The following is a 53,797-nucleotide window of genomic DNA, read 5'->3' on the forward strand; positions in this document are numbered from 1 at the left end:
GGCGTTGACTTTTGGCACGCTGTTGAGTTCTCAAGGAACGGACGCTTCCTTCGTACTCACCCTCTCGGGCTTTCCTCCGGGCGCTTCCCTTCGGTGTTTCCGACTCTATCAGATCCTTTCGGAGCCTGATTCCCCGTCAGAAGGGGTTGCCTTCCCGGCTGTTGGGCCGTTCCGACGTCCCAAACCTTAGCGGATCTTCTCGGCGATTCCCAATCGGGCCGTTCGGTCCGAGCGGACGCCACCGAATCCCGGGAAACGAATCGATTTGAATTCGGGTACGCCGAAATCGACCCGTTCGGGAGATCGTGCTGATGGTTTGGGTGCCGCTGCTGCGGCGGAGGTGCTGTCGCAAGACCGTTACGGCCCCGTGGCAACCCGAAGAACCTTACGGGGCGGTCAGGGGGCTGTCAACACTCCCCTGTCAAGATCTTTTAATCCAGGTCGCTGAGGCGTCCGCCGGCGTCCGGCTGGGCGTGCTCCACCCTGCGCAGGAGGCGGGTCAGCACCTCGCCCAGCACGCCTCGCTCCTGCGTCGACAGATCCTGGAGCAGATCCTCTTCGAAGACCGAGGCGAGGCGCATGGCCTCCAACCACTTCTCGCGGCCCTCGGGGGTCACCTCCACGATCACCCGGACGCGGTTCTGCTCGTCCCGCTCCCGGGTGACGAGCCCCTCCGTCACCATCCGGTCGATGCGGTGGGTCATCGCCGCCGGCGTCAGACCGAGTCGCTTGGCAAGGTCTCCGGGACCCATCCGGTAGGGGGCGCCGGAGAGGACGAGGGCCTTGAGGACCTCCCACTCCGCGTTGCTGATGCCGAGGGCGGCGGTCTGGCGGCCGTAGGCGACGTTCATCCGGCGGTTCAGGCGGGACAGCGCCGAGACGACCTTCTCGACCTGGGGGTCGAGGTCCTGGAACTCGCGCTGGTAGGCGGCGATCTGCTCTTCGAGGCTCGGCTCGCTGCCGACGGCCGCGCTGGTGGTGTCGGGGGTGTCGGGGGTGTCGCCCATGGTTCGCAGTATCGCACGGAGGCACTTGGCCCTGAAGTCCTTCGATGTGTATTCTTTAGCTTTGAAATTTACCTTCGAAGTCTTTGGTTCTAACGGCCGGATGCTTCGTACTGATCGACTTCTACGACTTGAGAGAGGTGAACGTGACCAGGGCGATGGGCGCGGCGATGCGCCGGATCCACGTGGGCAACGCACTCAGCATGTTCGGGCTGGGCTTCACCGTCCCCTATCTGTACGTCTATGTGGCGCAGGTGCGGGGGCTTGGTGCCGTGACGGCGGGGATGGTTCTCGCCGTCTTCGCCGTGGCCGCGCTGATAGTGCTGCCGTTCGCCGGTCGGGCGATGGTGCGGCGCGGTCCGCTGCCGGTTCTGCTCGCCGCCCTGGTCACGGCCGCTCTGGGGGCGCTGAGCCTGGGGCTCGCGGCGAACGCGGCGGCCGTGCTGGTCGCCGCCACGGCGCTCGGCGCCGGGCAGGCCGTGATGCAGCCGGCGCTGGCGACGATGATCGTGGACTGCTCGACGGCCGAGACGCGGTCACGGGCGTTCGCGACGCAGTTCTTCCTGCAGAACCTGGGGCTCGGTGTCGGCGGTCTCATCGGGGGTCATCTCGTCGACACCACGCGCGTGTCGTCCTTCACGCTGCTGTTCGCGATCGAGGCGGCGATGTTCCTGCTCCTGGTCGTGGTGCTGTCGACGGTCCGGATGCCGCACTCGCCGGCGGTCGGCGGCGCGCCGGAGGCGTCGGCGCTGGGCAGTTGGAAGCAGTTGCTGGGGAACCGGGCGATGGTGCAGCTGTGTGTGCTGGGCTTCGTGCTGTTCTTCGCCTGCTACGGGCAGTTCGAGTCGGGGCTGAGCGCCTACGGGGTGGAGGCCGCCGGGATCTCGACGTCCGCGATGGGTACGGCGCTGGCCGCGAACACCGCGATGATCGTGGTGGCGCAGTTCGCCGTGCTGAAGTTCGTGGAGCGGAGCAGGCGATCCCGGGTGATCGCCGCCGTGGGTCTGATCTGGGCCGTGGCGTGGTTCGCGGCCGGGTACGCGGGACTGGGGCACGGCAGCCAGGAGATGGCCACGGCCGCGTTCGTGTCGGCGTACGCCCTGTTCGGGCTGGGTGAGGCGATGCTGTCGCCGACCGTCGCCCCGCTGGTGGCCGATCTCGCGCCGGAGGGGATGGCCGGGCAGTACAACTCGGCCTTCGCCCTGGTGAAGCAGCTCGCGCTGGCGATCGGGCCGGCGGTGGGCGGGCCCATGGGGGCCGCGCTGCATGCGCCGTACATCGTGGTCTTCCTGCTGTTCTCGCTGGGGATCACGGTGCTCGCGGTGCGGCTCGGGCGGGGGCTCACGGAGGCGCAGGACCGGCCGTGGCTCGCCGCGCGGAGCCGGGTGGTGGCCCGGGGCGCCGCTCCGCACGGGTCGGCGCAGTCCAGCCCGTCGGGCGTCTGAGCCTCTGTGGCCGCCGGGGGGCGGCGGCCACGGGGGGTCAGGGACGTGGCCGGTTCAGGGGCGTGGGAGTACGAACTCGCACCAGACCGCCTTTCCGCCGCCCGGAGTTCTGCGTGCCCCCCAGGTGGAGGCGATCGTCGCCACGATGGCGATGCCCCGGCCCGACTCGTCCCCCGGTTCCGCGCGGCGGCGCCTGGGGAGATGGTCGTCGCCGTCCGTGACCTCCACGGTGAGTCGGCGGTCGGTGCGACGCAGCCGTAGGCGCATGGGCGGGGTGCCGTGCTGGAGGGAGTTGGCGACCAGTTCGCTGGCCGCCAGGACGCCCAGGTCGTGGAGGTCGGCGGGGAAGCGCCAGCTCGTGAGGACACCGGAGGCGAAGGCACGCGCGCGTGGTGCCGCTTCCACGCCGCCGAGGAGTTCCAGGGCGGCGTTGCGGAAGAGTTCCCCGTCGGAGCCGGTGCGTGCGGGGTGCTGGAGGACCAGGACGGCGACGTCGTCGTCATGGTCGGCCGTGACGCCGGCCGAGCGGACCAGGCGGTCGCAGATCACCTGGGGGGTGCCGGTGGCGCCGGCCAGGGCGTGCTCCAGTGCTGCGATTCCCTCGTCCAGATCCGCGTCCCGGCGCTCGACCAGGCCGTCCGTGTACAGGACCGCCGTGGAGCCGGGGCCCAGTGGGACCGAGCCGGAGGCGTGCATCCAGCCGCCGGTGCCGAGCGGAGGGCCGGTCGGTTCGTCGGTGCGCAGGATCGTGCCGCTCTCGTCGCGGACCAGGATGGGGAGGTGGCCGGCCGAGGCATACACCAGCCGGCCCTCGTTCGGGTCATGGACGGCGTACACGCATGTGGCGATCTGGTTGGCATCGATCTCGGTGGCGAGGCCGTCGAGGAGTTGGAGGACCTCGTGCGGGGGCAGGTCGAGACGGGCGTACGCGCGGACCGCCGTGCGCAGTTGGCCCATCACCGCCGCCGCCCGTACCCCTCGGCCCATCACGTCGCCGATCACCAGTGCCGTGCGGCCGCCGCCGAGGGTGATGACGTCGTACCAGTCGCCGCCGACGGCGGCCTCCGTGCCGCCGGGCTGGTAGGTGGCCGCGATACGCAGGTCGTCGGGTTGTTCCAGCTCCTGCGGGAGCAGTGAACGCTGCAGGGTCACCGCGGTCTCGCGCTGCCGGCGTTCGCTGGCGCGGAGGCGTTCGGCGGCCTCGGCGTGGTCGGTGACGTCGGTGGCGAACACCAGCACGCCGGCGCCGTCGCCGTGCTCCGCGGCGGGGGTGCAGGTGAACGTGTAGGAGCGGCCGTCGAGGGCCTTGCGGGACTTGAGCGTACGGGGCTTGCCGCTGCGCAGGACCTGGTCGAGAAGGGGCAGCAGGCCCAGTTCGGCCAGTTCCGGGAGGGCTTCGCGGGCCGGTTCGCCCGCGGGCCGCACCCCGAAGGCCGCTACGTAGGCGTCGTTGACGTAGGCGATGCGGTGGTCGGTGCCGTGCACCAGGGCGACGAGGGCCGGGACGCGGTCGAGGACCTCGCGTGCGGGGAGTTCGTCGACGGCGGGCACGGGACTCGTCCCGTCGGTCAGCTGTTCGGCACGGGCCGCGGGCACGGAGCCTTCCCCCCGCCGGTCCGGGGAGACCGCGTGCTCGGTCCGCGCTGCCGCGCGGCGCTGCGTTCCGGGGAGCCGGGCGCTCCAGCGGGTGAAGTTCACTTGGGAAAAAGCCTCGTGGGTGCTGAGGACGGGCGGGTACCCGTCCGAGGTCGTGGGGCAGTCTGGCAGTGTCTGCGGACCGCGGCGACATCCGTCAGACGCCGGGGCGGGCCGTGGAGTTCCTCGATCCGGTCAGTTCGACCCTTTCGGGTCGTCCGAGGGATCGGAATGAGGCTTTCCACCGGCCGCGAGTTCGAACTCCGCTCGGGGATGTTCGAGCGATCCGAGGGAGACGATCTCTCGTTTGAAGAGCCCGGAGAGGGTCCATTCGGCGAGGACTCGGGCCTTTCGGTTGAAGGTGGGCACCCTGCTGAGGTGGTAGACGCGATGCATGAACCAGGCAGGGTAGCCCTTCAGCCTGCGCCCGTAGATCTGGGCGACACCCTTGTGCAGTCCGAGGGAGGCGACGGATCCGGCGTATGAGTGTGCATACGTCTGAAGGGGCTCGCCGCGCAGGGTGTGGGCGATGTTGTCGCCGAGGACCCTGGCCTGGCGTACCGCGTGCTGGGCGTTGGAGGCGGTCTCAGCGCCCGGCTCGCCGGCGGTGACGTCGGGCACGGACGCCGCGTCGCCGGCGGCCCATGCGTGGTCGGCGCCGTCGATGCTCAGCTGGGCGGTGCACTTCAGGCGCCCACGCCCGGTGAGCGGGAGATCGGTGGCGGCGAGGAGCGGGTGGGGTTTGACGCCCGCGGTCCACACGATGGTGCGGGTCGGGAGGCGCTGGCCGTCACTCAGAGCGGCGACACGGCCCGCACAGGATTCGAGGCGGGTCTCCAGGAGCACCTGGATGTTGCGGCGGCGCAGTTCGGTGACGGTGTAGCGGCCCATTTCCGCGCCGACCTCGGGAAGGATGCGGTCGGATGCCTCTACGAGGATCCACTTCATGTCCTCCGGCCGGACGTTGTGGTAGTAGCGCGCGGCGTAGCGGGCCATGTCCTCCAGTTCGGCGAGCGCCTCGACGCCGGCGTAGCCGCCGCCCACGAAGACGAAGGTGAGGGCGGCGTCGCGGATGGCGGGGTCGCGGGTGGAGGAGGCGACGTCCATCTGCTCGATGACGTGGTTGCGCAGGCCGATGGCCTCCTCGACGGTCTTGAAACCGATGCCGTGCTCGGCGAGGCCGGGGATGGGCAGCGCGCGGGAGACCGAGCCGGGGGCGAGGACGAGTTCGTCGTAGTCGAGGTGGTCGGCGCCGCCGCCCTCCTCCTCGGTGGCGAGGGTGGTGAGGGTCGCGGTGCGCTTCGTGTGGTCGATGGCGGTCACCGCGCCGACGACGACATGGCACCGGTCCAGGACGCGGCGCAGCGGTACGACGACGTGCCGAGGGGAGATCGAACCGGCGGCCGCCTCGGGCAGGAACGGCTGGTACGTCATGTAGGGATCGGGCGTGACGACGGTGATCTCCACATCACCCTGCCTGAGCTCCCGTTTCAGCCTCCGTTGCAGACGCAGGGCCGTGTACATCCCGACGTAGCCGCCGCCGACAACGAGAATGCGCGCACGTTCCTTCACCATCCCATGACGCACCCGGCGCTGGTGTTTGTCCACAGCCCCGGCAATTTGTGTGACCGGCGGTTCTGTGCGCCCGCGCACGGCTCGGACGTCGGCGCCGGGGGCAAGCGGGCAGGTCAGTGGGGGCGCGCGGGAGAGCACGGGGGTGTGCAATAGGGACGAATATGCCCCGTACTCCGATCGGGGGGCGCTCCGTGCGGAACCTGCCCCTTCTGAATTGAGTCCCGCTCAACTATGTTCATGTCGACGGGGTGTAGGGAATGTGGTCGGGCGGGACCGCGAGGGGCGGTCGCGGTCGGGTCACGGCGCCGTTCCGAGCACCTCGGATTCATTGACGGGGAGTCTCCGGGGGGAGACGTCATGACCGGGGGATCGCTTATGCACATTCAGGACACGCATTGGTCATCAGCGTCTGCCGTCGCGCCCGGTGGCGGGCCGGTCGGCGCCGGGACGGGCAACGGACGCGCGGAGGGGCCGCGGACGGCGCCGCTGCGGGTGGACGCGCAGCGCAATCTGGAGCATGTGCTCCGTGCGGCCCGCGAGGTCTTCGGCGAGCTGGGGTACGGCGCGCCGATGGAGGATGTGGCGCGGCGGGCGCGGGTCGGCGTCGGCACGGTGTACCGGCGCTTCCCGAGCAAGGACGTCCTGGTCCGGCGGATAGCCGAGGAGGAAACGTCCCGGCTCACCGATCAGGCGCGGGCGGCGCTCGGGCAGGAGGACGAGCCGTGGTCGGCGCTGTCGCGCTTCCTGCGCACGTCGGTGGCCTCGGGCGCGGGGCGGCTGCTGCCACCGCAGGTGCTGCAGGTCGGGGTGCCGGCCGACGCCGGGACCGAGGGAACGCGGGTGCCGGCGCAGCGGAATCAGCCGGGCGCGGGTGAGCTGCGGCTGGTGCCGGAGGATCCGGCGGTCGCCGATGACGCGGGGGCGGCGGCGCTGCTCGACGTGGTGGGGCAGCTCGTGGAGCGGGCGCGCACGGCGGGCGAGCTGCGGCCGGACGTGTCGGTGTCGGACGTCCTGCTGGTGATCGCCACGGCGGCTCCCTCGCTGCCGGACGCGGCCCAGCAGGCGGCGGCCTCGTCGCGGCTGCTGGACATCCTGCTGGAGGGGCTGCGGTCGCGGCCCGTGTGACCGCCGACACCGTCGACGACAGGGAGTGAGCGCTCGACACGGAGCGTTATGGATGGTCAAGTTCCGGTCGGGGTGGGCCAGTTGAGCCTTCCCCGTCCGGGTGACCGCCAGTACTGCGAGGTGGCAAGTCCGCTCGGACGAGTGGATACCCCCGATCGGGGTGTCCTGAACAAAAGCCAATATGGCACGCTGACCCGGTGATCGGGTCGGGCTGGGCAGGCGTCGGGGGCTTTCCACGATGAGCGTTGACGGGCGGGACGAGTCGCGCGGTGACGGCGACTCGGGGTCGGAGAGGCTGACCTCGCCGCAGGTGCCGAGCCAGGGCGGCCGGGCGGACGGTCCGCAGTCCGAGCCGGCCGGTCCGGTGGACGGCGGTGTCCCGGCGCAGCGCGAGGGCGGCGTCCTGCCGCCACCGCATGAGCTGCCGCCACCGCGCGAGTTGCCGCCGGCCGACAGCGAACTCATCGCGCGGATGCGCTCGGGCGACGACAGCGCCTACGAGGAGCTGTACCGCAGGCACGCCGACGCGGCGCGCCGCTACGCCCGCACCTGCTGCCGCGACGCCCACACCGCGGACGACCTGACCGCGGAGGTCTTCGCCCGCATGCTCCAGGCGGTGCGCGGCGGCTCCGGGCCCGAGCACGCCGTACGCGCCTATCTGCTCACCTCCGTGCGGCGGGTCGCCGCGCACTGGACGAACTCGGCCCGGCGCGAGCAACTGGTCGACGACTTCGCGGTGTTCGCGGCGCAGGCCGCACGCATGTCCGAGGTGTCCGACGACGACACCCTGGACCTGGGCGCCGATGTGCGCGCGATGCACGAGGCCGAGCAGTCCATGGCCATGCAGGCGTTCCGCTCGCTGCCCGAGCGGTGGCAGGCCGTGCTGTGGCACACCGAGGTGGAGGACGAGTCACCGAGTGATGTCGCCACCCTGTTCGGGCTGGACGCCAACGGCACGCGCGTGCTCGCCAGCCGCGCCCGTGAGGGCCTCAAGCAGGCATACCTCCAGGCCCATGTCAGCGCCGCCCTGGCCGGCGACGAGGAGTGCGCCCGCTACGCCGACCAGCTCGGCACCTACGCCCGGCGCAAGCTGCGCATCCGCGCCGAGCGGGGGCTGCGCAAGCATCTGGAGGAGTGCGCCAAGTGCCGGCTGGCCGCCGCCCAGATCGAGGAGGTGGCCAGCGGCATCCCCGCCGTCGTGCCGGTCGCGGTCATCGGCTGGTTCGGCGCCGCCGGATACGCCAAGGCGCTCGGGCTCATCGCCGGTGGCGCCGGGGTGGGCGCGGCGGGCACGGCCGCGGCGGCGAGCGGCGGCTCGTCGGGCGGGTCCGGCAGCGGTGGCGCGGCGGCCTCGGAGGGGGTCGGCGCGCCGATCAAGGCCGGTATCGCGGCGGGTGTGGTCGCGGTGGCCGCCGCCGTGGTGGCGCTCGCCCTGGTGAACGACAGCCAGCCGACGAACGACGTGGCCAAGCCGTCACCGTCCCCGTCGGTGGTGCAGCCGGAGCCGCCCACGCCGACCCCGCCCGCGGCGAAGCCCGCACCGAAGGCGCCGGTCCCCGCTCCCCGGCCGACCCCGACGCCCACCCCGACGCCGAGTCCGACGCCCACCCCGACACCCAAGCGGACGCCCGAGCCGAGCCCCACACCGACGCCGAGTCCGACGCCCACCCCCGCGCCCAAGCCGACGCCCACGCCGAGCCCCACCCCCACCCCGACGCCGACCCCCACGCCCGCTCCGCCGCCCGCACCGACCGTCTACCAGTGGAGCGAGCTGCGCTACGACCTCACCGGTGACGGCACCGGACCGGAGATGCGGCTGGCCGGGAGCAGCTGGGTGTGGCAGCGGTCCGGCGTGTCCATCGCCGGCCGGCAGTACGCGCACGGCGTCACCGTGCACGGCAGGTCCTCCGTCACCATCGACCTCAACCGCCCATGCTCGGCCTACGACGCGATGGCCGGAGTGGACGACCTGACCCTGGGCTTCGGCAAGGTCTACTTCTCCGTGTACGCGGACGGCGTGCGGCTGTGGAAGTCCGGGCCGGTCAAGGGCGGCGCCCCGGCCGTCCCCGTCCATGTGAACCTGACCGGGCACAAGACCGTGCAGCTGGTGGTCGAGCCGCACCACGGCGTGGACGGCCTGGCCCTGGCGGACTGGGCGGTTTCCACGTTCACCTGCCAGTAGGGGCGGGCCGCCCCTCTAAGCGGTCACCGCGCGAAGCTGGTCCACGACATCGTCCACGGTGAGGGACGCGCCGTGGGCACGCTCGGCCGTGCGGCGGCCCGGGGACAGATCCGCTCGGGCGGCGGCCTCGATCCGCGCCACGCATGTGTGCTCCGGTGCGGGGCGCGGACGGCCTGCCCGCCAGTGGTCGCCGGCGGCGAGCAGCCGGACCGCGCCCGGCAGATCACCGAGGGCGGCCAGCAGCTGTGCCCCGATGTCCGCGAGCCCCGCGGTGACCGTCTCGGCGCACCGCTGCGCCATGGCCTCCCGCAGCGCGTCGGCCACGATCGGCAGCGCACGCCCGGGACCGCACTCCTGCGCGGTGATCAGGGCGTCGAGCCCGTTCAGCGCCGCCGTGAACTGCGGTGGCGGGGTGCCGCGGGCCGCCACCGCGCGGGCCGTGTCGCACAGTCGGCGCGCGCGGGCGGTGTCCTTGTCGTCCAGTGCGATGTGCGCCCGCAGCATCAAGGCGAACGCCCGCGCGTCCGTCACCCCGTACCGCTCGGCGCCCTCCTCCGCCTCGTCCAGGGCGGCCAGGGCGCCCGCCAGGTCGCCGGAGCTGTAGGCGACCTCGGCGAGCCGGGAGACGAGGAACGGCGACTCGGCCCAGGCACCCACCTCGTGAGCGAGCCGCAGCGCCTCCTCGTACTCGGTCCTGGCCTCCTCGAACCGGCCGCGGGCCAGGGCGGCCTCCCCGGCCACGCCGCACACCTGGGCGCGCATCCAGCGATCGCCCACACGACGGCTGAGGACCCGCAGCTCCGTCAGGTCGTCATCGACACCGTGCAGGTTTCCGGGCGAGTCGACGACCATGTGGGTGCGGAACATCAGGACGACACCGAGCTCCCAGTCACCGCCGTGCACACGGCAGTTGGCGACCACCGCGTCCATGGTGGGCCGCGCCTCGGCCGGGGCGTCCACGGTGTGCGCGGTCAACAACGGCCATACGAGGCCAGGCATACGGGCCGCCCGCGGACCGCCGTGCAGGAAGGCGTCCCGCACCCGGGCGACGTAGGCGGGGGTCCGGTCGTCCGCCGCGAGGTCCGGGGCGCCGGACTCGGAGACCAGGAACAGGTGCAACATCCGCAGGTCCATGCGCAGGGTGTGCCGCGGATGCCGGGCCTCCCCGTCGGGGGCGGCGAGCAAGGCGCCCACCGGGTCGGCGCGCTCGACCAGCAGGGGCAGCTCGGTGGCCGGGGCGCCGTCGGTGACGGCGTCCAGGGCGACGCCCAGCCGCAGTACGAGCCGCACCCATTCCGCCGCCTCCGGGCGGTAGTTGCGCAGCCACCAGAACCAGCCGACGGCGAGGACGATCGCCCCGGCGTCCTTCTCGCGGCCGTCACGCACCGCGCGCCCGAGCGCCGCGCGGATGTTGTCGTGCTCGCTCTCCAGGCGGTCGATCCAGGGGAGTTGCTCCGCCGAGCGCAGCAGCGGCTCGGCCCGCTCGACCAGCGCGCGCACCCACGCGTGGTGCCGTCGCTCGGCCGCCGCGCGCTGCCCGGGGGACTCGGCGGCACGCTCGGCGGCGTACTCATGGATGGTCTCCAGCATCCGGTACCGCATGGGGCCGGTGCCGTCCCGGCCGCCGGGGGCCGCCACGACCAGGGACTTGTCGACGAGCGTCCCGACCAGGTCGGCGGCTGGGCCGGTGCACACGGCCTCGGCCGCCGCGAGGTCCCAGCCGCCGGCGAACACCGACACCTCGCGCAGCATCGTCCGCTCCCGCTCGTCCAGCAGCTCCCAGGACCAGTCCACGACGGCGCGCAGGGTCTGCTGGCGGGGCAGGGCCGTACGGCTTCCGGAGGTGAGCAGGCGGAAGCGGTCGTCGAGGCGGTCGGCGATCTGCCGGGGCGTCAGCAGCCGCAGCCGGGCGGCGGCCAGCTCGATGGCGAGAGGCAGACCGTCGAGGCGCCGGCAGATCTCGGCGACCGCTTCCTCGTCCCGGAGCGCGGCGGCCGCGTCGGGACGGACGGCGGTCGCGCGCTCCGCGAAGAGGCGGCGCGCCTGCTCGGGGGCGAGGGGCTCGACCGGGCGCACCGACTCACCGGGGACGCCCAGGGGTTCACGGCTGGTGGCGAGGATCGTGAGCCCCGGGCAGTGGGTGAGCAGCGTCTCGGCGAGGGTGGCGGCCGCGCCGATGACGTGTTCGCAGTTGTCAAGGATCAGGAGTTGGCTGCGCGGGGCGCAGTACTCGACGAGCAGGGCCACGGGGTCGCCCTGCGGGGTCACCAGGTCGTTGGTCATGAGCACGGTCTCGCGCAGACCGAGCGCGCTGACCACCGCGCCTGGTACCGCCTCCGGCCGGTCGAGCGGGGCCAGCTCGACGAGCCATGCCTGCGGAAGCCCGGCGGCGGCTTCCTCGGCGAGGCGGGTCTTTCCCGAGCCGCCCGGTCCGGTGAGGGTGACGAGGCGGGCCCTGTGCAATTCAGAACGAACGGTCTTGAGTTCGGGTTCCCGGCCGACGAAGGAATTCAGGCGGGGGCGGATGTTGCCGACGCGCTCGGGGGGTTGGGGGAAGGCGGCGGGCACGGGCCGGGCAGGGGGGTCCGGCGGGGTGTTCTGGGTCAGCAACGTCCGGTGCAGTTCGCGGAGTTCCCGGCCGGGGTCGGTGCCGAGGGCGTCGGCGAGGATGCGGCGGGCCGTCTCGTACGCGGCGAGGGCGTCGGCGCCGCGGCCGGTGTCGCGCAGGGCGCGGACCAGGAGGGCGTGCAGGGACTCGTCGTACGGGTGGGCCGCGGTCAGCTCGCGCAGCTCGGGTACGACGTCGTGGGCGCGGCCGAGCCGCAGTGCCGCCTCGGCCCGGGCGCGCACCGCCTCCAGGTGGCGGGCCTCGGCACGGGTCGCGGCGGTGCGGTCGGGAAGATCGGCGAGGGCCGGACCACGCCAGAGGGCGAGGGCCTCGGTGAGGGTGCGCGCGGCGGCGGCCGGGTCGCCCGTTTCCAGGGCGGTGGTGCCGTCGCGCACGAGCCGTTCGAAGACGAACAGGTCGATGTCGTCGCGGGTCGCTTCGAGGCGGTAGCCGCCCGGGACGGCGGCGACGATGTGTCTGCCCAGGGCGCGGCGGAGACGGCCGACGAGGGCCTGGAGCGCGGCCGGGGCGTCCTGGGGCGGGTCGTCCGCCCAGACCTCGGCGATCAGGGTCTCTGAGGTGACGGTACGGCCGGGGCGCAGGGCGAGCGCGGTGAGTAGCGCGCGCAGCCGAGGCCCACCGACGGATACGGTGACGCCCGCCTCGTCCGTCGCTTGGGCCACGCCCAGAATTCCGTACCGCACCGAGCCATTGTCACCGGCGCCCACCACGGCGGCACGGGAGTTTCACCGACGTCGGCGAAGGAAGGCCGTTCCGCCCGCCCGGCGGGTGGCGGGATTCCGGGACGGGACGGGGACCAGCACGCATGCCCGGGGGCACGGGCCCGGGGGGCACGGGCCGAGCGGGTCCGGGCGGGGGGCCGGGCACGGGCCGGGCGGGGGCCGGGCGGGGGCACCGGCCGGAGGGCACGCGCCCATCCCGCGCAGGAGCCCGCCTGGAACGCGCGTTTTCCCGAGGCGTGCGTCGGCCGGCACGTGCGCCTCCCAGGGCATGCGGCAGCACGCGCACGTACGCCAGTGCAGGCACATGCGACGGCGCAGGTCAGGCGGCGGCGCACGGACGGGTGACCGCGCCGGCAGGGGTGGTGGCACGCGCACGTACGCCAGTGCAGGCACATGCAACGGTGCAGGCCAGGCGGCGGCACACAGACGGGTGACCACGCAGGCAGGGGTGGTGGCACGCGCACGTACGCCAGTGCAGGCACATGCAACGGTGCAGGCCAGGCGGCGGCACACAGACGGGTGACCACGCAGGCACAGGCGGCAGCACGCGCACGTACGCCAGTGCAGGCATGTGCGACGGTGCAGGCCAGGTGGCGGCACAGGCCAGATGGTGACGCACGCACGAATGACCGCGCGGGCAGAAGCGGTGGCACGCGCGCGGATGACGGCGCAGGTAGAAGTGGCGGCACACGCACGGGTGCATGCGCCGGCGGGTGGGGTTCGACCGGGATGCGGTTCAGCGGGAGGCAGGAACAGGGCACGGCAGGACACGGCACGGCACGGCACGGCAGGCGAGCGTCCGCGCGCGACGGGATCCGGATGCCGCCCACGCTTCCGGTTCCGCGGGGCGGCAGGCGGACGCCCACGCGTCAGGATTCGGAGCAGACGCCCACACGTCCGATTCCACGCGGCAGCAGGCAGACCGTTCCTGGACAGTGAGCGGGAGTGAGTCCGCGCACTGGCACGCCCCGAACGGTCTTGGGCGCACTGGTCGTCCGCTTTCGCATCCCGGGCGGCGACACGGATCGCGTCCGTGGTCCGAGCCGGGCGGGCGGAGTCCCTCACGACCTGGCCGTGGCTGCGGCCAGAGGCGACGGGGAGGCCCTGAACCATCTCTCCGGTGATGCAGGGGCCCCGCACGCCGGCACCGCACCCGGCGTCCCAGATCGCACTACGGCACTACCCCGGCCCAGACTGCGCGCCGCAAGCCCGTGAACCGACGATCACACGATCGAAGTAAACCACCCTCGTACACGCTCACCAGCGAGCAGTTGCCCACCCCCACGCATCAGAATCCGGCGCGCGTGGCCCAGGGCCGCCCCCGGTCAGCCGCCGGAGGTCAGGGCTCCTCTTCTGGGGGCTATGCCCGCCGGGACGGCGCGGGCGCGGGCGGGTGTGCCGCTCCAGCAGGTGCCGCGGCGGGCCAGCAGGCGGCGCAGCCACAGCTCCAGGGAGACCAGGTCGGCGATGCCGTCCAGCGGCAGTGGTTCGCCTGCCGCCGCCCCCCGCAGCGCCTTGCGGACCACCCGGGCCTCGATCAGACCCGCCTCCGCGAGCAGCGGGGTCGTGAACAGGGAGATCAGCGGGTCGGCGGCGACGCGCAGGCCGGTGCGGGCAGCGGCGGCAGAGGAGGCGTGGGACGGGGCGCCCCAGCCGGGCGGGAGGCCGGTGACGCCGGCGCCCTCGAGGACCGTACGGAGGATCTCGGCGCGGGCGCCGGGCTGGACGCGCAGGGCCTCGGGGAGGGCGCGGCAGGCGCGGACGACCTGGTTGTCCAGGAACGGCGCGTGCAGGCGCTGGGAGCGGACCTCGGCGGCCTGTTCCAGGACGCGCAGATCGGCCGCGTGCCGGGCCAGGGCGGCACGCGCGCGGTAGTCGCCGGGGCGCTGCCCGGGGCCGACTCCGGAGCGGTTCGCCGCACCCTGGAGCAGAACCGATACTTCAGCCAGCGCCTCTCCGGTCAGCCAGCGCGCCGCCGGCCCCGGTCTGGCCCAGGTGAGCGCGGCCAGCGACGCGCCGACCGCGCCTCCGGGGTCCTCGAAGCGACGGCGCAGCAGACGGTCGGCGAGCGTCTCCAGGCCGGCCCGGTACGGCGTCCGCGCCAGCCGCCGTGCCGCGCTGTACACGCGCGCGGGGACCAGCACCGAGCCGTCCGCCTTGGCCAGCGCGGCGACCGGGCGCACCAGGTGGCGCCGTTTGCGGTCCATGAGCAGATCCGCGAGGCGCGCGGGGTGCGCGTCCAGGACCTGCCGGGCGCCGTAGCCGGTGAAGTGGTCGGCGCTGCCCGCGGCCAGGCGCACACGGTGGCGGGCCGCCGACACCAGGGACGGCCCCGGTTCGTCCGTCAGCGGGCCGTCCAGGTCGGCGTACGGGAGCAGTTCCTCCCCGCCGGTCACCACCACGTGGTGCAGGCGCGGGTTGGCCGCGAGTGTCCCCGCCCGTTCCAGTTCGGCCTCCCGGCCGCCGACGGCGAGGTCGTTGAAGGTGACGGCCAGCAGGCGCTCGCCCGCGCCGGTGCCGTGGCCCAGGAGCGTGCCGGGCCTGCCCGGGAGGCCGGCCGCCAGCAGCGCGAGGGTCCCCGAGGCGGGGCCGCCGGACAGGTCGGCGCCGATTCCCGGTACGGGCATCCCGCGCGCGGCGCGCCGTTCGGCGGGCCCCATGCCGGGCACCGGACCGGGGTCGCGGTCGGTGCCGGGTACGTGCCGGGGTGCGGCGAGACGGGTGCGTACGGCCTCCACGAGCGCGTCGCGCACGGCGTCCACGGCGCTGTCCGGGTCGGCGGGGGGCGCCGCGACCGCGAGGGAGGCGACCGGCTCGTACCCGGCGACCTCGCGCGCCCCGGCACGCAGGATCAGCGCATGCCCCGGCGGAACGCGTCGCACGCCCTCGTACGGGGTCGAGTCGTGCAGCGCGGCCGGTACGTCGGGGGCGGCGAGCAGGGCCGCGAGGTGGCCGAAGTCGAGGTTGGCCTCGATGAGATCGGCGAGCGGCAGGGCGGCGGTGGCGTAGGCGGTGCCGCCCGCCCAGGGGGTGTGGAACACCGGGCGGGCGCCCGCCAGATCGCCGCACACGGTGACGCGCCGGCCGACCTGGACGACGGCGGTGTAGCTGCCCGGCCAGGCGGTCAGATGGCGCAGTGCGCCCCCGCGCGCGGTGAACAGGCCGAGCCGCAGCTCTTCGTCGGAGGCTCCGCAGGTGCCCAGGACGGCGATGCGGTTCTGCGCGTCGACCTTCACCACGCGCACCTCGTCGGGCCGCCAGTCGCCGACCGCCCACAGCGGGTCGGGGTCGCCCCACAGCAGCTGGGAGCCGATCGGGTGCACGGTCTCGCCGTCGTATCCGGTGGCGCCGGCGGAGCCGGGACCGACGGCGCCCGCGGCGATGCTGCTCCATCCCACCAACCACCGCATCGCCGCCTCCACAGACTGTGGACAACCAGTGCACCGTACGAACCGGTGCACCATGCTGCCATGAACAACGCGGCCCGGAGGGGCGGTGGCACCGCCTTCGATCGGGGGAACGCAACCCCGCGCGCGTGCCTGTGAAGAGCCGAACCCCCGTACGACACCAGGTGGTTGCGACGCGAATGCGCCCCCAAACGCTCCCCAGAGAACACCCTTCGCGCCCTCAACTCCCATGGTGGGAGGGGAAATCGCTTGCGGGGGTCAGGGTAGATTTTCAGCCAATTCGCCGAAGTGGGGACGGGCTCGCACACGCTCCGTACAGGCTCTGCGCAGCGTAACGAGCCGCGCGGCGAAGCGCACGGTCCGGGAGGCGGACATCGCCTCCCGGACCGGTCCGCCACCCGCGGGGATGTAGGCGGCGGTATCCCCCAGCCCACTGGATCCAGTACAGCGGGCCGACCCACGCACCGCCCATGGAACCGCTCCCCAGGTGGCCGGAGAAGAGCGCACGGACGGGCGCACGGCCACACGGGCGGGGGCACGTCGCGACAGCCCGTGCACGGTGCGTACAGGGCCCGCACTCGCGTACGGACCACAATCCCGCCATCCGGAACAATGCCCCTTAACGCTTGGGATGCGGCGAACTACGCTGGGTTTACGAATGCCGCGTGGTTATGCCAGCGCGGCAGCCGTCTGTGTCGAGGGGTGGCGCATGTCCAGGGAGCAACGCGGGCCGAACGAAAAGCTCGGCGCCGTTCTCGCCCTCGCGGGAATCAGCAACGCAGGACTCGCGCGACGCGTCAACGACCTTGGCGCTCAACGCGGGTTGACTCTTCGCTACGACAAGACGTCGGTGGCGCGCTGGGTGTCGAAGGGGATGGTGCCGCAAGGAGCCGCCCCGCACCTCATCGCGGCCGCCATCGGCCAGAAGCTCGGCCGTCCGGTGCCGCTCCACGAGATCGGCCTGGCGGACGCGGATCCCGCTCCCGAAGTCGGCCTCGCCTTCCCCAGGGACGTGGGACAGGCGGTGAAGACGGCGACGGAACTGTACCGTCTTGATCTCGCCGGGCGCCGGGCCGGCTCCGGCGGCATCTGGCAGTCGCTGGCCGGGTCCTTCGCGGTGAGCGCCTACGCAACGCCCGCCTCACGCTGGCTGATAACCCCCGCCGACAGCTCGGTGGCGCGTGAGGCGAACCCGTCAGAGGGCTCCGGGGCACCGATCAAAGTCGGCCACAGTGATGTGCAGAAACTGCGGGAAGCCGCCGAGGACGCCAGGCGCTGGGACTCCAAGTACGGAGGCGGCGACTGGCGTTCGTCCATGGTGCCCGAATGTTTACGGGTGGAGGCGGCACCGCTGCTGCTCGCCTCGTACTCCGACGAGGTCGGCCGCGCCCTGTTCGGCGCCTCCGCCGAACTCACCCGGCTCGCGGGCTGGATGGCGTTCGACACCGGGCAGCAGGAGGCCGCGCAGCGCTACTACATCCAGGCGCTGCGGCTCGCGCGCGCGGCGGCCGACGTCCCCCTCGGGGGGTATGTGCTGGCCTCCATGTCGCTGCAGGCGACCTACCGCGGCTTCGGCGACGAGGGCGTCGACCTCGCGCAGGCCGCGCTGGAACGCAACCGGGGCCTGGCCACCGCCCGCACCATGAGCTTCTTCCGCCTGATCGAGGCACGCGCGCACGCGCGCGCCGGTGACGCGCAGGCCGCCGGCGCGGCCCTGAAGGCGGCCGAGGGCTGGCTGGAGCGGTCCAGGGAGGGCGACAACGACCCGTCCTGGCTCGGCTTCTACTCCTACGACCGGTTCGCCGCGGACGCCGCCGAGTGCTACCGCGACCTGAAGGCACCGCGCCAGGTCCGCCGCTTCACCGAGCAGGCGCTGTCGAAACCGACGGAGGAGTTCGTGCGCTCGCACGGCCTTCGGCTCGTCGTCTCCGCGGTCGCCGAACTGGAGTCGGGGAACCTGGACGCGGCGTGCGAGCAGGGGGTGCGGGCGGTCGAGGTCGCCGGGCGGATCTCGTCCGCGCGGACCACGGAGTACGTCAAGGACCTCTTGCATCGGCTGGAGCCGTATGGGGATGAACCGCGGGTGGTCGAGCTGCGGGAGCGGGCTCGTCCGCTGCTGATGGCCCCCGCGTAGGCGCTACGCGGGGCGGGGGTCGGGGGCGTCTGCCCGGCTGGGGTGGTATTCGGACTGCGGGTCGTGGGGAGTTCTCGCGCAGTTCCCCGCGCCCTTGGGGGCTGCCGTCCCGCCCGGCGGAGGGCGCCCCTGGGGGTCTGCTGGGCCGGCCCGCGTTTGAAGTCACTGTCAGTGGCGCAGTGCACTATCGGAAGCGGGAGGTGGTGCAGGTGCGGCCGGGGATCGCGTACGACTGCGACGCGCTGGTGATCGGCGGCGGGATCGTCGGTCTGTCGACGGCGTATGCGATCACGCGTGCCGCGCCGGGCACCCGTGTCACGGTGCTGGAGAAGGAGGCGGGCCCGGCCCGGCACCAGACGGGCCGCAACAGCGGGGTCATCCACAGCGGGATCTACTACCGCCCCGGCTCGCTCAAGGCGCGGTACGCGGTGCGGGGCGCGGCCGAGCTGGTGAAGTTCTGCGCGGAGTACGACATCGACCATGCCGTCACCGGCAAGCTGATCGTCGCCACAGAGCGGGCCGAGCTGCCCCGGCTGCATGCGCTGGTGCAGCGCGGCCGGGAGAACGGCATCCCGGTGCGGGAGCTGGGCCCCGCGCAGATCGCCGAGTACGAGCCGGAGGTGCGGGGGCTCGCGGCCATACACGTCGGGACGACGGGGGTGTGCGACTTCGTCGGGGTCGCCCGGCAGCTGGCCCGGGCATCGGGTGCGGAGATCCGGTACGGGGCGCGGGTCGTGCGGGTGGACCGCCGCCCGGAGCGCGGCGTCGCGGTCCTGACGGCCGCCGGGGACGTCGTACGGGGCCGGGTGCTGGTGAACTGCGCCGGACTGCACTGCGACGAGGTGGCGCGGCTGACCGGGGACGACCCCGGGATGCGGATCGTGCCGTTCCGGGGGGAGTACTACGAGCTGGCGCGGCCCGAGCTGGTGCGCGGTCTGGTGTACCCGGTGCCGGACCCGGCGTTCCCGTTCCTCGGGGTGCATCTCACCCGCGGGATCGACTCGGGCGTCCATATCGGCCCCAACGCGGTCCCGGCGCTGGCCCGGGAGGGGTACGGCCGGCGGACCGTACGGCCGCGCGAGGCGGCCGGGACGGTGGCCTGGCCCGGCACATGGCGGATGGCGCGCCGGCACTGGCGGTACGGGGCCGGGGAGTTCCACCGCTCGCTGTCGAAGCGGGCGTTCGCCACGGAGGTGCGCAGACTCCTGCCGGCCGTGACCAAGGGCGATCTGGTGCGGGCCGCCGCGGGGGTGCGGGCGCAGGCGGTGCTGAGGGACGGGACGCTGGTGGACGACTTCCTGATCCGCGAGGGGCCACGGACGATCCATGTGCTGAACGCACCCTCGCCCGCGGCCACCGCCTGTCTGCCCATCGGAAGAGAGGTGGCGCGCAGGGCGCTGGCCACGCTCGGGGCACCGTGAGACAGCGGGCCGCCGCGTGAAGCAGCGGGCCGCCGCGTGAAGCAGCGTATGAACCATCACGCATGAACCAGCACACGGTCCGCACCACGAACCAGCGCATGAACCATCACACAGTCCGCACCGCGAACCAGCACATAAAATCGACTCACTGTGGCTGACTCCGTGAACACCCCCGAAACCTCCGGCGCCCACCCGGCCACCCCCGGTGAGCCGCCGCACCCGCATGCCCCGGACGTCTCCGTCCGGCGCACCCGGGCCAGGGGCGAACCGCGGTTCCCGGACGGCCCCCGCGCCGATCCCGCCGGATCGCACTTCGAGCGGCGGATCCGGAGCTTCCAACCGCGCCGCAGCCGGGTGACCACGGGGCAGGCGGACGCGTTGCAGCGGCTGTGGCCCAAGTGGGGGCTGGACATCGACGGACAGCGGACCGTCGACCTGGAGGAGCTGTTCGGGAACGAACGGCCCGTCGTGCTGGAGATCGGCTTCGGGATGGGCGAGGCCACCGCGCAGATGGCCGCGGCGGACCCCGAGGTCAACGTCCTCGCCGTCGACGTGCACACCCCGGGACAGGGCAACCTGCTCAATCTGGCCGACCGGAACGGACTGTCGAACATCCGGGTGGCGAACGGGGACGCCATCATCCTGCTTCGCGCGATGCTGCGCCCCGACTCGCTCGACGGGCTGCGCGTGTACTTCCCCGACCCCTGGCCCAAGAAGCGGCACCACAAGCGCCGGCTGATCCAGCCCGAGTTCCTCACGCTGGCCGCCACCCGGCTCAGGCCCGGTGCGCTGGTGCACTGCGCAACGGACTGGGAGCCGTACGCCGAGCAGATGCTCGCCGTGCTGACCGCGCACCCGGACTTCGAGAACACCCGGCCGGACGGCGGTTTCGCGCCACGTCCCGGGTTCCGGCCGCTGACCCGTTTCGAGGCCCAGGGACTGGACAAGGGTCATGTGGTGAACGATCTGCTCTTTTGCCGCGTACCGCACCGACGGCAGCAGCGAGAACAGCGATGACAGCGGTTCCCCCGGCCGGATTCAACGTCAGCTGATCGTTAGGGCGATGCCGTGGCCACCTCCTCCCCGTACCCGACGTACCCCGCCGACGCCGGTGACCGTGCGTTCCGGCCCGTGCGCTGGTGGCAGCGCGCAGGGGTGCGGTACGGGGCGCTGATCGCCCTGCTCGCGGTCTCCGGGCTGGTCATCCTGGCGCTGGTGCGGGAGCAGACCGGAACGGAGGGGTTCCTGGTCGGCCTAGGGCTCGCCGTGCTGCCCGTGCCGCTGCTCCTGGCCGCGTTCCGGTGGCTCGACCGGGTCGCGCCCGGGCCCTGGCGCAACCTGCTGTTCGCGTTCGCCTGGGGGGCGTGCGCGGCGGCGCTGATAGCCATCGTCGCCAACAGCTTCGCCACGAGATGGATAGCCACGGCGACCGCGGATCCGACCAGCGCGGACACGCTCGGCGCGACGGTCATAGCGCCCGTCGTCGAGGAGTCCGCCAAGGCCGCGGCCGTCCTCCTGGTCTTTCTCTTCCGCCGACGGGACTTCACCGGGATCGTCGACGGGATGGTGATAGCGGGGGTCACCGCCACCGGGTTCGCCTTCACCGAGAACATCCTCTACCTCGGTACGGCCTTCGGTACGGACCAGCTCACCGGCGACCGCGGCATCGCCTCCGTCACCCTCGCCACCTTCTTCGTACGCGTCATCATGTCCCCGTTCGCGCACCCCCTCTTCACCGTCCTGACCGGCATCGGCTTCGGCATCGCCGCGCGCGCCGCGGACCGGCAGCATGCGCGGCGGGTCCTGCTGCCGCTGTGCGGGCTGCTGCCGGCGATGGGCATGCACGCGGTCTGGAACGGCTCGTCCACCTTCGGCGAGTACGGGTTCTTCGCCGTGTACGGGGTGTTCATGGTGCCCGCGTTCGGCCTGCTGACCTGGCTGGCGATCTGGACCCGGCAGCGCGAGCTGCGGACCGTTCGGGAGGAACTTCCGGCGTATGTGTACACCGGCTGGCTGGGGCCCGCCGAGCCGTTCACACTGGGCTCGATGGGGGCGCGGCGGCTGGCCCGCGACTACGCCGGCCACCACCTCGGCAAGCAGGCGGCGCGGGCGGTGGCCCAGTACGAGGCGTACGCGACGTCCTTGGCGTTTCTGCGGCAGCGCGGACGGCGGGGGCGGGCCGGGGCGGATTTCGTCGTACGGGAGCGGGAGTTGCTGGCCGAGCTGTGGCAGCGGCGCGAGGTGGCACGGCCGGCCCTGGAGTACGCGGCACGGGCGAACACTCCGACATGGCCGAGTCCGGGCACTCCGACATGGCCGAGTCCGGGCACTCCGGCGCCGTACGGCTACGCGGTGCTGCCCTACGCCCGTCCGACGGTGCCGTACCCGGCGTACAACCCGTACCGGTCGTAGCCCTGGACGCCTGGCTGAGCCGTACGGCTGCGCCCTCGGCTGGGCCCCGGGGCGCGGCGACCCCTGCACCGAGCAGCGGGCCGCCACCAGATCTCCCGAAGGCCAAGCAGCCGAACGATGGCTAGGGCGCGGCCCGCCACCGGCTCAAGACCCCTTCTCGCCCGGTCGAGAACAAACAACACGCCCCGTTGAAGGCACCGTTGCGGCGGCCTTGATGTTGCAGCCGCCCGCAGGATCCCGCAGGCGTTCTTCTCCCGCCCTCTGACGCTCGCCCTCTGACGTCAGGACGATGCCTGGGTCAGGCGGTTGGTCTCCTCTTCCGTCAGGGTCAGATCGGCCACGGCGAGCAGATCCGGGAGCTGTTCCACCGTTCGGGCCGAGGCGATCGGGGCGACCACCGTCGGCTGGGCCGCGAGCCACGCCAGCGCCACGGTGGAGACGGCGACACCGTGGGCCGTGGCGATCTCGTCCAGGACCGTGAGGACCTGCCGGCCGCGCTCGCTCTCCAGGTGCTTGGCCGCACCCGCGGCCCGCACGCTGTCGACGGTCGTGCCGGGGCGGTACTTGCCCGTCAGGAAACCGGCGGCCAGCGAGTAGTACGGGAGGGCGGCGAGGCCCGCGCGGGCGGCGATGTCCTGGAGCGGACCCTCGTAGGTGTCGCGCGAGACCAGGTTGTAGTGCGGCTGGAGCGCCACGTACCGGGCGAGGCCCTCGCGGTCGGAGAGGTCGAGGGACTCCTGGAGCCGCTCCGCGCCGATGTTGGACGCGGCGATGTACCGCACCTTGCCGGCCCGCACCAGTTCGTCGAGCGCGCCGATGATCTCCTCGACCGGCACCTCCGGCTTGTCGAAGTGCGTGTAGTAGAGGTCGATGTGGTCGGTGCCCAGCCGACGCAGCGAGGCGTCGGCGGCGGCCTTGATGTTGGCGGCGGACAGGCCCGGGAAGTCGGGGTGCTGGCTGACCTTGGTGGCGATCACGACGTCGGAGCGGTTGCCGCGCGCCTTGACCCACTTGCCGATGATCGTCTCCGACTCGCCGCCCTGGTTGCCCTCGACCCACGCCGAGTAGGAGTCGGCGGTGTCGATGAGGTTGCCGCCGGCGGCCGTGTAGGCGTCGAGGACGTCGAAGGACGTCGCCTCGTCGGTGCTCCAGCCGAAGACGTTGCCGCCGAGGGCGAGCGGGAAGACCTCGAGGTCGGAGGGGCCGAGTTTGTGAAAGGAAGTCATACCCACATTCAACAAACGCGGCGGAACACTTGATTCCACCGGCATGCGCAAAGATCCCGTAAACACCTGACCGGCAGGCCCTGACGTCGGGGGGATGCCGCCAGGACCGCCGGGGAACAGGGGATGTGCCGGGGGTGTGTCAGGGGGTGAGGCCCTTGCCGCGCAGCCAGGCCATCGGGTCGATGCCGCCGGACTGGCCGCCGGGGTGGACCTCCAGGTGGAGGTGCGGGCCGGTGACGTTGCCCGTGGCGCCCACGCGGCCGATGACGTCCCCGGTGCTGACCTTCTGCCCGACGCTGACGCTGATCGACGACTGGTGGCAGAACCACAGCTCGGTGCCGTCGTCGAGGGTGAGGACCGTGCGGTAGCCGTAGGAGCCGGCCCAGCCCGCCTCGGTGATCGTGCCGGTGTGGATGGCCTTGACCAGCGTGCCCGTGGGGGCGGCGAAGTCGAGGCCGGTGTGGTAGCCGGAGGACCACATGGAGCCGGCCTGGCCGAAGGTGCTGGTGATCGTGTACGAGGAGGTCGGCAGCGCGTACTGCTTGGCCAGCGCGGCCAGCCGCGCCTCCTCGGCCTTCTTCTTGGCGGCGGCCTCCGCCTTCTCCTTGGCTGCCTCCGCCTTCTCCTTGGCGGCGGCGGCCTGGACCGCGGCCGTCTGCTCCGCCTTGGCCGCCGCGTCGGCGACCTCCTTGTCGGCGGCGGACACGGCCGCGGCGACGGCCTTGGTCTCGGCTTGGCCCTGCTGCTGCTCGGCCTGCGCCATGATGCGGTGGCGCAGCGCCTCGCCGGCGTCGGTGGCGCCGTCGGCGCTGTCGGCCTCGGTCACGCCGACGCCGCTCAGGGCGGTCGGGGAACCCTTGGATTCCGGTGTGTCCGCGCCGTCGCCGAGCAGGGAGCCGACGGAGGGCAGGTCGGGCATGGAGATGGAGACCGGCGGCTTGCCGGTGTTGGCGCTGGCCATGCCGCCCGCGCCGACGGCGGCTATGACGCCGACGCCGAGGACCGTGGAGCTGCGGGCGAGTCCGCCGCCGCGCTGCTTGGCGACGCGGTGCCGGCCGCGTAGCGGGCGGATGGAGTCCTCGGTGGGGTTCCACTCCTCCCAAGGGCCCTCGTCGGTGCGGTAGTTGCCGTAGCCGAAGGTCTCGGTGCCGTACTGGCTCGGCGCGAACGGGGCTTCTGGGGCGGGCCGGTTGGACGCCACTCGGGCGTACTCCTTTCCTTCCTTCGCCTACCGGGTTAGCTGACGGGTTCGGAGCAGGAAGGTCTCCTACGCGCGTATACCGGCCGTGTCTCCACGGCGGCGTCCGCGTGATTCACCCCAAGGTGGTGGTTCCCCGGTTCCCTTGCGGGATTCGGCGCGTGCGCACGGAGCCGCCTCTTGTGACGGCTGGGACGACCGCGCTGCGTTATCGAACGTTAATAGACCCGGCGGGCAGATTCCAAGCCGTTCGGCTTGATCATTAACGCGATCGGGCACGGACCTTCGGCCCAGGACCGGCGAAAACCGGGCGACTTGACCACTCTCACGGGGAAACCCGGGAGGCCCGTGGGGCGTGACGGTGTTTCAGTCGCTATGCGGAGGGCGGTCGTCCGATCACCGGCGGTGACAATGATGTCGGCGAGACAATGATCAGGGCGGCCCGTGTGGCGGAAGACACTCGCGGAAAATACTCAGGGCCGGAATCCATGTACTGGATTCCGGCCCTGAGCCTTCAGTAGCGGGGACAGGATTTGAACCTGCGACCTCTGGGTTATGAGCCCAGCGAGCTACCGAGCTGCTCCACCCCGCGTCGGTGTGCCACCAGTGTACGCCATGTGCGGGATGGCAAGCACACGGGTAACCGTCCGGCGGGCGCGGCCGCTCGGACTGCCCGGCGGGCACGGCCGCTCGGGCCGCCCGGCAGGTGCGGCGCTTGGACCGGTGGACGTCTCCCTCTCGGACCGGGGGCGCGGCGGCTCGGGCCAGCGGGCGCGGTGGCTCGGATCGGCAGGCGCGCCTCTGGGGTCGGCAGGCGGGCCGCTCGGATTGGCGGGCGTCTCCCCCTGGGGATCAGGGGTCAGGGGCCTCCCCCTGGGATCAGGGGGGCACGGCGGCTTGGGCCGGCAGGCACGATCGCTCGGATTGGTAGGCGTCTCCCCCTCGAACCAGGGGGCAGGGCCGCTTGGGCCGACAGGCACGGCCGCTCGGGTCGGCGGACGCGGCGGCTCGCGCCGGCAGGCGGGCATGGTGGCTCGGGTCGGCGGATGTCTCGGCTGAAGGGGCGGGCCCGCTCCTTCAGCCGAGCAGATGGCGGTTCGGTTCCCGGGCCGACGCCTCGTACTCGGGCAGGACGACGACATCGACCCCCGCGGCCGTCAGCAGCCCGCTCCCGTCGGCCCCCGTGACGAACGTGTCCGGCTCCCGCCAGGCCGTGACCACCCGGCGCACCCCCGCTTCCAGGATCAGCCGCGCGCAGGGTGCGGGGCGCGAGGCCCGCCGGGCGCACGGCTCCAGGCTGCTGTAGACCGTGGCCGTGGCGAGCCGCGGATCCGCCGGGTCGATCTTGGCGAGCGCGGCCTCCTCCGCGTGCACCTGGAGGTCGCCCGCCTCCCGCGAGAATCCGCGCGCCAGTTCCGTTCCGTCCGCGGCCACCACGACCGCGCCCACGCTGAACGCCGTCCGTGAAGGCGGGCACTGCGCCGCCAGCCCGCAGGCGATCCGCAGCCAGTGCCGGTCCGCGGCGACGGCCGTCCGGCCGCTTCCGGGGGCGGTCGGCTCGTACCGCATCAGGACCACGTCCTCGATCCGTCGGGTCTCCAGGAGCCGTAGCCGCCCCCGCTGGTACTCCCCCGGCCCGAACAGCCGGGGCGCCCCCGGATCGCCGACGAGCAACGGGGCGACGACGAGCTGGAGTTCGTCGGCGAGGCCCTGCCGGAGCAGTTGCGTGTGGACGGTCCCGCCGCCCTCGACCATCAGACGCCGCACCCCACGCGCCTCGTACAGGTGGGAGAGGAGCGCCGGCCAGTCGAGGCCGGGGCCCAGCGGGACGACGTCGGCCGCGATGCCTGCCCGCCGGGCCCGCTCGGCGCCCGCGTCCGTCGTATAGAGGACCCGCTCGCCGCCGGTGTGCCAGAACCACGCGGCCGGGTCCAGGTCGCCCGAGCCGCTGACGGCGACCTTGAGCGGGTACTCCGGGCGGCCGACGGCGACCCGGGCCGCGCGCCGCTCGGGCGCGTTGACCAGGAGCCGCGGGTTGTCGGCGCGGATCGTGCCCGCCCCGATCAGGATCGCGTCGACGGATGCACGCACCGCGTCGACCCGGTCGAAGTCGGCCGGGCCGGACAGGAGCAGCCGCTCGGGGCCGGTGTCGTCCAGGAAGCCGTCGAGGGAGACGGCGGCGGACAGCAGGACGTACGGGAAGGGCATCGGCGTGCTCCAGCGTGGAGACGGGCGGAATGGGTTAGCTGGTTCGGGGGCCGGTTCGGGCGGGTTTGCCTTGGGTGGGCCTGGTTCAGCGGGCTTGGTTCGGACAGGGCTTGGCTCGGGTGGGCTGGTATGAGCGGGGCTTGGCTTGGGCGGGCTTGGTTCAAGTTTGAAACAAACTTACACTGGTGGCATGACGACCCGCTGGCTCACCCCCGAGGAGCAGCGCGCCTGGCGCGCGTACCTCGCGGCCTCCCTGCTGCTGGAAGACGCGATCGACCGGCAGCTCCAGCAGGACGCCGGCATGCCGCACCTGTACTACTCCATCCTGGCCAACCTCTCCGATGCGCCGGAGCACCGGCTGCGGATGACCGACCTGGCCGAGCAGTCGAAGATCACCCGCAGTCGGCTGACGTACGCGGTGACCCGACTGGAGAAGGACGACCTGGTCCGGCGCGAGGGGTGCCCGTCGGACCGGCGCGGCAGCATCGCCGCGCTGACGGAGGCGGGGTCGGCGGCCCTGGAGCGTACGGCTCCCGGGCACGTCGAGACGGTGCGCGCCGCCGTCTTCGACCACCTCAGCGAGGAGCAGGTGGGGCAGTTGGAGGAGATCTGCACGGCGATCGCGCGGGCGCTCCACGGGGACGGGGCGCGCCCCGCGCCCGAGGACCTGCCCTGGCGGCGACGGTCGGCGCCGTCGTGCCCGTAACCTCGCCCACCCACACCCTCCCCCCTGCCCGTGGCCTCTCCCCGCCCGCAACCTCGCTCGCTTCGCGCCCCTGCCTTCTTCACGGCCCAGACAGAATCCTATTGCTTCAAATTTAAAGCATGGAGTAGGCTCCCCAGCCGTAGATCTGCTTCAAAACTCAAGCAGATGCGTCCATCGGACCCGGAGAACCCGCATGCCCGACACTCCCGTCGCCACACCGCGTGCCCGCGTCCGGGTACCGCTGCGCTTCCACGACGGATACGCCGTCGACGCCGACCTCGTCACCTTCCACGGCCTCGCGGACGGCCAGGAGCACCTCACCGTCGTCCTCGGCGACCCCGGCCCCGTCCCACTGGTGCGGCTGCACTCCGAATGCCTGACCGGCGACGTCTTCGGCTCGGCCCGCTGCGACTGCGGCCCCCAGCTGCGCGAGGCGGTCGAGCGCATCGCCGACCGCGGCGGCGTCCTGCTCTACCTCCGCCAGGAGGGCCGCGGCATCGGCCTCTACAACAAGCTCGACGCGTACGCGCTGCAGGACCAGGGCCTGGACACCTACGAGGCCAACGCCGCGCTCGGCCTGCCCGAGGACGCCCGCGACTACACGGCCGCCGCCCAGATGCTGCGCGCCCTCGGCATCGAGGAGCTGGACCTGCTGTCCAACAACCCCGACAAGGCCGAGCAGTTGCGGACACTGGGCGTCGGCGTCCGTGAGCGGGTGCCGACCGGTGTCTTCACCACCGCCCACAACGTCCGCTATCTGCGGGCGAAGGTGCTGCAGACCCAGCACACCCTGCCGCTCGGTGAACTGACGGAACGTCACGTCGGCTGACTCGGCCCCGCGGTGACGGCAGTGCCGAACAGGCCGGGAGCAGCGACGCGGGCAGCAGGGCGAGGGCGAGGGCGAGCCGGGCCAGGGTGAGCAGGACCGACGCGACGCCGTACGCGAGACGAACCGAAGTCGCTCGGGACCTGAACTCCGCCGGTGTCAACGCCCCTCGGGCGCTGCCTTTGTTTTCAGGCCCGTGTGTGAGCGGCCGCGCTCAAGGCCGGGAAGAGCCGGCGTCGGTCCGGGCTGCGGCGACCAGCGCTGCCAAGCGGTCCTCGTCGATGCCTCCGGCCGTCGTCGCGGCGACCCGGCCGTGCCGGTCGACGACGAACGTGACCGGGAGACCCTGCGTGGTCGTCAGACCCCTGGCCAGGGCGCGGAACCGGTCTCCGGCGGGGTCCAGGATGCTGGGATAGGCCATGTGGAACTCGCGGGCGAAGTCGTGGGCCGCGGCGGAGGAGTCGTCCTCGTTCAGGCCCAGGACGACGACGTCCTGGCTCTTCGTCTTCTCGTCGTAGCGCGTCAGTGCGGGGGTTTCCTTGCGGCAGGGGCCGCACCAGGAAGCCCATACGTTGACCACGACCGTCTTGCCCTTGTAGGCGGCGAGGCTTGTCGGGCGGCCGTCGATGCCGGTGCCGGTGAGGTCCGGTGCGGTGGGACGGTAAGCAGCGTCGATCATGAGTGCTCCGTCCGCGCCGAGGTGGTGGCCCGGGGTGCCGTGCGGGTCGTCCCTGGCGACGGTCACGCCGATGAGGATCCCGGCGCCGACGAGGGCGGCCAGGAGGGGGCCGTAGATGCGAGCGGGCGGGCGTTTCATGCGGGTTCCTTCGTGGGGACCGGGCCTTCGGTCAGCTGTCGGTGGCGCCGATGCAGTGGTTGTGCCGGCGGATCGGCCGGACGATCCGGCTCAGTTCCACCAACGCACCGTCGACGGCGGTGTCCTGGGCGGAGATGGAGACCTCGACGGCGGGGCTGCGCCCGTAGGTGATGATCACCTTGCGGCCGTTACGGGACTCGGCCTGCTGGTAGACCCAGTCCACACCATCGACGGTGACGCACAGGTCGGTGGTCGGGGCGGGCGGTTCCAGCCCGCAGCGCAGGACCACGGACTTGTCTCCCCATACGGCGACGCCCGGTGTGCCGGTGCCTTCCAGCCTGTGTCCGTCCAGCGTTGCCGGGTAGCCCCTGGCGATACGCGCGCAGGCGGGAGCGTCGGCATGGGGCCCCTGCTCGATGCCATAGGTCGGCGAGGTCAGTTCGCGCGCCACGAGGACGGCCGTGAGACCGACGGCGGCGGCCGCGAGACCGAGGACGAACCAAATTCTGCGGGATGGGCGGGCCATTCCGGAATACCCCCGATTTTGAGCTGGACGACATTGTCTGCTGGTCGTACGGAACAGTACGCCCCGGCTCAACTGCCCTTGTGGACACCTCCCTTTGGGCAACGGGCCGGTAATTAAAGTCAGTTCACTGTCAATGGCAGCCGTTAGGTTGATCAGTGATCACCGCTGAACTCGGGGCACGGGGCTCTGCTGGAAAACGCGGCCGTGTCGGCGTGCCCCCGGGCGTGTCTCGGTTGGGCTGTATTTTCTCTGTATTTGTGCGTACAGATGGTCTGGATATCGCGTACAGCGCTCTGTGTGAGGGTGGGGGCCTGGGTTCCGGTATGGGCCCGGAAGCGCGAGGAGGAGAAGTTGTTCTACGACCAGGTCCCCCAGCCTGACGTCCGGCACCCCCTGGAGACCCTGAACGAGATCGAGAACAACGCGGCGCTCGACCAGGAGTTGCTGCTGCGCGACGTCGGCGCCGCTTGGGCGAGCCTTCTGGCGGCGTTTGTGGACACACTGAGCGAAATGGCGTTGCGGGAGAGCGGTCACATCGCCGGGTACGGCCTGGATGAGGGGCACGCCGGCGGTTGTGGGTGACGAGAAGTACGTCGGCGGTTGTGGGTGACGAGAGGGGCGAGGCGTCGCGGCGGACGCGGTCAGTGTGCGCGCACGCGTGGCGCGTCAGCTGACGCGGGCCGGGTGCAGGGGGCTGACTCTCGCCCAGGTCTGGCGGTGTCGCCGGGCGTAGAGCCGCACCAGTGACGGCAGTCGGTAGCCCGCGAGGCCGCCCGGCGGGGCGGCGTCCTCGGGCCTGACCTGTAGGAGTTGGGAGTCCACCAGTTGCTCCAGCAGTTCCTCGGCGTCATCGACGGCGTGGCCGAGCAGGGCGGCCGCGTGCGGTGCGGTGAAACAGCTGAGACCGGCGGACGCGAGCACGCGAAGGGCGTCGGCCGCGCGCTCTGGTAGCAGCTCCAGCGCCGATCGCATGCCCCGGGCGACGTCCAGGCACCCGATGCGCAGTTCCGCGAGCCTGCGCTCCTCCACCGACAGACGGTCGGCGAGCCGGGCGACGGACCAGTGCGGTCGGGCGGCGAGCCGGGCGCCGGCGATGCGCAGCGCGAGCGGCAGCCGGTCGCACAACTCGGCGACGCGCAGCGCCGCTTCGGGCTCGGCGGCGAGCCGCTCCACGCCGGCCGCCGAAGCCAGCAGCGCCACCGCCTCGGCCGAGGCCATCGGACCGAGCCGGACCAGCCGTACCGCGTCGAGCGAGGCAAGTGCGGGGTGCACTCCGGTGACGACCACACGGCTCTCCCCGCCGCCCGGCCGCAGGGGGCGGACCTGGAGGTCGTCGGCGGCGTTGTCCAGGACGATGAGCATACGGCGGCCCGCGACGAGGGTACGGAAGAGCTGCGCGCGCTCGTCCGTCCCGGTGGGCTGACGTTCCGCCTCGGTGCCGAGCGCGCCCAGGAACCAGCCGAGCACCTCGTGCGGAGTGCGGGGGCGGCCCTCACCGGTGCGCAGGTCCGCGTACAACTGCCCTTCGGGGAAGTCCTGTCGGCACCGCCCGGCGACCCACACGGCGAGCGACGAGGCGCCGGTGCCGGGCGGGCCGCTGATCACGATGTCATGGCGGTCGCGCAGTGCGGCGGTCACCGTCCGCGCCGCCTGGGTCCGGCCGACAAGGTCCGCGGACGCCGCCGGCAACAGGGCCGGCACCGGTGTGCGGCCCTCTGCGGTGCCGACCGCGAAGGCACTGGACAAAGCACTGGACTCGGTCGTGGGTGGATGGTCCTGCCTGGTGTCGGCGGAGTGCGCCATGGGTGTGGGTGCTGTGCTGCGTCCTGGTCGGGGGCCGGGTGCGGCTCCCGGCGTGGTCGCGGGCAAGGCCGCTTCGGGCCGGGCGGGTGCCGTAGCCGTAGTCGTAGCCGTAGCCGTAGCCGTAGCCGTGGGTGCTCGGCGCCTTGTCGTGGACCGGTGAACCGCCCTCGCGGGAGCCGGTGTTCCGGGGGTGGCCGTGTGCTCCGCCGGAGCCGTGGTGCCTGCCGCGCCGTCGGCCGCCAGGGCGTGCACCGTGATCGTCGGGTGTTCGGGGGCCTCGGGGCCCGGCAGGGTGCCGGTGAGGATGCTCTGCTGGAGGGCGTGGAGTTCGGGGCCCGGGTCGATGCCGAGGTCCTCGCGGAGGATGCGGCGTCCGTTCTCGTAGACGGCCAGGGCGTCGGCCTGGCGGCCGCTGCGGAACAGGGCGGTCATCAACTGGCCGCGCAGCCTGTCGCGCAGCGGATGGCCGGCGACATGTCCGGTCAGGCCCGGGACCAGGTCCCCGTGACGGCCGAGGGCGAGGGCCGCCTCGATGTGGTGTTCCAGCGCCGCCAGGCGTGCCTCCTCCAGGCACGGCCCCTGCGCTGCGGCGAGCTGCTCGGTGACGCCGCCGAGGGCCGGACCGTGCCACAGTGCGAGGGCACCGGCGAGGCTGCGCTCGGCCGACGCGAACCGTCCGCCGCGCAGGGCCGCACGGCCCTCCTCCACCAGTGTTCGGAAGGTCTCCCAGTCGAGGGTGGCCCGCCCGAGTTCCAGGCGGTAGCCGGTGCCGTGCCGGGTGAGGCCGGCCTCGGGTCCGAGCCGGGTGCGCAGCCGCGACACATATGTGTAGAGCCGGCTGGTGCCGCCTGTGGGCGGGTCCGCGCCCCAGAGCAGGGTGGTCAGCTGTTCGTCCGTGACGACCCGGCCGTGCGCGATCGCCAGAGCGGCGAAGGCGGCCCGCTGCTTGGCCCCGTCGAGCGGGACACAGCGCCCGTCGCGCTGGGCACTGACGGGACCCAGAATCCTGAACTCCATGCGGGACTCCCCTGGTTGGCGGACTGACTGCCGCGGCGACGAGTGTCGTGCGCCGCCGCACGGCAGCCTGGCGGCCCGGTCAGCTGCTGCGCACGGCCACGTAGTCGCACAGCGCGAACAGCGCGCGCAGGGCGGGCAGCCCGGGCAGCGGGGCGAGAGCCGCCCGGGCCAGGTCGAGGCGGCGGTGCAGCACGGCCTCGGTCTCGGCGAGGGCGGGCGAACGGGCGAAGAGTTCCAGGGCGCGGGCCGCGCTCTGCTCCGGTACGGGGCCCGCGGCGAGCAGTTCCCGCAGTTCCGCGTCCTGCGGGTGCCGGCCCGCCAGGGCCAGCAGGATGGGGAGGGTGGGCACCCCCGCCAGCAGGTCGGTGCCCCGTTCCTTGCCGCTGGCCCCGGCCGGGGAGCGCAGGTCGAGGAGGTCGTCGGCGATCTGGAAGGCGATACCCAACTCCTCGCCGAACCCGGTCAGCGCGGCCACGTGCTCGTCGGGCGCGCCGGTCTGGAGGGCGCCGATGCCCAGGGACATGGACAGCAGAGCCGCCGTCTTGCCGGACAGCACCCGGAAGTAGTGATCGACCTGGTTCTCGCCCCCGGCCGGCCCGGTCAGTTCCAGGAGCTGACCGGCGACCAGGCGGTCCGCGGTCGCGGCGTGCAGACGGAACACGGCGGGGCTGAGGTCGGCGGCCAGCCGGGCGCCTCGGGCGAGCAGCCAGTCGCCGCTGAACACGGAGGTCCGGGCGCCGAAGCGGGCATGGACGCTGGCCACTCCGTGCCGCAGGGCGGCGCGGTCCATGACGTCGTCGTGGTGCAGGGAGGCTATGTGGACCAGTTCGGCGACTACGGACGCCTCGGTGACACCGGGCCGCCAGGGTTCGCCGAACTCGGCGCCGAGCAGGACGAGCAGCGGGCGCAGCCGCTTGCCTCCGGCGCGGGCCAGGTGCCCGGTCACCTCGGCGATCCGGGGGTCGTCGGCATCCCGTGTGGTGCTCAGGAGCAGTTTCTCGGCGTGCTCCAGCCCTGCCCGCAGTCGTCTGCCGAGGTCGGGGCTCTCCAGGGCGAGGTGGTCGACGATCCCTGTTCCCTGAGAGATTGAGGCGTCCTCCACAGCCACGGGAATACGTCGCACGCTCATCGACACCTTTCCGGGACACCGTGGCGCACTGAACACTCCGTGCATCCAGGCGACAACTCTGTGATCGCCGGGTGGAGTTCTCAACGGGCCTGGCATCAACGTGCCATCGCGGCGGAAGGCATCGGCCGACCCCATAGCGTGTACCTCTGCGTACCTCTGCGTACCTCTGCCGCGCTGTCGGCCGTCGGACACCGGAGCGCGCACCGGGGCCCACCGCCCACCGGCGCGCGCGGGGATCGTGGGGAATCCGCCAGAGAGGCAATCCGCCAGAGGCGTCAGGGTGGTTGGCGCCGCTCACGTCGTCCTCGATCCGTCGGCCGGCAGGCTCAGGTGTCGCGCCCGAGGTCGTCCACCGCGCGGCGCGCCCCGTGCGGTACACCGCCGGGGCCGGGTCGGGGCGCTGGCAGATAGCTGCCAGTGACCGCGGTCGGAGCCGGCGGCCCTGCCTAGACTCTGCCGCGCCCCACTCGCACCGACCACCGGAGGTTCTCCCCCCACACGGAGCCGCCGGGCGTGCTCCGCGGACCGTTCCCGAGCGGGCCAGAGCCCCACCGCGGATTCCGTTCGGCCTCGCCCCGGATTCCGCTCGGCCCCACCGCGGATTCCGCTGGGCCGGGCCCGACGCCCGTAACTCTCAAGGCTCCGACCCACACCCGCCGGCCGGGATCCTTGCGCTTACTCGCCGCCGTGCACGGCGGCGCGCTCCACGGCCTTGGAGCTCCGAACAGAATGGGAGTCCGATCAGCGTGCGGCGTCTGGTGCGTGCGATCGCAAGGCGCCGGAAGGTCCTCGTAGCGGAGCTACTAGGGCCTTTCGGCAACACCGCGTGGGGGCACCTCCCGGCCGAAGGCTGGGGGAGTGCGTGCCAGGCGTCGCACGCCGGGCGCCCATTCTGTTCGGAGCTCTTAGAGCGCCGGCTCAGGTGGCGCGTCCCTCACGAAGCCACCGGGCGCCGCATCGCCCCCCCCCACCGCCGGAAAGCACAGATTTCACACGTTCGCTAAGGAGTCCCATGTTCGGACGGATCGGACAGGCTGTCGTCCGCCGCCCCTGGTTGACCATCTCCGCCTGGATTGTCGCTGCGGTCGCGCTGGCCGTGTTCGCTCCCCAGCTGAAGGCGACCAGCGACCAGGCCGACTTCCTGCCCTCGCACTACGAGTCGGTCCAGGCAGAGAAGATCCAGCAGAAGGCATTTCCGCACAACGAAGCGCCCGCGGCCATCGCGGTGTTCCAGCGGTCCGACGGCGCGTCGCTGACGAAGGCGGACCGCGAGAAGGTCGTCGAGGTCTCCGCCGGTCTCCAGCGCCTCGGCATCGACAAGATCAAGCAGATCGAGACCAGCCAGGACGCGGTCTCCCCGAACGGTGAGATAGCGCTCTCCAGCGTCATCGCGACCACCAAGGACGCCTACGACCCGGGTCTGATGGACTCGGTGAAGAAGCTGCGCGAAGAGGTGAAGCCGCTGCTCAAGGGCAGCGACCTGAAGGTCGGCTTCACCGGTGCGGCCGCCAGTGCGCTGGACTCGAAGGAGTCCTCCGGCGACACCGATTCCATGATCATGTCGGCCACGCTGCTGCTCATCGTTCTCCTGCTGCTGATCATCTTCCGCAGCCCGCTGATCGCGGTGCTCCCGGTGGTGATCATCGGCCTTGCCTTCATGGTCGCCACCGGCCTGCTCTCCACCGCCGCCGAACTCGGCGGTCTGAAGGCCGACAACTCCATCTCCGCCATCCTCATCGTGGTGCTGTTCGGCGTCGGCACCGACTACATCCTGTTCCTGCTCTTCCGCCACCGCGAACTCCTGCGCGAGGGACAGGACCCCAAGCAGGCCATGGTCAACGCGGTCAGCCTGGTCGGTGAGACCGTGGCGTCCGCGGCCGGTGCCGTCATCGTCGCCTTCCTCGCGCTGCTGCTGTCCACCATGGGCATGCTCCGGACCATGGGTCCCTCGCTCGCCATCTCCGTCGCGGTGGCCCTGGCCGCCGGGCTCACCCTGGTGCCCGCCGTCTTCTCGCTGCTCGGCACCAAGGCGTACTGGCCTTCCAAGTCCTGGCGGCGGCAGCCGAAGAACGTCCTCGCCGGCCGCGTCGCCGCTCTCGGCGCCCGGCGCCCCGGTGCGGTCGCCGCGGTCACCGGCGGGGTCCTCGCCGTGCTCGCCGTGGGTGTGCTCGGCTTCCGCGCCGAGTTCGACACCACCAGCTCGCTGCCGTCCGGCCTTGAGTCGGTCAAAGCGATGAAGGACATGCAGCGCGGCTTCTCCGCCGGGCAGTCCGACCCGACCACCGTCTATCTACGCAGCGACGGCGACGCCAAGCTGACGAAGAATCAACTGACCGCGTTCGGCGGTGCGGTGGGCAAGGTCGAGGGGGTCGGCCAGGTCTCCCCCGCCCTGCTCGGCAAGGGCGGCACGGTCGCCCAGTACAACGTGGTCCTGAAGTACAAGCCCTCCAGTGACAAGGCCCTCTCCCTGGTCTCCGGCGCACTGCGGGACACCGCACACCGGGCGGCGCCCGAGGGCACCACGGTGGTGGTCGGCGGCACCACGGCGGTGCTGGCCGACATCCAGACCGCGGTGAATCACGACTACAAGGTCGTCTTCCCGGTCGCGGGCCTCGCCATCATGATCATCCTGGGGCTGCTGCTGCGCAGCGTGATCGCCCCGCTGTATCTGATGGTGTCCGTCGCGCTCGGTTTTGGAGCCACGCTCGGCGCCACCGTCTGGCTGTTCCAGGACGGCCAGGGCAAGGACGGGCTGCTCTTCACCCTGCCGGTGATCGTCTACCTTTTCGTGGTGGCGATCGGCACCGACTACAACATCCTGATGGTGAGCCGGCTGCGGGAGGAGATCCGGCGGGGCAGCACCCCCCGGGAGGCCGCCGCACGGGCCGTCGCCGCCTCGGTGCCGACCATCGGCGCGGCCTCGGTCATCCTGGCCGGGACCTTCGGGGTGCTGATGCTCGCCAAGAACACCATGCTCCAGCAGATGGGCTTCGCGGTCGCCTTCGGCATCCTGCTGTCCGCGTTCGTGATGGCGATGTTCCTGGTGCCCGCGCTGACCACGCTGCTCGGCCGCCGCGCCTGGTGGCCCGGCCACAAGCCCGGCACGGCCGCCCCCGTCGAATCCGGGGCGGCGCCCGGCGGCCACGAGACCGACCGCACGCTCGTACGGAACACGTGATCCCACCGAGAGGAGGGCGCCGCCCGGTCACCGCCGCGCAAGCGGGGGCCGGGCGGCGCACGCATGTATGGAACTCACCCTCTTCCTGATCGTCGCCGCCGCCACACTCGTCGTCACCGTGTCCCTGCTGTCCGTCGGGGCCCGGCGACTGCTCGGCCTGAGAATCGGCAAGGCGCGCGCCGCCCTCGCCAGCCTGGCGGCCCTGGGCGCCAGCGTCATGATCGGCTCCGCCATGGGCGAGGCCCGCCACACGCCGCTGGTCTCCGTACAGATCGGCCTGACGCTGCTGGCGGCGGTCGGCTTTCTCGCGCTGTCCGAGGCGGTGGTGCCGTCCGGTTCCCTGTCCGGCGTGGTCCGCTGGCCCCACCGGATACGCGACCGGCTGGCCCGTACCCGCCGCTACGGCCAGCTGAGCCGGATCGCGATGCGGCACGGCCTCGGCGACGCGCTGCGCGGCCGGGGCCTCAAGGGTCCCGAGGGGTCGCTGGAACGAGCGCGCCTGGCACGGCGGATGCGGCTCGCCCTGGAGGACGCGGGCGCCACCTTCGTCAAGCTCGGCCAGGTCCTCTCCACCCGCTACGACCTGCTGCCGCCCGAGTTCGTGGCGGAACTCACCACGCTCCAGCACCAGGTGACACCGGATCCCTGGGAGGAGGTCAAGCAGGTGCTGACGGCGGAACTCGGCGACGAACCCGAGGCGTTCTTCGCCGAGTTCGACCCCGAGCCGCTGGCCGCCGGCTCCATCGCCCAGGTGCACCGCGCCCGGCTCGCCACCGGCGAGGACGTCGCGGTCAAGGTGCAGCGGCCCGGCGCCCAGTCGGTGGTCGACCTCGACCTCGACATCCTGTTCCGGATCAGCCGCAAGATAGAGGAGAGCACCTCCTGGGGCCGCGATCTCGGCACCATGGACCTGGCGGAGGGCTTCGCGCTCTCCCTGCACGAGGAGCTCGACTTCCGTATCGAGGCCCGCAACATGGCCACGATACGGGCCGCCGCCGAGAGTCCCGAGCAGACCTCCCGGGTGCGCATGCCCCGTGTGTACGAGGAGTTGTCCGGCAAGCGGGTCCTCGTCCTGGAGTGGCTGGAGGGCACGCCGCTCAACGCGGCCGGCGAAGCCATCGAGGAACGCGGCCTGGACCGCGCCAAGCTGGTCCGGCAGCTCATGGAGTGCATTCTCGAACAGATCATGATCGGCGGGGTGTTCCACGCCGATCCGCATCCCGGCAACATCATGCTGCTGCGCGACGGAGAGCTGGGGCTGCTCGACTTCGGCTCGGTGGGCCGGATCGGCCGGGTGCTGCGGGAGGCGCTCGGCCAACTGCTGCTCGCCATCGACCGCGGTGACCCGGTCGCGCTCTCGGACGCGCTCCTCGAACTGGTCGACCGGGGCGAGGACACCGACGAGCGGCTCCTGGAGCGGAGCCTGGGCCGCTTCATGGCGCGCCATCTCGCCCCCGGCACCCGGCCGGACAGCGAGATGTTCTCCGACCTGTTCCGCCTCGTGGCCCGGCACGGTCTGACGGTGCCACCGGAGATCGCGGCCACCTTCCGCGCGCTGGCCACCCTGGAAGGGGCGATGACGCAGCTGAATCCCGGGTTCGACATCATCGCCGAGGCGCGCACGTTCGCGTCGGCGCAGGTGCGGCGGAAGGTGCGGCCGGAGTCCGTCGGCCGGGCCCTCGCCGAGGAGGCGCTCACCCTCGCCCCGGTGCTGCGCCGGCTGCCGCGCCGCATCGAGCGCATCACCGGCAACCTGGAACAGGGCAAACTCGGCGTCCAGGTCAGGCTGCTCGCCGACCCCAGGGACCGGCACTTCGTACGCGGCCTGGTGCACGATGCGGTGCTCGCCTTCCTCGGCGGGATCACCGCCCTCGTCGGCGTGCTGCTGCTGGGCACCGACCACGGCCCGCGGCTCGGCCCCTCGCTGACGCTCTATCAACTGATGGGCTATCACGTGCTGCTGGTCAGCAGCGTGCTGGTGATCCGCGTGGTGTTCCATGTCTTCCGCGCACCGAGACGGTGGTAGCCGACCGGACAGGACAGGCCCCGAGGCAGGTCGGGACGGAGCGGCCGGTCAGGCGGAGCGCAGGGCGACGGGCGCGCTGCTGTATCCGTAGAGGAAGTTGGAGAACACCCGCTCGGCGGTGCCGCGCGACTCGATGCCCGCCACCATCTCGCGCAGCGCGGACAGCAGTGCCTTCAGCTCCGCCCGGCCGAGGAAGGCGCCGAGGCAGAAGTGATGGCCGAAGCCGAAGGTCGCGTGTTTGTTGGCGGTGCGGCCCAGGTCGTAGCGGCGCGGGTCGGGGAAGACGGTCTCGTCGAAGTTGGCGGAGGTGTTCCACAGCGTGACGATGTCCCCCGCCGGGATCGTCCTGCCGCCGATCTCCACGTCCTTGGTGGCCCGGCGGCCGAAGTGCATCGCGGGCGTGGTCCAGCGCAGCACCTCCTCGGTGGCGCTGTCCACGGTGACCTCGCCCGCCTTGAACGCCCGCCACTGCTCGGGGTGTTCGATGAAGGCGAGGATCGCGCCGATGGAGGCCATCCGGCTGGACTCGTCGCCGCCGATGATGAGGCTGTAGCAGTTGAAAACGATCTCCTCCTCGGTCAGCGGGCGCCCCTCGACCTCGGCGGTGGCGAGGGTGCTGACGACGTCGTCACCGGGCTTCTTGCGGCGGTGGCGGGCCAAGTCGGAGAAGTACAGCAGGATCTCGTTGCGGGCCAGCCAGGCGTCCTCGGGGCTGCCGTCGCTGTTGTCCGCGCTCAGCACCTGCTTGTTCCAGTCGAGCAGCGGCTGCCGGTCCTGCGGGGGCACCGCCATCAGGTCGCAGATGGTGCCCATCGGGATGTGCTCGGCGATCGCCTCCGCGTAGTCGAAGCTCTCCCGGTCGAGGACCTGGCCGAGCAGGTCCCGGGTGCGCTTGTCGACCTGCTCCACCACATGGGTCAGGGCCCGCGGCGAGAACGACTTGAGCATCAAGGTGCGGATCGCGCGGTGCCGGGCGCCGTCGGTGACGGCCAGCATCTTGCCGGCCGCCGAGTCGCCGCCCTGCAGCAGGGTGGCGAGCACGTTGCCGCGCTCGGAGGTGAAGCGCGCGTTGTCCTTGTAGACGGCCACCACGTCGTCGTAGCGGGTGAGGGCCCAGAACGCCGGCCGGCCGCCGGTGGGCCGGTGGTGGTGGACGGGCCGCTCGGTGCGGAAGCGCTGCCACAGGTCGTGCAGCCGGTCCGGGGTGTCGGTGCCGAAGGTACGGGGATCGGTGAGGTCGAAGGTGTCCAGGTCGGCCTGCGGGGCGGGGACGGTGTCGGTGTCGGTGCTTGTGGTCATCTTCGCGGTTCCGGTCATGTCGAGGGTCGGTGACTGGCTTATGGGAGTGACTGGCTTGTGAGGGTGGCGACTTGGGGGCATCGCACGGGCGGGCCCGGCGGTGCGGCGACTCGTTCACGCCGCACGGGTGGGTCCGGCCGCATGGGTGTGTTCGGCCGCACGGGTGGGTCCGGCGGAGCGTGCCGGACCCGCCCCGGGGGCCAGGGCCTGTCGTCACCTTCCGGGCGTCGCCCGAGGGGCGGCCGGTGCGGCGATGGCGTCGCGGGGCCGGGAGCACCTCCCGGCCGAAGGCTGGGGGAGGGAAGGTGACGACAGCCCCTAGGGCCGGGCGGACTGTTCCTCGGCGCGTCGGCGGATGCCGTGCAGCCACTCGCGGCGGATCAGGCCGCTGGGCACCCGGATGAGCGCCCAGTAGCGGGCGAAGCGGCGCCGGGACGCCGGGTCGGTACTGATCACCCGGGTCTCGGTGGTCAGCCGCCCCTCGACGACCCGGAAGTCGAAGGCGACCTTGTAGTGGCCGTGGCGGTCGAAGGCGGCAAAGGTCGCATCGAGCGGTTCGGTCAGGGTGGCCGGGCCCTTCGGCTCCTCGATGGACACCACCGCGCCGATCACCAACTGGTCCCCGTCACGGTGGAGTCGGGTGAAGCCGCCGTCGGTCATGGAGGTGATGAAGGGCTCCTTCGCCTTGTCCCGCTTGGTGCCGAAGGAGCCGAACATCAGCAGTGCGTGGCACAGCGGCAGATCCCGCCATCTCGTCTCCTCCACCGCCCGCAGCACCTCGGCGCGCGGTGCGCGCACCGCCACCTCGTGCCGCTCCCGGTGGTCCCACTGGGGCAGGAGCCGGTCCAGTGCCCGGTCCGCCATGTCAGGTCGCCTCCGCGGGTGCCGCTCCGTAGGAGCGCCGGGTGCGCCGCTGGAAGCCGCGCGCGAGGAAGGTGAACAGGATCCCGCCGAGCATCCAGTACGGCTCGTACAGGAGGACGCTGAAGCGCTCGTCGCCGGTCAGCGGAGTCTCACGCCGACCGGCGAGGAAGACGGCCAGATCCACCATGGCGGGCGCCGCGTGACAGATCATCAGCACGGAGCAGAACCAGGCGCCGCCCAGGACGAACCCGCGGGGGAAGGCCATCCCCCAGTCCTGCACCAGCGCGAGCGCGCCGACGGCGCCCACCAGGTTCATCGGGATGGCTATCAGGTCGATGACGAACAGCGGCTTGTTGTCGACCAGGGACTGGTGGGGCGGTAGCCCCAGGGTGCCGCCCAGCGCCCAGTAGGCGTGGAAACCGGCGAACACGGTCATCCACACGCAGGCCACGTAACCTGTTCTGCGCTCCCATGTCTTCGCGGGCCGGGACCGGCGAGCCCGCTCGGCCACCAGGGCGCCTACGCGGTCGCGTGCAGTGAGCGTGTTGTGCATCAGATTCCCATCGAAGTGAGGTGTGCCGGACAGTGCGGTCCGGTCCGTTGTGCGACCGGCCCGCGCCACCCTCTCAGCCTGGCAGGCCGGGTCCGTGCCCCGCGGGGCATCCGTAGACGGTCTCGCCCTGTGGACCGGTGGACGGCATCTCCCCGGGTGCCGCGTGGACATGGCTGCGCGCGTTGTGCAACTCGGGGAAGAACCACTTGTCCAGGGTGGAGCGGAGAAACTCGGAGCCCGAACTGCCGCCGGTGCCGGGCCGGGTGCCCAGCGCGCGGACGACGAGGAGCCAGTGCTGGTAGCGCCATCGGTGGAAGAGCGCGTCGTACTCCAGGAGGTCCTCGGCGGTGTCGCGCAGCTCCTCCTCCGGCAGGTCGGGCCCGAACAGTTCCTCGGGGGTGAGCCCGCGGCGTTGCAGGGCCTGGCCGAAGACGTCGTGCAGGCTGGGCTCGTCGAAGCGCAGTTGCAGCCGCTCCCGCTCCGCGGCGGTGGCTCCCGGCAGCTTGAGGTAGCGGCTCTCGCGCGAGCCGGAGAGCATCTCCAGCTCGCGGAACTGCACCGACTGAAACCCACTGGACTCACCGAGGGCGCCGCGGAACTCGTTGAATCCGGCCGGGGTCATGGTGGTCAGCACGTCGACGTGCTCCAGCACCAGTGAGACGATCCGGATCACCCGGCGCAGGCCCCGGCGGGCGTGCCCGAAGCGCTCCCCCGCCAGCGCCTCGCGCACCTCCTCCAGCTCGTGGAGCGCGCAGCGGAACCACAGCTCGATGGCCTGGTGGGTGACGATGAAGAGCATCTCGTCGTGGGCTGCCGTGCGCGGACGCTGCAACGTCAGCAGTCCGGGTACCTCCAGGTACGAGCCGTACGACAGCGGTTCGGCCTCGGCACCGGCCCGTGTGCGGGGTTCTACGGCGGTATTGGGCATCACGTGAGGTCCCCCTCGGTCATGCCGCTCAACGGGCTGCGGCAGTACGGTACTTGCGGACGGCCATGGGCGCGACGACCGCGAGGATGACGGCCATCCAGGCCAGGCTGAGCGACACAGGGTGCTCGGCCGGGAAGGAGTGCGCGCTGGTCGCCGCGGGGTTGCCCCACAGTTCGCGGCAGGCGCCGACCACGGAACTCAGCGGGTTCCACTGCGCGGCCACCGCCAGCCAGTGCGGCAGCCCGGTGAGCGGAATGAAGGCGTTCGACAGGAACAGCACCGGCATCAGGAGCAGCGACGGCACCTGCGAGGCGGCCTGGGGGTCGCCGACCGAGAGGCCGATGAGCGCCCCCAGCCAGGCCATGGTGAAGCCGAACAGCAGCAGGATGCCGAACCCGGCGGCGACCTTCGCCGGGCTCTCGTGCGTGCGCCAGCCGATGCCGAGGCCGACGGCCGCCATGGCGACGCAGCCGAGGGCGCGCAGCACGGTGTCGCCGAGGGTGCGGCCGATGAGGACCGCGGCGCCGGACATGGGCAGCGAGCGGAACCGGTCGACGAGCCCGCCCCGCAGGTCGTCCACGGTGCCGACGGCGGTGCCGGGCACGGCGCTCATGACGCCCTGGATGAAGATGCCCGCCATGATGAACTCGGCGTAGCCGCCGTGCGGTACCTCGATGACGCTGCCGAACAGCACCCCGAACAGCAGCACGAACACGGTGGGCAGCAGTACCGCGTTGACCAGTTGGCCGGGCTTGCGGCGCAGGTGCCGCAGGTGCCGTTCGAAGCAGATCAGTCCGTCGCTCACCGCCGACAGGGGTCGCTCGGTGGGCATCGGCTGTGCCAGGGCGCTCATACCGCGCTCCTCCCGTGGGTCAGGTGCAGGGTGGGCTCGCCGGTCTGCGCGGGCGGCCCGGCCGGCGCGTTCGGTGCGGTCGTCGCAGCGGGGCCGGTCGGTACTGTCGGCGCCGGTGGACGGCCCGCGTCCGCGCCGTCCTGGGCACGACCGGTGAGGCTGAGGAAGACATCGTCGAGGGAGGGGCGGCGCACGGCGAAGTCCGTCACCGGCACCTGGGCGGCGCGCAGGGCGAGGGCGGCCTCGGTGATGTCGTGCAGGCCGCCGGTGACCGGCACGGCCAGGGTGCGGCCGTCCTCGCTGGTCACCGGCATCGTGCGCAGCGCCTGGCCCAGGGCGGCGAGCGCGGTGGGCTGCCAGGCCGGGTCGGCGAGCCCGACCTCCAGGCGTTCGCCGCCGACGGTGCGCTTGAGCTGGTCCGAGGTCCCGTCGGCGATCACCCGGCCGGAGTCGATCACCACGATCCGGTCGGCCAGCTCATCGGCCTCCTCCAGGTACTGGGTGGTGAGCAGCACGGTGACACCGGAGGCGACCTGCTCGCGGATCATCTCCCACAGGTCGAGCCTGCTCGCCGGATCGAGTCCGGTGGTCGGCTCGTCGAGGAAGATCACAGACGGCCTGGCCACCAGGCTGACCGCCAGGTCGAGCCGTCGCCGCATACCGCCCGAGTAGGTGCCGGCGGGCCGGTCGGCGGCGTCGGTGAGACGGAACCGTTCGAGCAGTTCCCTCGCCCGTTGCCTGGCCGGTCCCCGGCCCATCCGCTGGAGCATGCCGACCATCAGCAGGTTCTCGGCGCCGGTGAGCGTCTCGTCCACGGCGGCGTACTGGCCGGTGAGCCCGATGGAGCGCTGGACCTGTCGGCGTTCGCGCCGCACGTCGTACCCGGCGACCCGGGCGGTGCCCTCGTCGGGTTCGATCAGGGTGGCCAGGATGCGCACCGTCGTGGTCTTGCCGGCGCCGTTCGGGCCAAGCACGCCGAGCACGGTGCCCGCCGGGACGTGCAGGTTCAGGCCGCGGAGGGCCTCGTGGTCGCCGTAGCGCTTGCGCAGCCCCTCGGCTTGGATCGCCAGGTTCACCTTCAGCTCCTCACTCGCCGCGGAGTCGGTCCGCGACCACACGGCCGATCCGGGAGATCGGCTCGGGACGGGTCATCTCGTCGTGGCCGCAGGCGACTTCGTGGATCTCAAGCCGCCCCGTCACATGTGCCTGCCAGGACTCCACGCGCGGTGCCGCTGCGTCACGGCCCTCGGTGGCGAGGAAATACAGCACGTCGCCGCGGAACTCGCCGGGCCGCAGCGCGTCGCCGACGGCCTGGTTGTTCGCGGCGACCCGTTCGATCGCCGCGACGTGCCGGGCCTCCAGGCCGGCCAGGGCCGTCTCGCCGCCGCTGAGCAGCTTGGCCACGGCGGCGTGGTCCAGCCCGGTTGCGCCCTCGGCGGGCGCCTGGCCGGTGAGCGAGGCGAGTTCGCGCAGGAACTCCTCGCCCTGGAACTGAGCGCGCCGGCGCCCGGTCGGGTAGGCGTCCAGCAGGGCCAGCAGCGCGACCTCCTCGCCCTCGGCCTGCAGCCTGGTGGCCATCAGGTGCGCCACCAGCCCGCCGAACGACCAGCCCAGCAGGTGGTACGGGCCCGTGGGCTGGACGCTGCGGAGCTGCGCCAGGTAGTCCTCGGCCATCTCCTCGGGTCCTGCGGGCAGTTCGCCCTGTCCGGTCAGCCCGCGGGCCTGGAGCGCGTAGAGCGGCCGGTCGCGTTCCAGGGCGGGGACGAGACCGGAGTACACCCAGCCGAGGCCGAGCCCGGGGTGCACACAGAACAGCGGCGGCAGGTCACCGCCGGTGCGCAGCGGCAGCAGGACGTCCAGCGCGTCGTCGAGGGTGTCGGAGCCGAGCCGGGGTTCGAGGCGGGCGACCGTCGGAGCCTCGAAGAGGGTGCGGATCGTGAGGTCAGCGCCGAGCGTCTCACGGATCCGGCCGGCCAGCCGCAGGATCAGCAGGGAGTGCCCGCCCAGTTCGAAGAAGTCGTCGTCCAGGCCGACCAGTTCGGCCCCGAGCACCTCGGCGAACAGCCGGCACAGCAGTTCCTCGCGTGCGGTGCGCGGCGCCCGGTACGCCCGCTCGGAGCCGAAGCCGGGCTTGGGCAGCGCGGGCACGTCCAGCTTGCCGTGGTGGGTCAGCGGCAGCTCGTCCAGGGCGACGAACCCGGCCGGGACCATGTAGTCCGGCACCGACTCGGCGACCAGGGTGCGCAGTTCCTCCGCCTCGGGCACCGGGTCGCCGGTGAGGTAGGCGACCAGCCGCTGGTCGCCCGGGGTGTCCTCGCGCAGCACCACCGCGGCCCGCCGCACCCCCGGGTGCCGGGCGAGCACGGCCTCCACCTCGCCGGTCTCGATGCGGAAGCCGCGCAGCTTGACCTGCCCGTCGGCGCGGCCCGCGTAGACGAGCTGCCCCTCGCGGTTCCAGTGGGCCAGGTCACCGGTGCGGTACATCCGCTCCCCCGGCGTGCCGAACGGGTCGGCGACGAAGCGCTCGGCGGTGAGCGCGGCCCGGTCCAGGTAGCCGCGCGCCAGGCTGCGGCCCGCGATGTACAGCTCGCCCCGCACGCCCGCCGGCACCGGGCGCAGCCAGGCGTCGAGCACATACGCGCGGGTGCCGGCGAAGGGGCGTCCGATCGGCACCGGCCCGTCGGGCAGGTCCGCGCCCGGCTCGATGCGGTACTGGGTGCAGTTGACGGTGGCCTCGGTCGGTCCGTAGACGTTCAGCACGGTGGTGCCGGGGCGGCGGGTGCGGAACCCGGCGACCGCCTCCGCGCCCAACGCCTCGCCGCCCAGGAGGAGTTCACCGGAGGGCGTGTGTGCCTCGGGGAGCGTGGCGAGCAGCGGCAGATGGCTCGGGGTGGCCTTCAGGAAGGTGATGCCGGTGCCGGGATCCGGCGCGTCGTCGAGCGCGGCGAGCCGGACCTGGCCGCCGGTGACCAGCGGCGTGTACAGGGCGGTCACGGTCAGGTCGAAGGTGACCGGGGAGTGCAGCAGCGCGGCCCCGGCGGCGCTCGGGTAGGAGGCCGACGCCCAGCTCAGGTAGTCGGTGACCGAGCGGTGTTCGACCACCACGCCCTTGGGGCGGCCGGTGGAGCCCGAGGTGTAGATGAGGTAGGCGGGGTGCGCCTGCGTCAGCGGGGCGAGCCGATCGGTGTCGGTGAGGTCGGCGCCGCTCGGCCCGGTGAACAGCATGACGGTCGCCGAGTTGTCGGCCTGTTCGTGCCCCTCGCCGGCCGCCAGGGCGGCCAGGGTGCCGAGGTCGTCGAGCGAGTCGATCTCGTCGAGCAGCAGCCTCGGGGTGCCGTCGGCCGGCAGACCCGATGCGGTGCCCGACTCGGTGACCACGAGCACGGGGCGGGCGTCGGAGAGGACGAACCGGGTGCGCTGCACCGGGTGTTCCGGGTCGAGCGGTACGTAGGCGGCGCCGGACTTGACCACCGCGAGCAGGGCGACGACCAGGTCGGCCGAGCGGGGCAGGCAGACCGCGACCGTCTTCTCGGGCCCGGCGCCGCGCGCCACCAGCCTGCGGGCGAGCCGGTTCGCGCGGGAGTTCAGCTCCTCGTAGGTCAGGTGCTCCGCGGCGGTGCTGACGGCGGTGTGCCCCGGGGTGCGCCGCACCTGGGCCTCGAACAGCTCGGGCAGGGTGCCCGTCGGGACGCTGCCGGTGCCGCCGTCGCCGTGGGCCAGCAGTGCGTCGCGCTCCTCGCCGGTGAGCACGTCGAGGGTGTGCACGGGGGTGTCGGGGTGGTCGGTGGCCGCGGTGAGCAGGGTGGCCAGGCGTGCCGCGAACCGCTCGGCGGTGGCCGGGTCGAACAGCTCCGTGTTGAACTGCAGCACCCCGTCGATGCCGTCCGGGGTGCCTGCGGCGTCGAAGCGCTCCCCGAGATGCGCGGCCAGGTCGAACTTGGCGACCTCGGAGTCGGCGGCGTACGGGCTGGTCGTGGTGGCGTCGAGGCGGAAGTCGGCCTCGGCGTTGTTGTGCACCGAGACCAGCACCTGGAACAGCGGGTGCCGGGCCAGCGACCGGGTCGGGTTGAGCACCTCGACCAGGCGCTCGAACGGCAGGTCCTGGTGCGCGTACGCGGCGAGGTCCGTCTCCCGTACCCGGGCGACCAGTTCGCGGAAGGTGGGGGTGCCGGAGGTGTCGGTGCGCAGCACCAGGGTGTTGACGAAGAAGCCGACGAGGTCGTCGAGGGCGTCGTCGGTGCGCCCGGCGACCGGGGTGCCGACCGGGATGTCGGTGCCGGCGCCCTCCGCGGTGAGCATGGCGGCGAAGCCCGCCTGGAGCACCATGAACATGCTGGCCCGGGTGGAGTGGGCGAGCCGGGCGAGCCGGGCGTGCAACCGGGCGTCCAGGGTGAAACGGACGCCGTCGCCGCGGTTGCCGAGCACCGCCGGGCGCGGCCGGTCCAGCGGCAGCTCCAGCTGGTCGGGCAGCCCGGCCAGGGCGCGCTTCCAGTAGGCGATCTGCTGGGCGGCGACACTGCGTTCGTCCGTCTCGTCGCCGAGGAGGTCGCGCTGCCAGAGCGCGAAGTCCGCGTACTGGACGGGCAGCGGCTCCAGGCGTGGGGCCGAGCCCTGCCTGCGGGCCGCGTAGGCGGCGGCGAAGTCGCGGGCCAGCGGCGCCATCGACCAGCCGTCGGTGGCGATGTGGTGGATCACCAGCAGCAGTACGTGCTCTTCGGGTCCGGTGCTGAACAGCGAGGCGCGCAAGGGGAGTTCGCGGGTCAGGTCGAAGCCGCGGGCGGCCTCGGCGGCGATCAGCCGGTCCAGCTCGTCCGGGTCGGCGGAGACGAAGCCGAACACGCTCCGGCCGCGTTCGAGCGCCAGCACCTCCTGGCGGGGCTCGCCGTCGGTGGCGGGGAAGACGGTGCGCAGCGACTCGTGCCGCTCCGACAGGTCGGCGAGCGCGGTGTTGAGGGCCGCCCGGTCGACGGTGCCGTGCAGGCGGATCGCGAGCGGGATGTTGTACGTCGCGCTCGGGCCCTCCATGCGGTTGAGGAACCACAGCCGCCGCTGGGCGAAGGACAGCGGCACGGTCTCGGGCCGCTCGACGGCGCGCAGCGGCGGGCGGGCGCCGCCGGCGGCGACGACCCGCTGGGCCAGCTCGGCCGGGCTGGGTGCCTCGAACAGGGCGCGGATGGCCAGCTCCACACCGAAGTCGGAGCGGACCCGGCTGACCAGGCGGGTGGCGAGCAGCGAGTGTCCGCCGAGCGAGAAGAAGCTGTCCTCCACGCCGACCGCGTCCAGGCCGAGAACGTCGGCGAAGAGCGCGCAGAGCGCCTCCTCCTCCGGCGTGCTCGGGGCCCGGCCGCCGCCGGTGGCGGCGGTCTCGGGTGCGGGCAGGGCCTTGCGGTCGACCTTGCCGTTGGGGGTGAGCGGGAACTCGTCCAGGACGGCGATGGCGGACGGCACCATGAACTCGGGCAGTACGGCGCCGATGTGCGCGCGCAGTTCCTCGGGTTCGGGACGCCGCTCGCCTGCGGTGCGCACATAGCCGACGATGCGCTTGTCGCCCGGCTCGTCCTCGCGGACGACGACCACCGCGTGGCCGACGCTGTCGTGCCCGACGAGCACCGACTCGATCTCGCCCAGCTCGACCCGGAAGCCGCGGACCTTGACCTGGTTGTCGGCGCGGCCGACGAACTCCAGCTGGCCGTCGGACCGTCGGCGGCCGAGGTCGCCGGAGCGGTACAGGCGGGCGCCGGGCGGGCCGAACGGGTCGGCGACGAACCGCTGGGCGGTGAGCGCGGGCCGCTGGTGGTAGCCGCGGGCGAGACCGGGACCGGAGAGGTACATCTCGCCGACGGAGCCGGCGGGCACCGGGCGCAGCCAGCGGTCCAGCAGATACACCCGCGCGTTGACGAAGGGGTGCCCGATGGGCGGGGTGCCGCCGGCGGAGAGCGGACCGCTCATGGTGGCGCCGACGGTGGTCTCGGTGGGCCCGTAGCCGTTGAGCAGGCGCCGGCCGGGGGCCCAGCGGGCGACCAGCTCGGGGGTGCAGGCGTCGCCGGTGGAGACCAGGGTGGCCCCGGCGAGGATGTCCTCCTCCGCCGGGAGCAAGGCCAGCGCCACCGGGGGCAGCGTGGCATGGGTGATCCGGTGGCGGCGGACCAGGGCGGCCAACGGGTCGCCGGGCAGCAGTTCGTCGGCGGGGGCGAGGACCAGGGCGGCACCGGACAGCAGGCCCATGGAGATGTCCCAGAAGCCCGCGTCGAAGCTGACCGAGGCGAACTGCAGGACCCGGCTGCCGGGGCCGGGCTGGACGGCCGCGGCCTGGGTGGCGACCAGGCTGGCCAGGCCGTGGTGCGCGACCACGACGCCCTTGGGGCGGCCGGTGGAGCCCGAGGTGTAGATGATGTACATCGGGTGCGCGGTGGTCAGCGGCGCGCGGCGCTCGGCGTCGGTGACCGCCGAGGAGTCCTGGGTGCGCAGTTCGTCCGCGGTGCCGGGTGCGTCCAGGACGAGCCGGGGCACCTCGGGTGCCAGGACGTCCAGGAGCGCGGCGGTCTCGGTGGTGGCGATCAGCAGTCCGGGCCGGGCGTCCTCCATCATGAAGGAGAGGCGGTCCACCGGGTATTCGGGGTCGAGCGGCAGATAGGCGGCGCCGGCCTTGATGACCGCCCACAGCGCGACGATCAGGTCGATGGAGCGCGGTACCGACACGGCGATGAACTGCTCGGGTGCGGCGCCGAGTTCGATCAGCCTGCGGGCCAGCCGGTTGGCCCGCTCGTCCAGTTCGCGGTACGAGACGGTGGTGTCGCCGTGGAGCAGCGCGGGCGCGTCGGGCGCGGCGGCGACCCGGGCCTCGAACAGTTCGGGCAGGGTGGCCGGGGTGACGCCGGTGTCGGCGGCGCCGTCGTTGTTGTCGGGGTAGCCGCGCAGCAGCCGGCCGCGTTCGGCCGGGGAGAGCAGGTCGAGGCGGCCGACGGTCTGCCCGGGGTCGGCGGCGACGGCGGTGAGCATCCGTTCCAGCCGGTCGAGCACGGCGCGGGCGGCCGTCTCGTCGAAGAGATCGGGGGCGTAGCACAGGCGCAGCTGCAGGTCCTCACCCATCAGCCCGGCGGCGAGGTTGAGCGGGTAGTGCGCGCCGTCGCGGCCGTCCACCCCGCTGAACCGGACGCCGCCCACGACGAGTTGCTCGGTGGTCGGGTCGACGGGGTAGTTCTGGTAGACGAGCGTGGTGTCGAACAGCTCCTGGTGCCCGGAGAGCTGCTGCACATCGCTGAGCCGGACGTGCTGGTGGGCGAGGAGTGCGCTCTGCTCGGCCTGTAGCCGGGTCAGTGCCTGCGCGAGCGTCTCCTCGGGCCGGAACCTGATGCGCACCGGCAGGGTGTTGATGAACAGGCCCACCATGGTGTCGACACCGGGGATGTCCGGCGGCCGTCCGGAGACGATGGCGCCGAAGACGACGTCGTCTCGGCCGGTGAGCGCGGTGAGCAGCAGTCCCCATACGCCCTGGACGACCGTGTTGACGGTCAGCGAGTGGCCGCGGGCGAGGCGGAGCAGGCCCTCGGTGATCGCCGTCGGTACCTGGTGCCGCAGCCAGCCGGGCCGCACCAGTTCCCGGCCCCGGTGCACGGGGGCGACCAGGGTCGGTTCGTCGATGTCGGCGAGGGCCCCGGTCCATGCCTCGCGCGCCGCCTGCGGGTCCTGTGCGGCGAGCCAGGCCAGGTAGTCGCGGTACGGGGTGACGGGGCGCAGCACCGAGGGGTCGCCCTGGCTGCCGTAGAGGTCGAACAGCTCGCGGACGAGGACCGGCACCGACCAGCCGTCCAGCAGGATGTGGTGCTTGGTCAGCATCAGCCGGAACCGCTCCGGGCCGAGCCGGAAGACGGTGAAGCGCAGCAGCGGCGGGCGGGCCAGGTCGAAGCCGAGGGCCCGGTCCTCGTCGGCGCGGCGGGCGAGTTCGGCGGTGCGACGGTCCTCGTCGAGGCCGCTCAGGTCGACCTGGGCCCAGGGCACCCGGACCTTGCTGTGCACGAGTTGGAGCGGCCCGGCCGAGCGGTCGCGCCGGAAACCGACCCGCAGATTGGCGTGGCGCTGGAGCAGGACCCGCGCGGCCCGGTGCAGGGCCCTGACGTCCAGGGGGCCTTCGAGGTCCAGGAGGAGCTGGTGGACGTAGAGGTCCGGTCCGTCCTCGTCGTAGAGGGCCTGGAAGAGCATGCCCTCCTGAAGTGGCGAGAGGGGGAGGATGTCCTCCACCGCGGGCTTGCTCACTTGGCCATCTCCCATTCGTCCGAGAAGTCGTCCTCGTCGTCCCAGTCGTCCGCGTCGAGGGGCTCGACGCTCGCGGTGACGGCGTCGAGTTCGTCCTGGCTGAGGCGGACCAGTGAGAGGTCCGAGGGGGTGAGTCCGCCGATGCCCTGGCGCCCGGCGTGGGCCGCGAGAGCCCGCACGGCACGCGAGAAGCAGGCACTGAGATCGCGTACGTCCGCTTCCCGCAGCAGGGTCTGCGGCCACGACCAGACGAGCAGCAGCCTCGGCCCGTCCGGGTGGTCCTCGGTCATCGCGTTGACGGCGAGGGCGTGGGTCAGCGGGGTCTGCGGGTCGGGGCGGCCACCGGAGAGGTCGGCGCCGCCGACCATCTCCGGGTCGGCGACCGGCGTCCAGGGCGCGGCCTCGCCGGGGCCCGCCGCGGCGGACCTGCCGAGGTAGTTGAAGCTGATCTGCGGGCCGATCAGGTCGCTGAGCACGTCCCGGGTGCCGTGGTTGAGGTAGCGCAGCAGCCCGAAGCCGATGCCGTTGTCGGGCAGTGCCCGCAGCTGCTCCTTGATCCGCTTGAGTGCCGCGCCGACCTCCGGGCCGCCCTGCTCCAGGGCGGCCGGATCGCTGGTGCCCGGGTCGAGACGCACCGGGTGGAGGCTGGTGAACCAGCCCACCGTGCGGGACAGGTCGACCCCCTCGACGAGGTCCTCGCGGCCGTGCCCCTCCAGGTCGACGAGTACGTCGCTCTCGGCCTCCTCGTCCCGGTCGGCCCGCCAGTCGGCGACGGCCAGGGCGAGCGCGGTGAGCAGGACATCGTTCACGCCCGCGTGGTAGGCGGCGGGCAGGGACGTCAGCAGCGGCCTGACGTGTTCGGCCGGCTCGGTGGTGGTCAGGAAGCGCATCGTCTCGAAGACGTCCTGGCCGGGATCGAGCGGACGGTCGCCGAGCAGTTCGTCCGGGAACTCCAGCATCTCCTCCCACAGCGGGAGTTCGGCCTCGCGCTGCGGGGTGTGGGCCAGCTCGATCAGGTGCTCGGCCCAGCGCCGCAGCGAGGTTCCGGTCGGCTGTGGCTCCGGCTTCTTGCCGTCGGCGAGGGCCTCGCAGGCGGCGGCGAGGTCGGGCACCAGAATCTGCCAGGAGACGGTGTCCACGACCAGGTGGTGGGCGACGAGCAGCAGCCGCCCCGGCTGTCCGGGCCCGGCGTCGAACCACACCGCCTGGACCATCCTGCCCTCGTCGGGGTTGATCCGGGCCCAGGCGGCCTCGCTCTGGTGCGAGGTGAGCGCCCGCAGTGCGGCGGCGTCGCAGCCGGTCGCGTCGACGCGCAGCACCAGTTCACCGGCGTCGACCGTGCCGCGCTCGGGGACTTCGAGGCGCCACTGGCCGGTCTCCCGGATGAGCCGCATCCGCAGGGCGTCATGGTGGTCGAGCACCGCCCGCAGGGCCTCGACGAGCCGCTCCTCGGTGAGGTCGGCCGGTGCCCGCAGCAGCGTCGACTGGTTGAACTTGGCGATGGGGCCGCCGCGTTGGCGCAGCCAGTGGACGGTCGGGGTGAGCGGGATTTCCCCGATGCCGAGGTCGGGGCCCTCGCCGACGACCTGGTCCAGGCTGCCGGCGACGGCGGCGAGCGCGGCGACGGTGCGGTGCTCGAAGACCTGCCGCGGGGTGATGACCAGGCCCTGCTGCCGGGCGCGGCTGACCAGTTGGATGGAGAGGATGCTGTCGCCGCCGAGGTCGAAGAAGCTGTCGTCGAAGCCGACCGCGTCCAGGTTCAGCAGGTCCCGGAACAGCCCGCGCAGCGTCTCCTCGCCGGTGTCGCGCGCCTCGCGCCCGTCGCCTCCGGTGGACAGGTCCGGCGCGGGCAGCGCCTTGCGGTCCAGCTTGCCGTTCGGGGTCAGCGGGAACGCGTCGAGCACCAGGACGGCCGCCGGGACCATGTAGTCGGGAAGTTCCGCGGCCACCCGGGCCCGCAGCTCGGCGGGGTCCACGGCCGGGATCGCGCCCGCGACCGGCTGCCCGGCGGTCGGCTCGTCGGCGGGGGCGCTCGGCACCACGTAGCCGACGAGGCGGCGCACGCCCGGCTGGTCCTCGCGCACCAGCACGGCCGCCTGGCCGACGCCCTCGTGGGCGGCGAGGACCGCCTCGACCTCACCGGGCTCGATACGGAAGCCGCGGATCTTGACCTGGTCGTCGGCCCGGCCCACATAGTCCAGCTGCCCGTCGCGGCGCCACCGCACCAGGTCGCCGGTGCGGTACATCCGCTCGCCCGGCCCGCCGAACGGGCAGGCCACGAACCGTTCCGCGGTCAGCGCGGCACGGCCCAGATAGCCGCGGGCCAGCGAGGCACCGGCCACATACAGTTCCCCGGTGACGCCCGAGGGCACCGGGCGCAGCCGCGCGTCCAGGACGAACAGCCGGCCGCCGAGCACCGGACGGCCGATCGGCACCGCCCCGCCCGCGGTCAGGGCTTCGCTCATGGAGGCGCAGACGGTGGTCTCGGTGGGCCCGTAGGCGTTGATCAGGCTACGGCCGACCGACCAGCGGTCGGCAACCTCACCGGCCAGCGCCTCACCCGCCGAGACCAGAGTGCCCCCCGGCAACAAACCCTCGTCGGCCTCCATCGCCGCCAGCACCACCGGCGGCAGCGTCGCATGCGTGACACCGTACGTCTTCAGAGTCCCGGCCAACGGCTCACCCGGCTGAAGACC

At 72.6% G+C, this 53,797-nt stretch carries 32 protein-coding genes, 1 tRNA gene and 1 riboswitch; of the genes, 12 read left to right on the top strand and 21 right to left on the bottom strand.

The genetic code is table 11. The features are described from left to right. Window positions 1-431 precede the first annotated feature (431 nt). Window positions 432-1,007: a MarR family winged helix-turn-helix transcriptional regulator gene (locus ACWEKM_RS25130; RefSeq protein WP_451623470.1), complete on the bottom strand. Its 576-nt coding sequence runs from the start codon at window positions 1,005-1,007 to the stop codon at window positions 432-434. 143 nt (window positions 1,008-1,150) lie between these two features. On the opposite strand from ACWEKM_RS25130, the gene ACWEKM_RS25135 reads away from it, so the two are divergent. Then, window positions 1,151-2,449 carry an MFS transporter gene (locus tag ACWEKM_RS25135; protein ID WP_451623501.1) on the top strand — a complete coding sequence of 433 codons (1,299 nt, stop codon included), beginning with the start codon at window positions 1,151-1,153 and terminating at the stop codon, window positions 2,447-2,449. Window positions 2,450-2,503: 54 nt separating this feature from the next. On the opposite strand, the gene ACWEKM_RS25140 is transcribed toward ACWEKM_RS25135, so the two are convergent. Next, window positions 2,504-4,147, bottom strand: coding sequence for an ATP-binding SpoIIE family protein phosphatase (locus tag ACWEKM_RS25140; protein ID WP_451623471.1), 1,644 nt, complete (start codon window positions 4,145-4,147; stop codon window positions 2,504-2,506). A 132-nt stretch (window positions 4,148-4,279) separates the two neighbouring features. Beyond that, window positions 4,280-5,659, bottom strand: a complete 1,380-nt coding sequence (locus tag ACWEKM_RS25145) for an NAD(P)/FAD-dependent oxidoreductase (RefSeq protein ID WP_451623472.1) — start codon at window positions 5,657-5,659, stop codon at window positions 4,280-4,282. Window positions 5,660-6,034: 375 nt separating this feature from the next. Between ACWEKM_RS25145 and ACWEKM_RS25150 the strand changes: the two genes are divergently transcribed. Both ACWEKM_RS25150 and ACWEKM_RS25155 read left to right on the top strand, forming a co-directional pair. After that, window positions 6,035-6,784, top strand: coding sequence for a TetR/AcrR family transcriptional regulator (locus ACWEKM_RS25150; RefSeq protein WP_451623473.1), 750 nt, complete (start codon window positions 6,035-6,037; stop codon window positions 6,782-6,784). A gap of 238 nt (window positions 6,785-7,022) precedes the next feature. Next, window positions 7,023-8,966, top strand: a complete 1,944-nt coding sequence (locus ACWEKM_RS25155) for a sigma-70 family RNA polymerase sigma factor (protein WP_451623474.1) — start codon at window positions 7,023-7,025, stop codon at window positions 8,964-8,966. A gap of 15 nt (window positions 8,967-8,981) precedes the next feature. Here the strand turns inward: ACWEKM_RS25155 and ACWEKM_RS25160 are convergent, their stop codons facing one another. Beyond that, window positions 8,982-12,278, bottom strand: a complete 3,297-nt coding sequence (locus tag ACWEKM_RS25160) for a BTAD domain-containing putative transcriptional regulator (RefSeq protein ID WP_451623475.1) — start codon at window positions 12,276-12,278, stop codon at window positions 8,982-8,984. A gap of 1,364 nt (window positions 12,279-13,642) precedes the next feature. Continuing rightward, a complete protein-coding gene (locus ACWEKM_RS25165; protein ID WP_451623476.1) occupies window positions 13,643-15,727 on the bottom strand; it encodes an asparagine synthase-related protein in 2,085 nt (694 codons plus the stop codon). Window positions 15,728-16,433: 706 nt separating this feature from the next. Between ACWEKM_RS25165 and ACWEKM_RS25170 the strand changes: the two genes are divergently transcribed. The 4 genes from ACWEKM_RS25170 to ACWEKM_RS25185 all read left to right on the top strand — a co-directional run bounded on the left by ACWEKM_RS25170 (window position 16,434) and on the right by ACWEKM_RS25185 (window position 21,691). Then, window positions 16,434-17,858 carry an MFS transporter gene (locus ACWEKM_RS25170; RefSeq protein ID WP_451623477.1) on the top strand — a complete coding sequence of 475 codons (1,425 nt, stop codon included), beginning with the start codon at window positions 16,434-16,436 and terminating at the stop codon, window positions 17,856-17,858. 179 nt (window positions 17,859-18,037) lie between these two features. After that, the gene (gene lhgO / locus ACWEKM_RS25175) at window positions 18,038-19,279 is read left to right on the top strand and encodes an L-2-hydroxyglutarate oxidase (protein WP_451623478.1); all 1,242 of its coding nucleotides are present in this window, start codon (window positions 18,038-18,040) and stop codon (window positions 19,277-19,279) included. 150 nt (window positions 19,280-19,429) lie between these two features. Further along, entirely contained in the window at window positions 19,430-20,296 is an 867-nt protein-coding gene (gene trmB, locus ACWEKM_RS25180; protein ID WP_451623479.1) for a tRNA (guanosine(46)-N7)-methyltransferase TrmB, read from the top strand. A 51-nt stretch (window positions 20,297-20,347) separates the two neighbouring features. Continuing rightward, complete coding sequence (locus ACWEKM_RS25185) at window positions 20,348-21,691, top strand: PrsW family intramembrane metalloprotease (protein ID WP_451623480.1); 1,344 nt, start codon at window positions 20,348-20,350, stop codon at window positions 21,689-21,691. A 281-nt stretch (window positions 21,692-21,972) separates the two neighbouring features. Here ACWEKM_RS25185 and ACWEKM_RS25190 read toward each other — a convergent pair whose 3' ends face one another. The 4 genes from ACWEKM_RS25190 to ACWEKM_RS25205 form a co-directional block, all read right to left on the bottom strand. Then, window positions 21,973-22,917 carry an aldo/keto reductase gene (locus tag ACWEKM_RS25190; protein ID WP_451623481.1) on the bottom strand — a complete coding sequence of 315 codons (945 nt, stop codon included), beginning with the start codon at window positions 22,915-22,917 and terminating at the stop codon, window positions 21,973-21,975. Between the two features lie 139 nt (window positions 22,918-23,056). Then, entirely contained in the window at window positions 23,057-24,118 is a 1,062-nt protein-coding gene (locus ACWEKM_RS25195; RefSeq protein ID WP_451623482.1) for a M23 family metallopeptidase, read from the bottom strand. Between the two features lie 9 nt (window positions 24,119-24,127). After that, window positions 24,128-24,285, bottom strand: a riboswitch (cyclic di-AMP (ydaO/yuaA leader). 348 nt (window positions 24,286-24,633) lie between these two features. Then, a tRNA-Met gene (locus ACWEKM_RS25200) sits at window positions 24,634-24,707 on the bottom strand. 485 nt (window positions 24,708-25,192) lie between these two features. Beyond that, entirely contained in the window at window positions 25,193-26,323 is a 1,131-nt protein-coding gene (locus ACWEKM_RS25205; protein ID WP_451623483.1) for a dihydrofolate reductase family protein, read from the bottom strand. Window positions 26,324-26,513: 190 nt separating this feature from the next. Between ACWEKM_RS25205 and ACWEKM_RS25210 the strand changes: the two genes are divergently transcribed. Beyond that, window positions 26,514-27,029, top strand: coding sequence for a MarR family winged helix-turn-helix transcriptional regulator (locus tag ACWEKM_RS25210; RefSeq protein WP_451623484.1), 516 nt, complete (start codon window positions 26,514-26,516; stop codon window positions 27,027-27,029). 193 nt (window positions 27,030-27,222) lie between these two features. Next, the gene (locus ACWEKM_RS25215) at window positions 27,223-27,858 is read left to right on the top strand and encodes a GTP cyclohydrolase II (protein WP_451623485.1); all 636 of its coding nucleotides are present in this window, start codon (window positions 27,223-27,225) and stop codon (window positions 27,856-27,858) included. 211 nt (window positions 27,859-28,069) lie between these two features. Here the strand turns inward: ACWEKM_RS25215 and ACWEKM_RS25220 are convergent, their stop codons facing one another. Then, window positions 28,070-28,672 carry a TlpA family protein disulfide reductase gene (locus ACWEKM_RS25220; protein ID WP_451623486.1) on the bottom strand — a complete coding sequence of 201 codons (603 nt, stop codon included), beginning with the start codon at window positions 28,670-28,672 and terminating at the stop codon, window positions 28,070-28,072. 31 nt (window positions 28,673-28,703) lie between these two features. After that, window positions 28,704-29,198, bottom strand: a complete 495-nt coding sequence (locus ACWEKM_RS25225) for a DUF3515 domain-containing protein (RefSeq protein WP_451623487.1) — start codon at window positions 29,196-29,198, stop codon at window positions 28,704-28,706. Between the two features lie 297 nt (window positions 29,199-29,495). Between ACWEKM_RS25225 and ACWEKM_RS25230 the strand changes: the two genes are divergently transcribed. Continuing rightward, complete coding sequence (locus ACWEKM_RS25230) at window positions 29,496-29,780, top strand: DUF6269 family protein (protein ID WP_451623488.1); 285 nt, start codon at window positions 29,496-29,498, stop codon at window positions 29,778-29,780. Window positions 29,781-29,864: 84 nt separating this feature from the next. Here the strand turns inward: ACWEKM_RS25230 and ACWEKM_RS25235 are convergent, their stop codons facing one another. Together ACWEKM_RS25235 and ACWEKM_RS25240 are read right to left on the bottom strand one after the other, a co-directional pair. Next, complete coding sequence (locus ACWEKM_RS25235) at window positions 29,865-32,018, bottom strand: BTAD domain-containing putative transcriptional regulator (protein WP_451623489.1); 2,154 nt, start codon at window positions 32,016-32,018, stop codon at window positions 29,865-29,867. Between the two features lie 79 nt (window positions 32,019-32,097). Next, window positions 32,098-33,141: a polyprenyl synthetase family protein gene (locus tag ACWEKM_RS25240; RefSeq protein WP_451623490.1), complete on the bottom strand. Its 1,044-nt coding sequence runs from the start codon at window positions 33,139-33,141 to the stop codon at window positions 32,098-32,100. Window positions 33,142-34,159: 1,018 nt separating this feature from the next. Here ACWEKM_RS25240 and ACWEKM_RS25245 point away from each other — a divergent pair. Next, the gene (locus tag ACWEKM_RS25245) at window positions 34,160-36,325 is read left to right on the top strand and encodes an MMPL family transporter (protein WP_451623491.1); all 2,166 of its coding nucleotides are present in this window, start codon (window positions 34,160-34,162) and stop codon (window positions 36,323-36,325) included. A gap of 67 nt (window positions 36,326-36,392) precedes the next feature. Further along, window positions 36,393-38,351, top strand: a complete 1,959-nt coding sequence (locus tag ACWEKM_RS25250; RefSeq protein ID WP_451623492.1) for an ABC1 kinase family protein — start codon at window positions 36,393-36,395, stop codon at window positions 38,349-38,351. 48 nt (window positions 38,352-38,399) lie between these two features. On the opposite strand, the gene ACWEKM_RS25255 is transcribed toward ACWEKM_RS25250, so the two are convergent. The 8 genes from ACWEKM_RS25255 to ACWEKM_RS25290 all read right to left on the bottom strand — a co-directional run. Next, window positions 38,400-39,650, bottom strand: coding sequence for a cytochrome P450 (locus ACWEKM_RS25255; protein WP_451623493.1), 1,251 nt, complete (start codon window positions 39,648-39,650; stop codon window positions 38,400-38,402). Between the two features lie 318 nt (window positions 39,651-39,968). Beyond that, complete coding sequence (locus tag ACWEKM_RS25260) at window positions 39,969-40,514, bottom strand: hypothetical protein (protein ID WP_451623494.1); 546 nt, start codon at window positions 40,512-40,514, stop codon at window positions 39,969-39,971. Window position 40,515: 1 nt separating this feature from the next. Beyond that, the gene (locus tag ACWEKM_RS25265) at window positions 40,516-41,067 is read right to left on the bottom strand and encodes a DUF3995 domain-containing protein (RefSeq protein WP_451623495.1); all 552 of its coding nucleotides are present in this window, start codon (window positions 41,065-41,067) and stop codon (window positions 40,516-40,518) included. A 73-nt stretch (window positions 41,068-41,140) separates the two neighbouring features. Next, entirely contained in the window at window positions 41,141-41,995 is an 855-nt protein-coding gene (locus ACWEKM_RS25270) for a tryptophan 2,3-dioxygenase (RefSeq protein ID WP_451623496.1), read from the bottom strand. Window positions 41,996-42,023: 28 nt separating this feature from the next. Beyond that, on the bottom strand, window positions 42,024-42,848 hold the full coding sequence (locus ACWEKM_RS25275; RefSeq protein ID WP_451623497.1) for an ABC transporter permease: 825 nt from the start codon (window positions 42,846-42,848) through the stop codon (window positions 42,024-42,026). After that, complete coding sequence (locus tag ACWEKM_RS25280; RefSeq protein ID WP_451623498.1) at window positions 42,845-43,924, bottom strand: ATP-binding cassette domain-containing protein; 1,080 nt, start codon at window positions 43,922-43,924, stop codon at window positions 42,845-42,847. Before ACWEKM_RS25280 ends, ACWEKM_RS25275 begins: the two co-directional genes overlap by 4 nt. Before the next feature lie 10 nt (window positions 43,925-43,934). Beyond that, complete coding sequence (locus ACWEKM_RS25285; protein ID WP_451623499.1) at window positions 43,935-51,101, bottom strand: amino acid adenylation domain-containing protein; 7,167 nt, start codon at window positions 51,099-51,101, stop codon at window positions 43,935-43,937. Beyond that, window positions 51,098-53,797, bottom strand: a 2,700-nt coding sequence (locus ACWEKM_RS25290; protein WP_451623500.1) for a condensation domain-containing protein, incomplete at its 5' end; no start/stop codon positions are given. The genes ACWEKM_RS25285 and ACWEKM_RS25290, both read right to left, overlap by 4 nt.

This window comes from Streptomyces sp. NPDC004752, from assembly GCF_053601275.1.

What these genes read in the sequence shown, in the direction of transcription:
- ACWEKM_RS25255 (WP_451623493.1), bottom strand. Translation starts at nt 39,650, where the DNA reads ATGACCACAAGCACCGACACCGACACCGTCCCCGCCCCGCAGGCCGAC.
- ACWEKM_RS25260 (WP_451623494.1), bottom strand. Translation starts at nt 40,514, where the DNA reads ATGGCGGACCGGGCACTGGACCGGCTCCTGCCCCAGTGGGACCACCGG.
- ACWEKM_RS25275 (WP_451623497.1), bottom strand. Translation starts at nt 42,848, where the DNA reads ATGAGCGCCCTGGCACAGCCGATGCCCACCGAGCGACCCCTGTCGGCG.
- ACWEKM_RS25235 (WP_451623489.1), bottom strand. Translation starts at nt 32,018, where the DNA reads ATGGAGTTCAGGATTCTGGGTCCCGTCAGTGCCCAGCGCGACGGGCGC.
- ACWEKM_RS25265 (WP_451623495.1), bottom strand. Translation starts at nt 41,067, where the DNA reads ATGCACAACACGCTCACTGCACGCGACCGCGTAGGCGCCCTGGTGGCC.
- ACWEKM_RS25250 (WP_451623492.1), top strand. Translation starts at nt 36,393, where the DNA reads ATGGAACTCACCCTCTTCCTGATCGTCGCCGCCGCCACACTCGTCGTC.
- ACWEKM_RS25215 (WP_451623485.1), top strand. Translation starts at nt 27,223, where the DNA reads ATGCCCGACACTCCCGTCGCCACACCGCGTGCCCGCGTCCGGGTACCG.
- ACWEKM_RS25130 (WP_451623470.1), bottom strand. Translation starts at nt 1,007, where the DNA reads ATGGGCGACACCCCCGACACCCCCGACACCACCAGCGCGGCCGTCGGC.
- ACWEKM_RS25145 (WP_451623472.1), bottom strand. Translation starts at nt 5,659, where the DNA reads ATGGTGAAGGAACGTGCGCGCATTCTCGTTGTCGGCGGCGGCTACGTC.
- ACWEKM_RS25245 (WP_451623491.1), top strand. Translation starts at nt 34,160, where the DNA reads ATGTTCGGACGGATCGGACAGGCTGTCGTCCGCCGCCCCTGGTTGACC.
- ACWEKM_RS25270 (WP_451623496.1), bottom strand. Translation starts at nt 41,995, where the DNA reads ATGCCCAATACCGCCGTAGAACCCCGCACACGGGCCGGTGCCGAGGCC.
- ACWEKM_RS25165 (WP_451623476.1), bottom strand. Translation starts at nt 15,727, where the DNA reads ATGCGGTGGTTGGTGGGATGGAGCAGCATCGCCGCGGGCGCCGTCGGT.
- ACWEKM_RS25190 (WP_451623481.1), bottom strand. Translation starts at nt 22,917, where the DNA reads ATGACTTCCTTTCACAAACTCGGCCCCTCCGACCTCGAGGTCTTCCCG.
- ACWEKM_RS25225 (WP_451623487.1), bottom strand. Translation starts at nt 29,198, where the DNA reads ATGGCCCGCCCATCCCGCAGAATTTGGTTCGTCCTCGGTCTCGCGGCC.
- ACWEKM_RS25170 (WP_451623477.1), top strand. Translation starts at nt 16,434, where the DNA reads ATGTCCAGGGAGCAACGCGGGCCGAACGAAAAGCTCGGCGCCGTTCTC.
- ACWEKM_RS25210 (WP_451623484.1), top strand. Translation starts at nt 26,514, where the DNA reads ATGACGACCCGCTGGCTCACCCCCGAGGAGCAGCGCGCCTGGCGCGCG.
- ACWEKM_RS25220 (WP_451623486.1), bottom strand. Translation starts at nt 28,672, where the DNA reads ATGAAACGCCCGCCCGCTCGCATCTACGGCCCCCTCCTGGCCGCCCTC.
- ACWEKM_RS25155 (WP_451623474.1), top strand. Translation starts at nt 7,023, where the DNA reads ATGAGCGTTGACGGGCGGGACGAGTCGCGCGGTGACGGCGACTCGGGG.
- ACWEKM_RS25150 (WP_451623473.1), top strand. Translation starts at nt 6,035, where the DNA reads ATGCACATTCAGGACACGCATTGGTCATCAGCGTCTGCCGTCGCGCCC.
- ACWEKM_RS25205 (WP_451623483.1), bottom strand. Translation starts at nt 26,323, where the DNA reads ATGCCCTTCCCGTACGTCCTGCTGTCCGCCGCCGTCTCCCTCGACGGC.